This window comes from Actinoplanes sp. NPDC051411, from assembly GCF_040682075.1.
GTDB lineage: Bacteria > Actinomycetota > Actinomycetes > Mycobacteriales > Micromonosporaceae > Actinoplanes.
Window position 1 is genome coordinate 1 of sequence record NZ_JBFBAD010000028.1, and the last position, 52717, is coordinate 52717.

Consider the following 52717-nt stretch of genomic DNA (forward strand, 5'->3'; position numbering starts at 1 on the left):
TTCCGAGCCACCACCACGGCAACCAACCATCAGCCACACCCCGCTGCCCCGGGCATCCAGGGCAGCAACCCCGAACAACTTCGATCTTAGGGAACAACCATGACCACATCCGTCGTGTCCATCGTCTACGTGAACGACGCTCCCGCCGCGGCTCGCTTCTACGGCGACCTCCTCGGCCTGAGCCCCTCGCTCGAGACTCCGGAATACATCACCTTCGACCTCGGGCCGGGCGCTGAGCTCGCTCTGTGGTCCGGCCAGTTCGAGAATCTGTCGCCGGACGTCCCACGTACCAGTGAAGTCTGCCTGGCCATCGGCGGTGGACGACCTGACGAGATCAACGCGCTCTTCCGACAGTGGCAGTCCAAGGGCGTCACGATCCTGCATGAGCCGCACGATGCGGGGTTCGGGCTGACCTTCCTCGCAGCCGATCCGGACGGGAACCGAATCCGGGTGGCACCGAAGGACTGAAAGGCCATCATGCGGCAGGCGCGCACGGTCAGGTTTCGCACCTGCCGCTGTCTACCTTCGAGGAGACGCACCTTGAACGCCGAGGACCGTAGGCGGCTCGTGAAGCGGCGCCACAGATCAGCTAATGACATCCAGTGAGATAGCCGCGCTGACAGTCATGAGGTGATGCGTGAAGTCTCGCCGCGCCACCGCGACCGTGCAGGCCGTCATAGTCCCGCGTCACATTCAAGCCGACCGCCATGCGCGACAAAATGGCTCTATGGCAAAGACTTTTCATGGCGGCGGGCGAGAAGGGCCACGCCGAATACCGCGATCACGGACACCATGGCTGCCGTGGCGCCTCTGGTGACGCGGGCCTCCCTGCAGCTTCGGTCCATCTTCTCGCGGTAGAACTCGTAGTCGGGGTCGGCGGGGTCCGGTTTCGGCGGGGTCAACCAGAAGATGTTGCCGCAGTTCATGTTGTTCGGGTGGTCGCTGCCCGGCTCCGCGGCCTGGACCGGAGCCGCGAGCAGGGCCACGACGAGCAGGGCTCCGGCGATCGCCAGCCAGCGGCGCGTGCCCTGCAGGCGATTGCTGATGCCGATCTTCATGCGCCGATCTTATGCGCGCGGACAAGTCGAGAATCGGCTCGTTCCACGTCGTCGTAGGTGCGGGCGTGGTTATCAGGAGCGTTGGCGCACATCCGGCTTATGACATGGGCCGCCGCCGCTATCAACAGGACCAGAAGGCGGAAGCGGCCGAAACGGCAAGCCGTGGTTCGACACCGGCTACGTGTTCGTCGATCCGACGGCAAGCCGATCAACCCGAACTACGCCACCACCCGGTTCCGGATCCTCGTCCGGCGGGCCGGGCTGGCGCCGGTCCGGCTACCCGACCTGCGCCACGGCGCCGCGTCCCTGGCCCACGAGGCCGGCGCGGATCTGAAGACGCTGCAGGATCTGCTCGGGCATTCGAGCCGCCGACACGTACACCAGCGTGCTGCCGCAGACCCAGCGCCGATGCGCCGGCGCCACTGCCCAGCTCGTCTTGAACGCAGCCCGCCGCACCCGGAAGAAGATCAAGGCGAAGGCCCGCAAGAACCGGCCCGACCACGGCCCCAAAACCGGCACGACCGCGCCGGCGGAGCAGAAAACAGGTGCTTCACCCCGGCCAAGCGAAAGCCGGCTGCAAACGCCCAGGTTACGAACAGGTCAACGCCCGAAAACGCGGTTTCCGGGGTGGCATCCGCGTCGCACCCATCGTCCAAACCGGACCGATAGCAGAAAGAGCCTGAACCGCGTTTCCGCAGCTCAGGCCCCTCAAAATTCTGTGCGCCCGAAGGGACTCGAACCCCTAACCTTCTGATCCGTAGTCAGATGCTCTATCCATTGAGCTACGGGCGCTCAGTGCTCCGCAAGCATACACACTGCCCCGGAACGCGGAGACTCCGGGATTCGAACCCGGGAGGGGCTGTAAAACCCCAACCGCATTAGCAGTGCGGCGCCATAGACCAGACTAGGCGAAGTCTCCCCGGTGACCGCTGGCCACCGATGCTTGAGGATACCGGACCGCCTGAGCGCCGCACAAAGAGGTTGCCTCTCCGCGCGCCGCGGATCTGGGACACGCGGCTCCAACAGGTGAAACAGGGCAGATCCGGCTAGCATGCGTCGGCATGGAGGAGAACCCGCGCGACACCCCCCGGGCCCATGATCCGCGGGCCGCGTTCAGCGCGCCCGGCGAGCCGGAAGAGCCGCCGGCCAAGCGGGCGCGGAAGGCCGCCAAGGCGGCGCCGCCGGTCACCTTCCAGCCACCCGATGCCGAAAATCACCCAGAGGGACCTGCGAAAACTCCGGGCCGTCGGGGTCAAGCCCCCGATATCCGTACGCCCGGCGCGCCCCCAACCGCAGCGGCGCCCCGCCCGTCCTCGACAGGCCCGGCGCCGGACGAGCAGCCGCCCGCCAGGCAGCGCTCGCGTCGAGGCACTGCCTCGGCCACCCCACCGTCGGCCGCCCCCGAACCCTCCATCCCCACCCAACCCACGGCCTCGTCCCGCCCCACCGGCAACGTCGACGAGCCCAAACCCCCGACCCAGGCCGCCTCGTCCGCACCCGAGCCCACGCCCGCTGGCCGCACCCCGCAGTCACCCGCCAAGAGGACCCCGCCCAAGAAGACCGCCCCCGCGAAGAAGGCGGCCCCCTCAAAGGCCGCGGTCCCACGTGCGAAGACCACCCAGCCCCAGACCCCCAGCGGCCCGGCCACCCCTTCGCAGCCGATCGCGCCGGATGCCACGCCGACCCGCCCGGCAAAGGCGGCCCGAAAGGCCGCGCAAACAGCGACAGCCTCGGCTGGAGCCGAGACAGCCCGAACCAGCGCGCCCCCGAACAGCGCAACGCCGGGCAGCCCAGCCCCGGGCAGCCCAGCCCCGGGCAGCCCAGCCCCGGGCAGCCCAGCCCCGAGCGGTGCGGCCCCGAGCGGGGCAACGCCGTCCAGCGCGACCCCGGCGAAGAAGTCCAGCCCAAAGAAAGCCGCCCCGGCGAAGCGCACTCCTCGCGCGGCGACGTCACGCCAGTCCGCACGCCCGGTTCCGCAACCGGCCGAATCCGCGCCGCCGGCCTCCGCCGAGCCGACGGCTTCTGCTGAGCCGCTCGCCTCCGCCGATCAAGCCAGCCCAGCCGATCAAGCCAGCCCAGCGGAGCGGGCCGAGCAAGCCGGGTCAGCCGAGCAGGCCGTGTCTGCTGGGTCATCGGGGATCGCGCGGCCGGTCACGTCGGCTCAGCCGACCTCAGCGGAGCAACCGGCATCGACCCAGCCGTCGGAACGTGCCGATCAGGCCGTGCATGCCCAGCCGGCCGAGTCGGTTGCCCCTGCTCGGGCGCCCGCGCCCGCTTCGGCGGAAGGGTCGGCCGTCTCGCCTGAGGTGACTGCGGCCTCGGCGCGCCCGGTGTCGGAGGAGCCGGCCGTGCGTTCGGTGCCGGTCACATCCGGCGAACCGGCGGCATCTGAAGAGCCGGCTGGGGAGGCCGCCGCTTCGGGGCCAGGTGTCGATAGGGCCGAGAAGGCGGTTGCTCCGGCGCTGGAGACTGAGCTTGCTCCGGCGCCTGCTGAGCTGATCGCTGAAGCGGCCGAGGTGACCCCGGTCCTGCCGGTCCGGGACGGGAAGGGGGCCGAGGACGCCCGGCCGGTTGGTGACGGGGAGGCGGTTGAGGCCCCGGGGCGTACGGATGCCTGGGCTCAGCTGGTTGCCGACCCCGCCCACGTGCCTGAGCTGCTCGCGCTGGCCGCGGTTCAGTCGATCGGGCCGCGGGCGCGGGAGTGGATCGTCCGGACGCGGCGGGACTATCCCAACGCCGATGATGCCGCGCTGGCCCGGCTCGCGACCCGGCAGTTTTCGCGGGCCGGGGGGCTGGGCAGCGTTTTCGGGGCGGTCGCCGGGTCGTACGCGCCGGTTGTGTTGGCCGGGACGGCCGCGTTTGCGCACGCGGAACTGGTTTTGCATGTGGCTGCCGCGTACGGGAAGGATCCGGCCGCCCCGGAGAGGGCGGTCGATCTGCTGGTTCTCACCCGGATTCATCCGGATCGGGAGGCCGCGGAGGTGGCCGTGGCCGCCGCCCGCCGCCCGGCCTACGACGAGGAGGGCGGCGGTCTGCGGGCCGGGGTGTGGCGTCTAAGCCGGCTGATTTCGGGGCAGGTCGGTGGGTGGGGTGTGTTCCGCCTGATCAACCGGTATCTGCCCGGGGTCAGTCTGCTGGCCGCGTTCCTGACCGGCCGGGCCGCCGCCGACGGCCTCGCCGCCCGGGCCAACGCCTTCTACCGCACCCACCCCCACGACCCGGGCCAGGGCCGGTAACGCCGGAGCCCCGGCGTTACCAGGGCAGGCCGCCCGGTGACGAGTCGCCGATCGCGTTGAGCCGGGTGAGTGCCGGCCCGGGCAGGGTGATGTCGGCGGCCGCGACGTTTTCGCGCAGGTGGGCCACCGAGGAGGTGCCGGGGATGAGCAGCATGGTCGGTGACCGCTGGAGCAGCCACGCCAGCGCCGCCTGCATCGGGGTGATGCCCAGGCCGGCGGCGACCGTGTCGAGGATGTCGGACTGCAGTGGGCGGAAGCCGCCGAGGGGGAAGAACGGCACGAAGGCGATGCCGTTCTCGGCGCAGTAGTCGACCAAGGGGTCGTCGCCGCGTACGGCCACGTTGTAGAGGTTCTGGACGGTGACCACCGGCGCGATGTCGCGGGCGATTTTGACCTGGTCGAGGCTGACGTTGCTGACGCCGAGGTGCCTGATCAGGCCCTGTTGACGCAGTTCGGCCAGGACCGCGAACGGCGGCGCGATGTCGTCTGTGCCGGTCAGGCGGAGGTTGACCACGTCGAGGGCGGGCAGGCCCAGGTGGTCGAGGTTGTCGTGGACGGCCTGGATCAGTTCGTCGCGGGTGATCGCGGCCGGCCAGGAGCGGTCGGGGCCGCGCCGGGCGCCGACCTTGGTGACGATGTGCAGGTCGTCGGGGTACGGGGCGAGCGTTTCGCGAATCAGCTCGTTGACGCTGTACGGCCCGTAGTAGTCGCTGGTGTCGATGTGGGTGAGGCCGAGTTCCACCACCGTACGGAGGACGCGCCGGGCCTCGTCGGGGTCCTTCGGTGGTCCCCAGGCCATCGGTCCGGCGAGGTGCATCGCGCCGTATCCCATGCGGGTGAGGGTGAGGCCGTCGGCGAGGTGAAGTGACATGGTCCAAGAATGCGCCAGGCCGAGATCGTTCCGATCCGCACCGGCCGAAGGCGGGCGGAGCGTCTAGCGTCGGCGACATGACTGATCACGGTGCCGATCTGGTGGTGCGGGGCCGCCGCGGGTACAGCGCCCACGACGTGCCCGTTCACCGGGCCGGCACGCTGGCCGAGTTCCTGGAGCTGATCCGGCGGTGGGCCGCGGTGACCCCCGAGGGCGAGTGGATCCGCACCACGACGAACTGGCAGGAGCTCAACCTGGCCGAGCGGCGCATGCCGACCGCGGCCGAGCTCGACTCGGTGACCGGCCGCCATCCGGTGCTGGTCAAGCGGGGTGGCCACAACGACGTCGTCAACGGTTTTGCCCTGCGGCTGGCCGGCATCACCGAGGACACCCCGGTCCCGCCGGGCGGCGTGATCGGCCGCGACGCCGGCGGTCGTCTCACCGGCCGCCTGATCGACACCGCGATGGGCCTGGTCGAGCGCCTGGTTCCGCGGCCGGATCGGGCTTTGCGCGTCGACGGGCTTCGCACGGCCAGCGGCGATTATGCCGCCACCGGGATCGGCACGGTCCGCGATTGCGCGGTCTCCCTCGACGACTTCGCCATGTTGCTCGCGGCGCGTTCCGAAACAATCCGGGCCTGCCCGCCGGCACCCTGGTCGTCGAGCACGGCGGCCTGGCCGGGCCCGAGCAGCGCGCCCGCGCGGCCGTCCTGGGCATCCCGGTCACCGTGCAGCAGCCGTTGCAGCACGACACCGCCCATGTCGAGCGCGAGTTCTGGGGCCCGCGGCGCGTCGCCGACCTCTTCCCGCCCGGGAGTGGCTCGACCAGGGCGTGCTGGTCACCGCCGGCTCGGACTTCCCGGTCGGCCAGTTCGGCGCGATGCGCTCGGTCTGGGGCCTGACCACCCGGCGGACCGTGATCGGCGTGCAGGGCCCGGAGCACGCCGTCACCTACGACGAGGCGGTGGCGATGCACACGACGTCCGCCGCCCGTCTCCTCGGTGAGGAGGATCTGCGCGGCACCCTGACCCCGGGCCGTCTGGCCGACCTCACCATCTGGGACCGTGACCCCGCCACCTGCCCGCCCGACGAGCTCCGCGACCTGAACCCGCTCGAGACCCTCCTGGGCGGCGTCCCGGCCAACTCCTAGGGCGGCACGGATTGGGGAGTCATGATCATGGAGTGGCTCTCTACGGTTGGCCCGCAACGCCGTAAGGAGGTCACGATGGGCGGATACAGCGGTCGCGCCGGGCGAGGATTGATCATTGTCGGGGCGTTCGCGGCCCTGCTCGGCCTGCTCCTGGTCGGGCACCGGGCCGTGCCCGGGTCACCCGGCTCGCTGCTCGAGAGCGCCCTGCCCTGGCTCGCCGCTCCGGCCCTGCTCCTGCTCGCCGTCGCGGTCGTGACCCGTCGGGTCGTCGTGATCGTGGTGGCGCTGGTGCCGGCCGCGATCTGGACGGTCATGTTCGCCCCGACGCTGACCGACCACTCCCGCTCGGGCTCCCACGACCTGCGGGTCGCCTCGCTCAACCTGGGGAAGTCGACGCCCGGCGAGGCCCTGCCGCCGCTGCTGGCCGAGCACCCCGACATCGTCGTCCTCGAAGAGGTGACGCAGGCCAACCGGAGCACGGTCACGAAAACGCTGGCCGACGCGTACCCGCACCACACCGAGACCGGAACGGTCGCGATCTTCAGTCGGTTTCGTCTTTCCGGGACCGAACCGGTCGACATCCACATCGGCTGGACCCGGGCGATCGCCACGACCGTCGCCACCGGCGACGGCAGGATCCGCGTCTTCGCGGCCCACCTCGCCTCGGCGCGGGCCGACGAGACGGCCGATCGGGACCGTACGCTGCAGGCCCTCGCCGCCGCCACGCACGCCGACCCGAGTCAGCGGCTGATCCTGGCCGGCGACCTCAACACCGCGACCACCGACCGGTTGTTCCACGAGTTCGCGCCGCTGGCCGATAGCCAGAAGGAGGCCGGATCGGGGTTCGGCTTCACCTGGCCGTCCGCCTTCCCGGTCGTGCGGCCCGACCACATCCTCGAACGCGGTCTGACCACGCGCCGCTCGTGGGTCGTCGAGGGCCCGGGCAGTGACCATCGTGCCGTGCTGGCCGACTTCGACACCGGCGGCCCGACCGGGGCGAACGAGGCCGCCACCGACGGGTGACGGCCTCGCTCCGGATGGCCGGTCAGATGGGCTTCTTGACCGAGACCTTGTCGCCGAAGCCGGACAGCGTCATCGTCGTCTCCCGGGTGTAGGCCGGGTAGTCCTTGGTCGCCCGGCTGGTGATCGTGTACGAGATCTGCACGACGTGGCCGCCGGACACCTTGGCCGCACCCTTGATCTCGTCGCCGGTGAAGGAGAACCCGGCCGCGTTCTTGGTGACCGTGCCCGCCTTCGACAGCACCTTCAGCTCGGTCGCGGGGTCGGCGTCCGCGCCGGCCGGGGCCTTGGGGTCGCCGCAGAGCAGGATGCCGGCGACGTCGCCCTTGCCCCGGTCCTGCCAGTAGTTCTCCTTGGCGACGTAGCGGTGGCCGTTGACGACGCGGGCGGAGAACACCGACCCGGTCTCGACGAAGCCGCTCCGGGTCAGCGGGTCGATCGCGCCCGTGCACGTCTCCTTGACGTGGTCGATCTGCCAGGCGGGGAGCGTCAGCGTCGAGTTGACCACGAACTTGAAGCTCGTCTCGGAGGTCGAGGTGGCCGCGGCCGCCAGTTCAACGGCCGGCGACTGACCGGCGACAGCCGCGGGGGTGCCGGCGGCTCCGGCGCCACCGGTGGTCGCCAGGGCTCCGCCGACCACGGCCGCGAGGGCCAGGGTGGCGGCGCCGGCCGCGCCGGCCCGGCGGCGGTTGCGGCGCTTGGTGCCGGCCGCGATGAGCTCGGCGACGGGCGGCTGCTCACCGGTGGCCGCGCGGCCCGCCCACTCGTGCATGGCGGTGGAAAGGTCGTTCATCAGGGGTTTTCCCTTCGAAATGTTCGGGTCAGCCGTGGATCTCGAGGAGCGCCGACTCGGCGCGCAACTTCGCCATGGCCCGGGAGTGCGTGGACTTGAGGGCTCCGACCGAGCAGCCGAGGACGGCGGCCGCGTCCTTCTCGGTGAGGTCCTCGAAATAGCGCAGTACGATCACCGCGCGCTGCTGCCGGGGCAGGCGCAGAACGGCACGCTGCAGAGCGTCGTGCGGCTCGACCGGCGCCGACCGGCTGTCATACCAGTCGGGCGCCTGCGCGACGGGTTCTTCCCGTCGCCGCCGGCGCCACCAGCTCACGTTGCCGTTGACCAGCATGCGGCGGAGGTACGCGTGCGGATCGCCCCCACGAGCGACGCGCCGCCACTTGGTGTACAGCTTGACGAGGCACTCCTGCAGAAGCTCCTCGCCCTGATGCCGGTCACCGGTGAGCAGGCTCGCCGTCCACAGGTAGCGGTTCCATCCGGCAGAGACGAAGGCCGCGTACCCGGCGTCGGACGTATCCGTCGGTTCGCTGTGTGGGATCACGTGACTTACACGCGGCAGCGGACGCCGAAGGTTTACCGATTCGTACCGTGGGACTTTAATGCCGTAATGTGATCAATTCGTTACGGTGTACCCCGTGAGCGTGATCGAGGGACCGGCGCGGTTGGTCCGCGAGGCGCGGGATCTGGCCCAGATCCTGCTCATCGGCCTGCCCCAGCGCTGGCGGCACACGGTCCGCGTGGCCCAGCGGGCCGAGGCGGTCAGCATCATCCTCGGCACCTCCGACGAGGCCGACACGCTGGTCTCCGCCGCCTGGCTGCACGACATCGGCTACGCGCCGGCCGTCCACGCCACCGGCTTCCACCCACTCGACGGCGCCCGCTACCTGCTCGCCCACGACTGGCCGCTCGAGCTGGCCGGGCTGGTCGCCCACCACTCCGGCGCCGCCTTCATCGCCGCGGTCCGCGGCTTCACCGGCGAGCTGTCCCGCCTCCCCGACGGCCCGCCCCCGGTGGCCGACGCCCTGGCCTACGCCGACCAGACGATCGGCCCCGACGGCCGGAGCATGACGCTCGACCAGCGCTTCGCCGAAATGCTCCAACGCCACGGCCCCGACTCACCCAACGCCGCGGCTCACCCGCGCCGCGAGCGGCGCCTGCGCGAGGCCGTACGCCGGGTGGACGCGCGCCTGGCCCGCCTCGGCCGCCCGTCGTACGCCGTCGCCCGGGCCTGGGTGACCGGCTAACGCTTCAGCAGGTGGTGACTCAGATCACCGGCGAGTTGAAAGCTGACCCGTCGCGACGAGAACCGCCAAGCCCCGTCCAGCCGCCGGAACTCGTCGGCGTACCGGCCGACGGCGATCGGCTGCAGAGGCAGTTCCGGCGTCGCCTGGAAGATCGTGAGGGCCGAGCGGGCCTGGGCCGTGCCCGCCTCCTCGTCCACCTCGACGATCAGGTTCGTCGTGACGTGCCGGGTCAGCGGGGTGCCGTTCGGATAGAGCCGGACCTGGTCGTGCAGCATGCCGGTCAAGGCGTCAGCCCCGGTGAAACTGGAACCGCTGCCGTGGAACGTAGCGGTGGCGAAAAGCTCGCCGACCCCGGCGAAATCGCCGTCGTCGACCAGCTCGGCGTAGCGGCCGATAAGGTTCTCGATCTGTCGATGGCTGGACAGCGTCATACCCCCAATGATCTCCCGGTCGTCGACGCCGGGCGTGTTCGCGCAGTTCCGCCGCGTGCTGCGCCCGGGCGGCCCGCTCATGGTGGCGTTCAACCTGGGCACGGGCGAGACCCTGAGGACCGAGGGCTACGGCGGCCACCCGATGAGGGTGAGCGTCCACCGGCGTACGGCCGAGGAGGTTGCCGCCTAGCTGCGGGAGGCCGGCTTCTCGATCGAGATCGACCTCCGCCTCGAACCCGACGCCCCCAAACCCGGCGGCGTCACCTTCGCCCGCTAGCGCCTTTCCCGTACGCGGTTATTGCGTTGCCCGGCGAGATGGGCGTGCCTATGGTCATCACACCTAGGGGGCGCGCCCGGACGAGGAGGTTGTGATGCGTCGCAGCAGTGCCGAGCGTGAGCCCGAAGGGGAGCGGCGCGAGTGAGCGGTTCGCCGCCGCGGTGTGCCGCCTTCCCGTGCCGGGTCGGCGGCTTTTTGGTTTTCCCGGGGCTGTTGGAGTAGCGGTCAACTCGCCTGACTCTCGATCAGGAGATCACGGGTTCGAATCCCGTACGGCCTACCGCGTTGTTCTGGGACAGGCTCGCCCCCACCCGCTTTCCGGGTGGGGGCGAGTGGTGTTCAGGCCGTGGTGCAGGTGGGGGTTATCGCGCTGCCGGTGCCGGTGGCCTGGAAGCCGAACTCGGTGTAGGCGCCGGCGGCCAGCTGGCCGTTGTAGTTGACGTTGGTGAACTGGACGGCACCCGAGTTGCCGGTGCGGTTGGTGTTCCAGGAGTTCGAGATGGTGCTGCCCGCGGGCAGGGTCAGGGCTATCCGCCAGCCGGTGACCGGGGACGTGCCGGCGGTCACCCGGACGGTTGCCACGAAGCCGCCGGTCCACGAGTTGAGGGAGACCGTGGCGGTGCAGCCTCCGTTACCCGGCGGCGGTGTCGTCGGCGGAGGGGTGGTGGGCGGGGGCGTGGTCGGCGGCGGTGTCGTGGGCGGAGGGGTGGTGGGCGGGGGTGTGGTCGGGCCGGTGCCGAGCGTGGGGGTGGTCCAGTCGATCCAGTCGGAGAGGCGGCCGGCCGCCGAGCTGGAGATGTGGAACGAGCCCGCCGCGCTTCCGGTCTTCGTCAGATACTTCTGGATGTTCTGGGTGAGCGGGGTCTTCCATTCGGGCCGGATCGCGCAGTGGTTGCCGTCCTGGATATCCGACCAGTAGGTGATGTTGGAGCCGGCCCCGAGCGCCTTGTAGACCTCGGCCCCGCCCAGGGCGGCCACGCTGCCCGACTTCGGGCCCAGGTTGACGATGTGCGGATTGTCCATGATGAACAGTCCGCGCGGCGCCACCATCGCGACCATCTCGTGGGTGTCGACCGGCAGCTTGTTCGGGTTGCCGGTAAACGCGCTGAACGCGTCGCCGAACCAGGGTTGCTCGCCGTACGCGCTGCTCAGGCTCTGGGCGCCCTCGCCGGGGACGCCCCGCAGGATCGGCACGCCGGCGGTGCCCGACTCGATCGGCATGGTCAGCGCGATGCGCTGGTCGAAGGCGCCGATGACGAACGCGCCCTTGCCGAACCGGGAGCAGCCGGTGACCGCGGTCGCGTCGGGCTTGAGGATGCTGCCGCCGGACTGCTCGATCACGTCGATGATCCGGCTGACGCCCCACGACCAGGCCATCAGCAGGCCGGTCGGGCTGGACGAGCCGTACAGGGTGTAGAAGGCACCCTGCTTGTTGTTGCGCGGCGTGCCCTCTTTACCCACGGCGTACGGGTCGTAGTTGATGATGGCCGCGCCGGCGGCCTTGATCGTGGCCGTGTCGGCGCCGAGGCCGCCGAGGACGACGACGGCCGGGAACGGGCCGGTGCCGCTGGGCAGGCTGACCGAGGCCGAGAAGCTGGCGCTCTTGCCCTGGTTGGACACGTTGACCGTGATGTTGGTGCTGGTCACGGTGCCGCTGACGGTTTGCGGCTTGGCCGGTTTCGGGCCGTAGATGAACTTCTCGGCCAGCTGCTTGATCTCCTCGCGGCGGCAGGTCCAGTCACCGGTGGAGGTGATCCGGGTGCCGTCGAGCTTCTTGAACGGGTCGGGGAGTTTGGCGTTGGTGGGCAGCGAGCCTGCGTCGGGCAGGCCGGGGACGGAGCAGTTGGCGCCCTCGTCCTCGACGCCGGCGGCGGCCACCTGGACGGCGGCCGCCTCGGCGGCGGGGGATCGGGGAGCAGCCAGCACTCCGGTGACCGCCAACGCCGCCGCAGCCAGGACGAGGGCTGTCGAGCGGAGGGTCACGGGGACTCCTTTCCGGACCGGAAGTGGATCATGGGAGCGCTCCCATTTCCGGAAGTCCAGTGTCGAGGGACCTATCGAAATAAGTCAATGGCTTCCGGAAACTATCGCCGCGATGAGGCTTCTCGGTCAGGAAGGTGCAGCTAGGAGCGCATCGAAAGTTCCGCTGGCCGAGGTGTAGACCACCAGCATCTGCGACGGGTCGCGGTCGACCGAGAACTGCTACACATCCAAAACCAGATCCCCGGCCACGGGATGGCGGTACTCCTTGCGGAGACGGCGCGGCCCGCGTACGCGATGACTGGCCCACCAGGTGCGGAAGTCGGCGTCCCGCGCGCTCAACTCGTCGACCAGCGCCGTCAGATCGGGGTCGCCGGGATGGCGGCCCGCCTCCATCCGCAGGACGGCGACGCATTCGCGGGCGACCCCCGGCCAGTCGGCGTAGAGCGCACGGAACTCCGGGTCGAGGAAGGTCAGCCAGATCAGGTTGCGCTCCCGCACCGGCCGCGCGCCGAAGTCGGTCAGCAGGGCGGCCGCACCCCGGTTCCAGGCCAGCACGTCCATGCCGCGATGCAGCACCAGCGCCGGTACGTCGTGCATCGTGTCGAGCAGCCGCCGCAGTTCCGGGGCGACCTCGGGCCGGGCCGGGCGACGTGCGGCGGCCGGTGCCACCTCGGCCACCGCGTACAGGTAGTCGCGCTCGTCGGAGGCGAGCTGAAGGGCGTCGGCGAGCGCGTCGAGCACCGGCCGCGAGACCCGCCGGGTGCGGCCCTGCTCGAGCCGGACGACGTAGTCGATGCTCACGTGGGCCAGCGCGGCCAGCTCCTCCCGCCGCAGGCCGGGCACCCGGCGCGGCCGCCTGTCGTCGACCGGCAGCCCGGACCGGCGCGGATCGACCGCGGCCCGGCGGGCCCGCAGGAAGTCGGCCAGGGAAGAGTCCATGCACCCAGTCTGGCTGGTACTGGTCTGCATAGGCAGTTTTCGCCGTGGCACCGGCCGGCCGCGGAGATCAGCGTTGGGGCATGAGAATCGGATATGGCGCGATGCGGCTCACCGGCCCCGACCTGTGGGGCGACTATCCCGACCGGGCGGCCGCGGTCACCCTGCTGCGCCAGGCGGTCGAGGCCGGCGTCACGCTGATCGACACCGCCGACGTCTACGGGCCGCACACCAACGAGATGCTGATCCGGGACGCGCTGCACCCGTACCCGGAAGGTCTGACCATCGCGACCAAGGGCGGCTTCGTCCGGGGCGGCCGCGACCTGTCGACGATCGCGGCGATCGGCAACCCGAACTACCTGCGGCAGTGCGTGCGGCTGTCGGCCCGCCGGCTGGGCGTCGAGCGGATCGACCTCTACTACCTGCACAGCGGCTACGCCCGGGACGCTTCCTTCGCCGATCAGGTCGGCACGCTGGCCGAACTGCGGGAGGAAGGACTGATCGGCGGGATCGGGCTCTCCAACGTCACCGTCGACCAGCTGGCCGAGGCCCGCGCGATCGTCGACATCGCGGCCGTCACCGCCCACTTCAACATCGCCGACCGCACGGAGGAGCCGCTCTTCCGGGCTGCCGTCGACGGAAAGTCGATGTTCGCGCCCTGGCAACCGGTCTCGCTGGCGCCGCCCGGAGTGCACACCGACACGACCGGCTCGGACGAGATGCGCCGGATCGCCGAACGACACGGTGCGACCGTCCCGCAGGTCGCGCTGGCCTGGCTGCTCGCGCAGTCACCGGCCGTACGCCCGCTGCCGGCGACCACCAGCCGCACTCACCTGCGGGAAAACCTGGCCGCCGAGGAGCTCGTGCTGACCGCCGACGACCTGGCGGCCCTCAGCTGAGCGCCTGGGCGATCACCAGGCCGACCGAGGCCGCGCCGAAGCCGGCCACGATCGACGCGACCACGTTCATCGCCGCGTAGAAGCGGGCACCGGTCCGGGCCAGCCGCAGCGTCTCGTAGCTGAACGTCGAATACGTGGTCAGGGCGCCGCAGAATCCCGTACCCAGGAAGGCCGCGACCGGCGCGCTCGCCGGAAGCCCCGCCAGCAGCCCGAGCAGCAGCGAGCCGGCGACGTTGACGGTCAGCGTGCCCCACGGGAAGACCGAGTCGTGGCGGGACTGGACGGCACGGTCGGTGAGATAGCGCAGGGGTGCGCCGATGGCCGCGCCGAGCGCGACGAGCAGGACGGTCACCGGGCCCACCGGCGTACGAGAAAGGAGGTGCCGGCGCTGCCGGCCCAGACCGCGAGGATCGCCGCGACCAAGGTCGCGGCCAGATAGGCCAGCGCCACCCAGGGAGCACCGGCCGCGGCCGCCCGGTGAACGTCGACGATGTAGGTGGAGAACGTGGTGTAGCCGCCGAGCACGCCGACCCCGAGGAACGGCCGCACGAGGCGCCGCGGCGGCCCGACCTCGGTGACGACCACCATGAGCACGCCGATGAGCAGGCAGCCGGTCACGTTGATCACGAAGGTCGACCAGGCGAAGCCGGACGCCGGATGGGGCCAGGCCGTGGCCAGCCCGTCGCGGGCCAGCGCCCCGATCACACCGCCGGCCGAGATCGCGCCGAGCACCGGCACGGGAGTGGGCTCGAGCTCGGCCTTGTCGGCGGGCACGTGCAGATCGACGTCGGCGTCCATCGGCGCTGGGCGGTGCTCGATCACGCGCTGACCCTTCCCGAGGGAGCATCAGGGACCGTTGGCGCCGGCGCGGTTCACCCCCGGGGGAGTCGGCGGGCCCCACCGCCGTGCGGCCAAGATTACCTGAACCGGCTACGTTCACCTGCCGCGCGTTCCAGGCGTCGTGTCACCCGGTCAGCAAGGGCAACTACTTCTACGACCTGCGTGAACTGGAGAGGTGTTACGGCGTCAGCTGACGCCTGGCACGACGTCGTTACCGTCGGGGCATGGTCTACTTCCAGGGCGGCGTCGAGGTACGGGTCACCGGCCGGCGCATCGTCGCGACGATTCTCGACGGCATCGTGCTCGGGCTGCTCTACCGCGCGTCGGTGGCGGTCGTCGGCGGCCACTACGACTCGGATCTCGACTTCACCCGGCTCACCTCGAAGGCCGGGCTGGGCTGGGTGGTGGTCGCGCTCCTCTACTACGTGCTGTTGGAGGGCCTCTTCGGGCGTACGGCCGGCAAGCTCGTCACCGGCATCCGGGTGATCGACGCCAAGACCGGCCGGACGCCGGGCCTGTTCACGGCGCTGGTCCGGACGCTGCTGCGGGTGATCGACGGCATCGGTGGCTACCTGCTGGGCTGGATCATCGTGGTCTTCAACGACCGGCGCCGGCGCCTCGGCGACATGGCCGCCGACACGTTGGTCGTCCGCGCCTAGTCACCTAGCGTGCGGCCGCGATCACCTGCGTCAGCGACGCGTGCAGGCGCTGCAGGTCCTCGATCGGCATCCCGAGCCGGGACACCACGGCCGGCGGGATCTGCTCGGCTCGGTCCCGCAGCGCCCGGCCGCTCCCGGTCAGCGTGATCGCCAGGCTGCGCTCGTCGGCCGGGTCACGTTGGCGGCGCAGGTAGCCGATCGCCTCCAGCCGCTTGAGCAGCGGTGACAGGGTGCCCGGGTCGAGTTGCAGGAGGCGGCTGAGGTCGCGCACCGAGAGCGGGGCGTGCTGCCAGAGGGCGAGCATCACGAGGTATTGCGGGTGGGTGAGGCCCATCGGTTCGAGCAGCGGACGGTAGATCGCGACGACGCTGCGCGCGGCGACCGAGAGCGCGAAGCAGACCTGTTGCTCCAGGGCTAACGGGTCGGTGTCGGTCAGCTCACTCATTTGGTTTCCCCTCACCTCAAGGGTTAGTGTACCGATAGTTGGTGTACCAATGGTTGGTGGGCCAAGCATTAAGGAGAGACCGGTGGCCGAGACCCGTGGACGGCTTTCGAGCTGGTGGCACCGCACGTTCGACGACTGGGCGTTCCGCTCGATGATCGGCCCGGCGCAGGTCAAGGGCGCCGTGCAAGGCTGCGACCAGGACGCGCGCGAGCAGTGGAAACGCGACCTGGAAAACCGTAAGCGCTACACCCGCGAGCAGCGCGAGCGCGCCCGCAGCGCTAGCTGAGCGCCGCCCCGCACCGGGGGCATCGCGTCGGACACGGCGTCAGCGCCGCCGCCGACGCCAGCCCACCGGTGTGCAGGATCGTGCTGACCGCGTCCTCGACCCCCGGCGCGGTCAGCACCCGCTCACCCGGCACCCCGAGCAGATCGTTCGGAGCCCACCAGCCGCGAATCTCGTCGACGGTGAAGCCCCGCGCCGCGTTCCGCCGCACGGTCTCGTCGAACGGCACGTCGAAGTAATAGACGTGGCTCGGCCCGGCATGCCCGTCGATCAGCCGTCCGAGCACGCCGGCGTAGCGCTCCCGATGCAGAATCCCCTCGAGCACCACGTGATAGCCCAGGTCGAGCACATTGCGCGTGGTCGCGGCGATGAACTCGGGCGCGACCGCGCCCATCCCGCCCACGTCGTGCTCCCGCAACACGATTCGCCGCAGATAGTCCTGCTCGACCAGCGCGCACCCGCGTCCATAGCGGCGCCGCACCTCACGGGCGGCGGTCGTCTCCCCGAGTTCCCCCGGATCACGATGAGCGTAGGTAAACCGGGGAAGTCGCGTGTGACGCAGGAAGTTTCGCCGTCTGGCATGGTCGTTGATGGTCCACCATCGACGGATGAGGGTTCGTGCGGCGGCGGTCGGGGCGGTTCTGCTCTGCGGGCTCAGCGCCTGCGGCGGGGAGCCGGCGCCCCTGCCCAGTGCGCCCGTGACCACGCCCAGCTGTACGCCCCCGGCCGGCGCAGTCGACGCGCTGCCGGAGGGCTACCGGGTGGTTGCCGGGGTGGTCGCGGTTCCGGCCGATCGGATTCTTCCGGTGGCGACGTCCGGGCAGCGGGACCCGGCGGCCGAACTGTTCGCCAAGTGGGGACTTCTGGTGCGGGCCGGGGAGACGGCCGAGGTCTCGGTGGAGTCGGGGCCGGCCCTGATCGGCTGGGGGAGCTCGGTGGTGCCGGCCTCGAGCGTACGGATAACGGCCTGCCGGGAAGGCAGCCAGGCTTGGACGGCTTTTGCCGGAGGCACCTGGGTGACCGAACCGGCCTGCGTGCCCCTGGTGATTCGGGCCGGTGACGTGGCTGAGGAGGCTCGGATGCCGATCGGCGTGCCGTGCCCCTGACCCGACGCCGGTGGATAACCGGATAGCGCTCTCAGGCCGCGGCCAGCGCCTCGGTCGGAGCCAGGCGGGCCGCTCGCGTCGCCGGGTAGACGCCGGCCACCACGCCGACGATCAGCGCGCCCCCGATGCCGCCGCCGACCGCCCACAGCGGGATGATCGGTGGCCAGTTCTGCCAGGTGGCATAGCCGATCGTGGCGGCGACGCCGAGCAGGGCGCCGGCCGTTCCGCCGAGCAGCGCCAGCGCGATCGACTCGGCCAGGAACTGGATTCTGATCTGGCCGCGGTGGGCGCCCAGGGCCCGTCGCAGGCCGATCTCGCGGCGGCGTTCCAGCACTGAGATGACCATCGTGTTGGCGACGCCGATGCCGCCGACCAGCAGCGACACCCCGGCCAGGCCGAGCAGCAGCGCGCCGAAGGCCGACTCGGTGGCGCGCTTGGCGATCAGCGCGTCGGACGGGCGGCTCACCTGCACCAGGCCCGGCAGCTGGGGGTTGACCGTGGCCGGGAGCACCGACCGTACCTGTTCCAGGGCCGGTTCGAGGCACCGGACATAGAGGACGGTCGGGTGGCCGTCGAAGCCGAGCAGCCGGGTGGCGGCGTCCCAGCCGACCAGCACGGACTGGTCGAGGTCGGGGGCGAGCGGGACCGGGGCCAGGACGCCGATCACCGTGAACCAGCGGTTGCCGATGCTGACCTGCTGGCCGGGCGCCTTGAGGCCGAGCCGGGAGGCCGCCTCGTAGCCGAGCACCACGGTCGGGAAGCGGGAGGTGGCCGGGCCCAGGAACGACCCTGACAGGAGGCGACCGTTCACCGCCGGCAGCAGGTCGGTGCGGCTGGCGAGCACGCTCAGTCCGCTGCCGTCGAAGGGGTCGACGAGGTCGGAGCGCCGGACCACCGAGTGCACGTTGGCGACCGCGCTGACCCGGGTGACCGGGCCGATCCGGGCCGTCATCGCGACCGATTCGGCCGGCAGCGGGGTCGGCTGATCGCCCGTGGAGACCGGCTCGACCCGCAGGAGGTTGGTGCCGAGGGCGGCCAGGCGGTCGTTCAGGGCCTGCCGGCTGGACGCCGGGATGCCGATCACGACGATCATGGTGGCGATGCCGATCGCGATGCCGAGGGCGGAGAGCGCGGCCCGCAGGCGCCGGGTCCGGATGCCCAGCAGGCCGAGGCTGACGACGTCGAGGGGTGCGAGCCTCACGACTCGTCACCCACTATCCGGCCGTCCCTCATGGACACCCGCCGGGGCAGGCGGGCCGCGATGTCGTGGTCGTGGGTGATCACCGCGATCGTGGCGCCTTCCTGATGGAGACCTTCCAGGAGGGAGAGCACGGCCGCACCGGTCGCCGTGTCGAGGGCGCCGGTCGGCTCGTCGGCCAGCACCAGCGACGGCCCGTTGACCAGCGCGCGGGCGATGGCGACCCGCTGCTTCTCGCCGCCCGAGAGCTCATGGGGGCGATGGGACAGGCGGTGGGCCAGGCCGACCCGGTCGAGCGCCTCGGCGGCCAGCGGGCGGCGCTTGCGGCGCGGCACCCCGGCATAGAGCAGGCCGGTCGCGACGTTCTCGACCGCGCTCAGCCCGTCGGTGAGGTGGAACTGCTGGAAGACAAAGCCGAGTTGCCGGGCGCGCAGTTCGGAGAGGCGGCGGTCGGAGAGTGCGGTGACGTCCGTCCCGTCGATCCGGACCGTGCCGCTGGTCGGCCGGTCGAGCGTGCCCATGACGTTGAGCAGCGTCGACTTGCCGGAGCCGGACGGTCCGACGATCGCCAGCAGTTCGCCCCGCCGCACGGTCAGGGAGACCAGGTCGAGCGCGGTGACGCCGCCCGGGTAGGAGCGGGTGACCGCCTCGACGGTCAGGACCGGGGTCACGGGGTGGTCACCACGGTCGTACCGTCGGCGAGGCCGGGGCCGCTGACCTGGACCATCCCGCCCGCGAACAGGCCGACGGTGGTGGCGATCAGGGATCCGTCGGGGCGTTGTACGGCGTACCCGCCCTCGCGGAGCGCGATGAGCGCGCCGACCGGAACCGCCAGCACGCCCTTGCGGGTGATCGTGGTGAACCGGACCTGCACCGGCGCCGCGTCGAACGAGGTGACCGCCTTGTCGGGCACCACGAAGACGTTGGTCTTGGGCTGGTCGTCGTCGCCGCCGACGACCGCCGAGATCGAACTGATCTTGCCCGGGACCGCCTTGCCGTCCGGCAGCGTGATCGACACCTTGAGGCCGGCCCGCAGGGCGGACGCGTCGGCCGGGCTCATCGGCACCGTGACCGTCTTGGTCGTCGATGTGATCGAGAGCAGCGGTTCCCCGGCCGGATCGCCGAGCGCCGCGGTGACCGCGCTGACCCGTCCCGTCCCGGCGACGATCACGGCCTGACCCGGTTGCAACGCACCGGGTGTGGGCAGCCCGAGGTCCTTCTGCCAGCGCTTGAGCGCGTCAATCAAGGACGGGTTCGAGACGTCGCTTCCCGACGAAGAAGAAGATGAAGAAGACGAAGAACGGTAGCCGAGCGCGGTCAGATTGTGCCGCAGCTCCAGCACGTCGCGGCCGGTCAGCCCCGGCTTGTCGATCGGCCGGAACAGCGGGGTGTCGCCGTAGAGCACGACCACCGGCTGGTCGTCGACCCGAAAGAGCGCCTTACCGCGGGCGATCCTGGTGCCGACCGCGGGCAGCGACGTGACCACTCCGGAGCCGGTGCCCTTGACCGGATGCGGCGCGCCGAATCCGAGCGTGCCGGCGACCATCCGGGTGTCCGAAAGGTCGATCTTCCGGACGGTCGTGGTCGTGAGACTCGGGCCGGTGGTGGTGGCCGCGGCCGGCTTCGCGTCGGGCCGCAGCGTGAACACCGCGACCCCACCGCCGACCAGCACGACCGCGGCGACCGTCCCGGCGATCGCGCTACTTCGACGAGCCATGACCGAACGCCTCGAGCACGCAGGACTTTTCGAGCTCGGACTCGTTGGCCGGGACCACGCCGTCCGACGAGTCCCACGTCCACTCGCCCGGCTTGGTGACGTGCACCATCATCCCGTGCGCGCGCAGGCACTTGACATTGTCGTTCCACTGGGCGGCGTAGTTCGGGTTCTTGTCCTCGTCCAGCTCTGGCGGCTGCAGCGGAAGCTTGTATGCGCAGGCCACGTAGGCCGACTTCGGCTCGCCGCTCTGGTCGAGCCGGCGTCCCGGGCCGGCCGCGCCGGGCTGGTTGATCGGGTTGACCTTCACGCCGTGTGCGACCAGGCAATCGTCGTAGACGGTGAACAGACGTTCGGACTCGGCATCACTGGTGTCGAGGCGAAGCTGAGGGCGGGCCGGAGCCGACGCGGACGCCGAGGCGGAGGGGGCCGTGCTGGCCAGCGAGGCCACCTGGGGAGCCGCCGCCGGTGAGCTGCAGGCGGCGGCCAGGAACAACGGGGCGAGCGACAGGAGTCGGAGATGACGCATGGCCAGCACACTGGTCAGGACTTGTCAGGATCCCGTTGTCATCCCGTAGTGCTTCCGTGCTGAGTGGGTTTGCGGCGATGACCGGCGCCTAGACTCGCCGCCGTGTGCGCATATGTGCTGGTCGCCGAGGACGACCCGAAGCAGGCCGAGCTGGCCCGGCGCTACCTGGAGCACGAGGGGCACGCGGTGGTGGTGGTCGGCGACGGCCGGGCCGCGCTCGAGGAGGCACGGCGCAACCCGCCCGACCTCATGGTGCTCGACGTCATGATGCCCCGGGTCGACGGTCTCGACGTCTGCCGCATCCTGCGCCGCGAATCGGACCTGCCGGTGCTCATGCTGACCGCCCGCACCACCGAGGACGACCTGCTGCTCGGCCTCGACCTGGGCGCGGACGACTACCTGACCAAGCCGTACAGCCCTCGGGAACTCGCCGCCCGGGTCCGCACCCTGCTCCGCCGCACCGGGCCGGCGAACCGGAAAACCCCCGACTCGACCCTGCGGGTCGGCCACCTTCAGGTCGATCCCGTACGCCACGAGGTGCGCGCCGACGGCAACGAGATCGCCTGCACGCCGGGCGAGTTCCATCTGCTCGAAGCGCTGGCCGCCGAGCCGGGCCGGGTCTTCTCCCGCGATCAACTGCTGCGCCACCTGCACGGCTTCGACTCGTACGTGACCGCCCGCACGGTCGACGTCCACGTGATGAACCTGCGCCGAAAGATCGAACCCGACCCGCGCCGCCCGGTTCGCCTGCTGACCGTCTACGGCATCGGCTACAAACTCTCCGATGGATGAAACGCGGCCCGACGATGGCTAAAAGCCTGCTGGTCAAGCTGCTGGCCGTGTCGGCCGTGGTCTCGGTCCTGTCGGTGGCCGCGACCGCCTGGCTGGCCGTCCGCACGACGACCCGGGCCATCCAGCGGGAGCAGAGCCAGGCACTGACCGACGACGCCCGCATCTATGACGCCCTGCTCGGCTATGCCGCCACCCACCACGACTGGTCGGGCGCCGCCCCGCTGGTCGGCCGGCTGGCCCGGCAGACCGGGCACCGCATCGCGCTGACCGACCGGGCCCGCGCCCCGATAGCCGACTCCCAGCCGGCCGGCGAGCCGGGCGGCGAGTCGGGCGGCGGCGGGCTGCCCGATCGGGCCTCGGCGACCGTCGACCCGCTCGGCGTCGACACCGACCTGACCCCGGCCGCGTCCGACGACCGGATCGACCCCCGCGCGGTCGGGCCGTTCCGGCTGACCGAGGCCGAGCGCACCCGGCTGCACGGCATCGCCACCCGCGTCGTCGCATGCCTGCGCGAGCCGCCGACCGCCCCGGCCCCGGCCCCGGTCGGCGCCGAGCCGGTGGGCGGGCAGCGGGCCGAGATCCGCAACGCCGAGATCGTCGACGAGCCGAACGGCCGGCCCAGCATCAAGACTCCGGGCAGCGACCTCGCCACCGACACGGCCTGCGCCGGCCCCCGGGCCAACCTCGACGCCCCGGCCGCCACCGAACAACGTGCCCTCGATCAGCTCGACCGGCTGGTCAACGGCTGTCTGCGCCGCAGCGGCATCCCGGCCGTCCGGGTCGGCCTGGAGCAGACGTGGACCTGGGCCGACCCGGCGTCGGCCCGCAGCGCGCAGGGCCGTAGCGGGACCGTGGCCGACTGTCTGGCCGCCTCCCGGCGCGAGCAGCTGGCCGCCTACGTCGCGCCGCCCGCGCTGCTCTACGTGACCACTCCGGGCGCGCCCGCGCCGAGCGGATTCGACCTGTCGGTGGCCAACCGAGGCCGGATCATCGCGGTGACCGCGCTCGTGCTGCTGGTCGCGGTCGTGGTGACCACGCTGGTCGGGATGCGGTTGGTGCGCCCGCTGCGGGCGCTGACCGCGGCGGCCGGGCGGATGCGGGACGGCGACGACGCGGCCCGGGTCGCGGTCACCGGGCGGGACGAGATCGCCCGGCTGGGGACCGCGTTCAACGACATGGCCGGGCGGCGCCGGCAGGTCGAGGAGTTGCGGCGGGCGATGGTCGGTGACATCGCGCACGAGATGCGGACGCCGGTGACCAACATCCGGGGTTGGCTCGAGGCGGCCGAGGACGGCGTCGTGCCGCTCGACCGGGAGCTGATGTCGTCGCTGCTCGAGGAGGCCCTGCTGCTCCAGCACGTGATCGACGACCTGCAGGACCTGTCGGCGGCCGACGCGGGCGAGCTACGATTGCACCCGCAGCCGGTCGACCTCGCCGATCTGCTGCCGGCGGTCGCCGACGCCTTCGCCGCGTCGGCCGACCGGGCCGGGGTCACGCTCGCGGTCCACGCGCCTTCCGCGCTGGTCACGGCCGATCCGATCCGCCTGCGGCAGGCGGTCGGCAACCTGGTCACCAACGCTATCCGGCACACTCCGGCCGGGGGATCGGTCACGGTTTCCTCGCGTACGGAACCGGAAGCGCAAGTGATCGACGTGGCCGACACCGGACCGGGGTTGTCGGCCGCGGAGCGGGCGCTGGTCTTCGAGCGCTTCTGGCGGGCCGAGAAGTCGCGCAGCCGGCAGACCGGGGGCAGCGGGCTCGGCCTGTCGATCGTGCGCAAGCTCGTCGAGGCGCACGGCGGCACGGCCTCGGTGGCGAGCGAGCCGGGTGAGGGCGCGACCTTCACACTTCGGCTGCCTCGATAAAACGGGTTCGCCCGGCCTGCGAGAATGGTCGTGAGTTGCCACGTGGAAGGATTGACCGCCCGATGACCAGCAGCGTCGAGTCCGACTGGGTTAGCCGTTTCGCCGATGAGGTGATCGCCGAGGCCGATCGCCGGGCGCCCGGCAAACCCATCGTCTGTGCCTCGGGGCTGAGCCCGTCCGGGCCGATCCACCTCGGCAACCTGCGCGAGGTGATGACCCCCCACCTGGTCGCCGACGAGATCCGGCGACGCGGGCGCGAGTGCGTGCACATCATCTCGTGGGACGACTACGACCGCTATCGCAAGGTCCCGGCCGGCGTCGATGAGGCGTGGGCCGAGCACATCGGCAAGCCACTGACCGCGGTCCCGGCACCGCCCGGCAGCTCCTTCCCCAACTGGGCCGAGCACTACAAGGCCGCGATGATCGATTCGCTGGCCGAGCTCGGAGTGGTCTTCCGGGGCATCAGCCAGACCGAGATGTACACGTCCGGTGCCTACCGCGACCAGATCCTGCTGGCGATGCGCCAGCGCGCCAAGATCGACGAGATTCTGGGGCGCTACCGGACGAAGGCCGCGGCTCCGGCTTCGAAGCCGGAGACCGACCAGGCGGCGGCCGAGGCGGCCGAGGGCTCGGGCGCGGCCAGCGAGGACGACGGCAGCGCGGCGACGGGTTACTACCCCTACAAGCCCTACTGCACGGCCTGCAACAAGGACTTCACGACCGTCACGGCCTATGACGACGAGACGACCGAGATGAGCTTCACCTGCGGCGCCTGCGGCCACTCCGAGACCGTGCTGCTCAAGGACTTCAACCACGGCAAGCTGGTCTGGAAGGTCGACTGGCCGATGCGGTGGGCGTTCGAGGGCGTGGTGTTCGAGCCGTCCGGCGTCGACCACAGCTCGCCCGGGTCGTCCTTTGTGGTCGGGGGCCAGATCGTGCGGGAGGTCTTCGGCGGCGAGCAGCCGATCGGCCCGATGTATGCGTTCGTCGGCATCGTCGGCATGGCCAAGATGAGCTCGTCCAAGGGCGGCGTGCCGACCCCGGCCGACGCCATGCGGATCATGGAGGCGCCGCTGCTGCGCTGGCTGTACGCCCGGCGCCGGCCCAACCAGTCGTTCAAGGTCGCGTTCGACCAGGAGATCCAGCGGCTCTACGACGAGTGGGACTCACTGGCCGCCAAGGCCGCCGCGGGCACCGCGCCGCCGGCCGACGCCATCGCGTACGACCGGGCCCGGCGCACCGCGGAGGTCGAGTTGCCGGTGACCCCCCGCCCGCTGCCTTATCGCATGCTGGCCTCGGTCGCCGACATCACCACCGGCGAGCCCACCCAGATGCTGCGCATCCTGCACGAGATCGACCCGGTCCGGCCGATCGACTCGCTCGACGAGGTGCGGCCGCGGCTCGACAAGGCGACCGCCTGGGCGGCCGAGCAGCTGCCGGCCGACCAGCGCACCCGGGTGCTCGACAAGCCCGACCTGGAGCTGCTCGACTCGCTCGACGCCGATCAGCGCCGCTCGCTCGACCTGCTCGTGGCCGGTCTCGACGAGCACTGGTCGCTCGACGGGCTGACCACGCTGGTCTACGGCGTACCCAAGCAGATGCTGGGCCTGCCGGCCGACGTGAAGCCGACGCCCGAGCTCAAGGTCGTGCAGCGCACGTTCTTCGTGCTGCTCTACCGCCTGCTCGTCGGCAAGGAGACCGGCCCCCGGCTGCCCACGCTGCTGCTGGCGTCGGGAGCCGAGCGAGTCCGGGCGCTGCTCAGCGGCAGCTGATCGGGGGACCGCACGGGGACGGGTTTTTTGGGAGCATCTTCGCCATGATCCGGCTGTATTCGATGTTCTTCCTACTCGACCTCGTCCTCATGGTGGTGGCGCTGATCGACTGCCTTTCCGCCGAGGAGTTCGCGATTCGGGCGCTGCCCCGGGTCGTGTGGGTCTTTCTGATCCTGCTGTTCTCACCGGTCGGTCCGATCGCCTGGTTCGTCGCGGGGCGGCCGGCCCGGCCGGTCCGCCTGTCCAGCGGCGAGGTGTGGCGCCCGGGCAGCGGCTTCCCCGAGTCCCAGCGTCCCCGCCGGGCCGTCCGGGCCCCCGACGACGACCCGGAATTCCTGCGCGGTCTGGCCGCCTCCCGCAAGGAGGACGAGGAGCTGCTCAAGAATTGGGAGGCCGACCTGCGCCGCCGGGAGGACGAGTTGCGCCGGCGCTCGTCCGACCAGCCCGAGGCCTAGCCTAGGGCGCGTGGCCGGTCGAGCCGCGGACGATCAGTTCGGTGGCCAGCTCGACGTGCAAGGCGTCGAGCCGGTGCCGTTCCAGGAGCCGGATCAGCAGGCTGACCGCTATGCGGCCCATCTCCTGCAGCGGCTGGCGCACCGTCGTCAGCTGCGGGCTGGTCGCCTCGGCCAGGTCGATGTCGTCGAAGCCGGCCACCGACAGGTCGTCCGGCACCCGCAGTCCGAGCTCGGCCGCCGCGGCCAGCGCGCCCGAGGCCGCCTTGTCGTTGAAGCAGACCAGCGCGGTCGGCCGGTCGGGCCGGGCGAGCAGCCGCCGGGCCGCTGAGCGCCCGAAGTGGACGGTCGGCTCGCCGGGGAGGGCCAGCGACGGATCGGGGAGCACGCCCGCGTCGGCCAGCGCCGAGTTGTGCCCGGCCCGGCGGGCGTTGCTGGCCAGCCAGTTGTCCGGTCCGGCGATGAGCCCGATCCGCCGGTGGCCCAGTTCGACCAGGTGCCCGGTGAGGCTGCGGGCGCCCGCGAAGTGGGAGGCCGAGACCGCGGCGAGGTCGCGTGGCACCTCCTCGCGCGGGTCGACGATCACGAACGGGAAGCCGGCCGACTGCAGGGCGATCAGGTCGGCCCCGGGCTCGGGCGGCAGCACGATGATCGCTCCGGCGATGCCGGCCCGGGTCGGCAGCGAGTCGAGCACCGGCGCGTGCTGGGCCGCCTCGCCCGCGTTGAGCACGACCGGGCGTCCGTGCAGGTCGAGGGTTTCGGCGATCGACGACACGATCAGTCCGAAGTAGTCGGTGAGCAGGTACGGGCAGCGCAGGTAGATCGCGCCGGTGCCGCGGGCCGGGGCCGAGCGCCGCCGGGGTCCGGTGCCGCCCAGTTCGGCGAGGGCCCGCTGGATCAGTTCGCGGGTTTCCGGTGCGACGTGGGCCTGATCGTTGAGCGCGCGGGAGACCGTCGCGATCGACATGCCGGTGTGGGCGGCGAGATCGCGGACGGTGACGCGGCGACTTGTTACAGGCCCTTGTTTCATGAAATGCAGCGTAGCTGCTCATTGACAGGTTCGACTGCGCCTTGGTTTCCTCGATGTAACAGAAACATCCCCCCAAATGTTTCAGTTGTTACACGACGAGGAGTCCCCATGAGATCTATCCTCGCTTCAGTCGGCGCCGTCGCCCTGGTCGGCGCCGCGCTCGTCGCCGCCGAAACCCCGGCCCAGGCCGCCGGCCCCGCCGTCTCGGTCTGGGAGACCACGGCCGACCACTCCCGCCTGCTCGCCCCGCAGGCCGGAGCCACCTTCAACGCCGGAGGCGGCTCCGGCGGCCAGACCATCACGATCAACCCCAACTCGTCGTATCAGTCGATGGCCGGCTTCGGCGCGTCGTTCACCGACTCGTCGGCCTGGCTGGTCTTCAACTCGTCGCAGCGCAACGCGATCATGACCAAGCTGTTCGACCCCGGCCAGGGCATCGGGCTCAACTTCCTGCGCCAGCCGATCGGCGCCTCCGACTACTCCCGGTCGACCTACAGCTATGACGACACCCCCGGCGACACCTCGTTGGCGCACTTCTCGGTCGCGCACGACAACGCGTACATCCTGCCGATCCTCCAGCAGGCCCGGCAGATCAATCCGGCGACCACGGTCATGGGCACGCCCTGGAGCCCGCCCGCCTGGATGAAGACCAGCAACTCGATGGTCGGCGGCGTACTGACGGCGGCCGACCGGACCGCCTACGCCAACTACTTCGTGAAGTTCCTGCAGGCGTACGCCGCGGCCGGCGTCCCCGTTTCGTTCGTGACCCCGCAGAACGAGCCGGACAACGACCCCGGCAACTACCCGGGCATGAAATGGCCGGCCGGCGACGAGGCCACGTTCATCAACAGCTACCTCGGCCCGGCGATCCAGAACGCGGGCCTGAACACCAAGATCCTCGGGTACGACCACAACTGGGACGACACCGGTTATCCGCAGACCGTGCTGGCCAACGCGGGCAACTACACCGCGGGCACGGCGTGGCACTGCTACGGCGGTGACGTGAGCGGTCAGACCACGGTGCACAACGCGTACCCGAACAAGGACACGTACTTCACCGAGTGCTCGGGCACCAAGTCGGCGAACGACGCCAACACGTTCGGCGACACCCTGATGTGGCAGACCGAGCACCTGATCATCAACACCACCCGGAACTGGGCCAAGTCGGTGCTGACCTGGAACATGGCGCTCGACCAGAACGGCGGCCCGTCGATGAACTGCACCAACTGCACCGGTGTGGTCACGGTCAACGGCTCGAACGTCACCTACAACGCCGAGTACTACGTGCTCGGGCAGGCCAGCAAGTTCATCAAGCCGGGCGCGGTCCGGCTCGACTCGAACTCGTTCGGCTCCGGTGGCCTGGAGGACGTCGCCTTCAAGAACCCGGACGGCAGCCACGTGCTGCTCGTGCAGAACGCCGGCGGAGGCAGCAACACCTTCAACGTCAGCGAGAACGGGCAGTCGTTCACCTACACCCTGCCCGCGCGCTCGGTCGCGACCTTCACCTGGACGCCGGGCACTTCAACCGGCGGCGGCGGAAGTACCGGCATCGACTCCACCAAGTGGTACTCCGTGGCCAACGCCAACAGCGGCAAGTGCGTCGACGCGAGCAACGGCTCGACCGCCAACGGCACCGCGCTGCAGCAGTGGAGCTGCACGGCCGGCAACGCCGGCCAGCAGTGGCAGTTCCAGCCGACCGACAGCGGCTTCTCCAAGGTGGTCTCCCGCAACGCGGCCACCCAGGCCTGGAACGTGACCGGCGGCGCCGGGGCCACCGGCAACGGCGTCAAGCTCCAGCTCTGGGCCTACGGCGGTGGCACCAACGAGCAATGGCAGGCCGTCGCCCACTCGGACGGCACGTACAGCTTCTCGCCCCGCAACAACACCGGTAACTGCCTCGACGTGACCGATATGTCCATTGCCGACGGAGCGCTGCTGCAGCAATGGGCGTGTTCCGGCGGCGCCGCCCAGAGTTTCCGGCTCACCGCACAGAGTTAGGAGTCGCATGTTCCGTTCCGCAACCGTGGCCGGCGCGGGAGTGATCGCCCTGATCGCTCCGGTGCCGGCCTTCGGCCACCCCGCACCCACCCCGACCGCACACGTCTGGATCACCACGCCCGACGGCACCCAGCTGCTCGCCGACAAGGGAACCGTCGCCTTCGATAAAACGACCACGACCGTGCCCACCGTCGTCGTCGACCCCGGGCGCGGCTTCCAGACCATGACCGGCTTCGGCGCGTCGATCACCGACTCGTCGGCCGCGGTTCTCTACGGCCTGGATCCCCAGGCCCGCGACGCGGCGATGACCTCGCTGTTCTCGCCCTCCCGAGGGGACGGGATCGACTTCCTGCGCCAGCCGGTCGGGGCGTCCGACTTCACCGACGAACCGCCCTACACCTACGACGACGTGCCGGCCGGCCAGACCGACTACGGCCTGCGGCACTTCAGCGTCGCCCACGACAGGAGCCAGATCCTGCCGCTGCTGCGCCAGGCCGAGCGGCTCAACCCGCACCTGACCGTCATGGCCACCCCGTGGAGCCCGCCGGCCTGGATGAAGACCGGTGGCTCGACGATCGGCGGACGGCTGATCGACAAGCCAGAGATCTACCGCGCGTACGCCGCCTACCTGGTCAAGTTCGTGCAGGCGTACCGGGCCGAGGGCGTGCACGTCGACTTCCTGTCGGTGCAGAACGAGCCGCAGAACGTGACGCCGTCCATCCCCGGCACCGACATGGGCTCGGTGCAGGAGGCGAAGGTCATCGAGCAGCTCGGCCCGATGCTGCGCGCGGCCGGTCTGCGCACGCAGATCCTCGGCTACGACCACAACTGGACCGAGCATCCGGGCGACGTCGGCAACACGCCGCCCGACGAGACCGCGGACATCAACCACTACCCGCAGAACCTGCTCGCCTCCCCGGCCGCCCGCTGGATCGCCGGCACCGCCTACCACTGCTATTCCGGTGACCCGAGCGCGATGACCGCGCTGCACAAGGCGTTCCCGGCCGAGGACATCTACTTCACCGAATGCTCGGGCAGCGAGTCGAGCGACCACGCCAACACGTTCTCGGACACGCTCAAGTGGCACGCCCGCAACCTGATCATCGGCAACACCCGGAACTGGGCGAAGAGTGTCGTCAACTGGAACATCGCGCTCGACCCGGCCGGCGGCCCGCACACCAACGGCTGCACCGGGTGCACCGGCGTGCTGACCGTCGCCCCGGACGGCACGGTGACCCGCAACGCCGAGTACTACACGCTCGGCCATGTGGCCCGTTTCGTGCGGCCGGGCGCGCGCCGCATCGCCAGCACCTCGTTCGGCACCACCGGCTGGAACGGCCAGGTGATGGACGTGGCGTTCGTCAACCCGGACGGCAGCACGGTGCTGGTCGCGCACAACGAGAACGACAACCCGCAGACGTTCGCGGTCCGCGAGGGCGACCACGCGTTCACCTATACGCTGCCCGGCGGCGCGGTGGCGACCTTCGTCTGGAATGGACGGTTCGCGACGCCGCGGCCGGTCGACCCGGCCGGCTGGACCGCGACCGCCGACCCGGCGCAGCCGACCGGCGACGTGCCGGCGAACGCGGCCGACGACGACGCGAGCACCCGGTTCAGCACCGGGACCGGTCAGCAGCCGGGGCAGTATCTCCAGGTCGACCTCGGCCGGGTGCGCTCGGTCGGCGAGGTCGTCTTCGACACCGGCGTCGCGACCGGTGACTACCCGCGCGGTTACGCGGTGACCGTCTCGACCGACGGCACGCACTGGTCGACCGCGGTCGGCCACGGCGCCGGGACCGGACAGTTCACCACCGCCGACCTGCACGGCCGACGGGTTCGATTCGTCCGGATCACGCTCACCGCGGCGGCGCCGGACAACTGGTGGTCGGTCGCCGACGTACGCGCGTACAGCAACTGACCGCCCGAGGGGGCGGTTCCGGCCGAACGACGCCTGAAAGCAGCTTCCGTGCCTGTTTCAGGGTGAAAGTCCGGTTCGCCGACTAGCGTGAGCCGCGATGACGAAGACAGCACGCCACGGTGCCGCCGGAACGTCGCACGGCACGTTCCGGCGGGACGTGGAGGGCATCGCGGTCGCGCTGATCATGGCGATGGCGGCCGGACTGCTGACCGGCTGCTCCGCCTCGGAAACCCCGGGTCCGCGGCCGGCTGCCCGGCTGTCGCTGACCAAGGTGCTGGCCGCCGTCCGCCGCGCCCCGGCGATCCGCGCGCTGCCGTCCGACCTCAGCCCGTCGCTCACCGCGGCCGGGCAGGACCTCGGCTTCGACAGCGACAGGTGCGAGGCCGGGCCGACAGCGACCCGGATCGACGCGTGCGTCTTCGGCGATCCGGCCAGCTCGACCCGGGTGGTGCTGACGGGTGACTCGCACGCGAGCATGTGGCTGCCCGCGCTGAGTGAGATCGCGCAGCGTCAGCACTGGCAGCTGACCTTCTACGGCAAGCCGGCCTGCCCGGCCCCGGACATCACGTTCTGGAACCAGCGGCTGGGCCGGGCCTTCACCGAGTGCGACCGGTTCCGGTCGTTCGCCGAGGAGCAGATCCGGGCCTCCCGGCCCGATCTGGTGCTGGTCGCGGACTCCAGCTATGCCGCGAAAACCGGGCCGGGTGAGTCGGTCACGGCCACCGAATGGCAGGGCGGGCTGACGCGTACGCTCGCCGGCCTGCGCCGATCGGGCGCGCGAGCGGTCGTCATCGGCGATATCCCGGTGCTCGCCGAAAGTGCCCCCGAATGCCTGGCCGCGCACGCCCGCAACATCGTCACCTGCTTCACCACCCGGGCCGTGGCCACCGCCCGGGTCTTCAACGACGCCGACGAGGCGGCGGCCCGGGCGACCGGCTCGGGATATGTCTCGGTGCTGCCGTGGTTGTGCGGCGCGGTCTGCACCCCCGTCGTGGGCAAGGTGCTGGTCTACCGCGACCGGTTCACCCTCACCGCGGCCTACTCGCGGCTGTTGAACGGGGTGCTGGAAGACGCGCTGGCCCGGGAGTTCCCGCAGGAGAACGCGCCTTAGCCCCGTTTGCGGCGGGCCAGGATGATCGCCCCGGTCACCAGTCCGGACACGGCCGTGGTGACCGCCGCGAACGGCAGCGCCGCGCAGATGCGGGCGGTGATCTCGGCGGTCGTCTGGCGTACGTGCGGTCGCGCGGCCAACGTCGCCAGCGCCGATCTAGGCTCCTCGACCTCCGGCCGGGTCGTCGTTCCGATGCTCATGCCTTCCGCCCCCTCGGATCGCATCCCTCACCGCCTCGACGTCGCGGCGGCCGCTCGCCATCGCCTCGAGTGGCTCCGGCGGCACGGCGCGCTTCACCTGCACGCGCCCGATCAGCGCCGCCACCCCGGCGGCCAGCAGGACCGCGGCGGTGGTGATCAGCGCGGCGGCCCAGGCCGGAAGCGCGAGAGCCAGGAGCGCACCGACGGTGAAGATCAGCGCGGCGACGCCGTAGAGCGCGAGCACGCCGGCCCCGCCGAACAGTCCGGCTCCGGCCCCGGCGCGCTTGGCCTTGGTCGTCAACTCACGTTTGGCCAGGTCAAGCTCGTCGCGGACCAGGGTGCGCACGTCGGCGGTGAGCCGCTCGAGCAGTTCCGTTTGACTCGCCATGCCGGTCGGAATACCCGCCCCGGCGGCGGTCATACCTACTGTCCCACCTGGCTGACCTCGGTGAACGGCTTATCGTCCCACCAGGTCGCGTGGATGATGAAGCTCTTGCCGGTCTTGTTGAAGTAGACGGCCATGTTGTCGGGTGAATCCTGGACCTTCTGCACGGCGTACCCGTCGGCGGGCGTGGCCGTGACCAGCTCGACCACCGCATCGGAGGTCATCTTGATGACCGCCTGGCCGCCTTCGACCCGGAACGAGCGGACGTAGGTGCGGACTCCGTCGTCGCCGGTGGTGACCGTCCAGCCGTCTTCCGTGGTGGTGGGCGGCGTGGCCGTGGTCGTTGCTTTCCTGGTCGGCGGCGTGGTCGGGTGCGTCGTCTTCCTGGTGTGCGTCGGCGTGGGCGTTTCCGGGGAGTTGGTCACGGCCGGCAGTTGCACCGGGAAGCTCGTCTGCGCGGCCGGCAACTGCTGAAGGCTCGACAACGCGGTGTCCTCGGGCGCGGCCGTGCGCAGCACCGGCGTCAACGCCACCGACGCCAGCACGATGCTCGCCGCCGTCGCGGCCAGCCAGCCGACGACCGGCGTCCACCGGAAAGATCGCACGAGGCCATCGTCTCACCTCCCCCTATGGTGTACGCCATGGCGCTGATCCTGCTGGTCGAGGACGACCGCATCATCACGGCCGCCCTGTCCCGCGCGCTCACCGAGGCCGGGCACGTGGTGCGGCCGGTCGGCCTGGCCGCCGAAGCACTGCGGATCGTCACCGAGGAGCGTCCCGACCTGGTCATTCTCGACCTCGGGCTGCCGGATATCGACGGCACCGACGCGCTGCGGATGATGCGGTCGGTGTCCGACGTGCCGGTGATCGTGGCGACCGCCCGGCGGTCGGAGGCCGACATCATCGCGCTGCTCAGCGCCGGCGCCGACGACTACGTGACCAAGCCCTTCTCGGGCGGACACATCCTGGCCCGCATCAACGCGGTGCTGCGCCGCGCCCGCACCACCCAGGCCGAACTGCCGTCGGTGATCACGGTCGGCGAGCTCACGATCAATCCGCGCCAGCGACGGGCCGAGCTGCGCGGGCAACAGCTCCAGCTGACCCGGCGCGAGTTCGACGTGCTGGCCTACCTGGCTGAGCGCGTCGGCCAGGTGATCAGCCGGCGCGAGCTGATGAACGAGGTCTGGAACCAGGCCCGGATCGGCGAGGAGCAGACGATCGACGTCCATATCAGCTGGCTGCGGCGCAAGCTGGGCGAGACGGCCGCGCAGCCGCGGTTCCTGCATACCGTACGCGGTGTCGGCGTGATGATGGTCGATCCGCGGTGAGGTGGGCGCTCAACCGGCTGGCCCTGGCGATCACGTCGATGGTGGCGCTGGCCTTCTTGGTGCCGCTGGCGGTGGCCACTCGGCAGATCGCCCATGACCGGGCCCTCGGCGACGCCCGGCAGCAGGCGACGTCGCTGGTGACCGTGCTGGGCGTCGACGCCGATCCGGCCCTGCTGACTTCGGCGGTCGCGTCGACGACGGCGGGCAGCACCGGCCGTCTTGCCGTGCATCTGCCGTCCACCGGAACGATCGGGACATCGCACGCCTCTCCATCGGACATTTCGGTCGTCTCGCAGGATCGGCGCTCGGCGGTCGTGCCTGCCCCCGGCGGGGTGGCCTACCTGCAGCCCACCGTGCTGACCGACGGCCGCACCGTCGTCGTCGAGGCCTATGTGCCGGACGCCGAGATGCACCGCGGGGTGTGGACCGCCTGGTTCGTGCTCGGCGGGCTGGCGATCGCGCTGGTCGGCGGCTCGGTGCTGCTCGCCGACCGGCTCGGCAGCGTGCTCGTGCGGGCCACCCGCCAACTGGCCCAGTCGACCCGGCTGCTCGGCGGCGGCGCGCTCACCACCCGCGTCACCCCGCTCGGGCCGCGCGAGCTGCGCGACGCGGCCAACGCCTTCAACACCATGGCCGACGACCTGCGCAGCCTCCTCGACAAGGAACGCGAGCTCGCGGCGGACCTCTCGCACCGATTGCGGACGCCGCTGACCGCGCTCCGCCTCGACGCCGAGGCCATGCCGCCGGGCCCGATCGCGGAACGGATGCGGCAGGCGTGCGACCTGCTCGACGAGGAGCTCGAGGCCATCATCACCGGCGCCCGGCTCGGCACCGAGGCCCGCGGCCAGGAACGCTCCGACCTGGTCGAGGTGCTGGCCGACCGCCTGGCGTTCTGGTCGGTCCTGGCCGAGGACCAGGAGCGGCCGTGGGAGGTCGTCGGCGGGGACGTGCCGGTGATGGTGCCGGTGCCACGGAGCGAGCTGATCGGCGTGGTCGACGCGATGCTCGGCAACGTCTTCTCGCACACCCCCGACGGGACGGCCTTCCGGGTCAGCGTGTCGCCGGACGGGTTGCTGGTCGACGACGCCGGTCCGGGCATCGCCGACCCGGCCTCGGCCGTGCAACGGGGAGTGAGCGGGGCCGGCTCGACCGGCCTCGGGCTCGACATCGTGCGCCGGGCGGCCGAGGCGTCGGGCGGCCGGATGGTCATCTCGCGGAGCCCCCTCGGCGGCGCCCGCGTCGGCATCTTCCTGGACGCTCCGGTCTCCCCGCCACCTCCGCGCCGTAGGCGCTGATTTTTCAGCGATCACCCCTTTTGCGGCGTACGTTACCTGCGTGATCAAGACGCTGTTGACGCTGGTCCTCGCTGTCCTGCCCGCCTGGGACCACCCGGGATACGACGCCGAGGACAGCTACTACAACCCGCACGAGACGGCCGTCAACGCCGGCTCGATCAACCACCTGACCCGCACGTGGTCGGTCCGGCTGCGCCACCAGGACCCGTCCTGCGCCGGCCCGTCGACCCCGCTGCTCGCCGGCGGCCGCGTCTTCGTCACCGACGCGCTCGGCATCTCCGCCTACCAGGCGTCGGACGGTCGCGCCCTCTGGAACTTCACCTGGGAAGTCCCCGACGACACGCTCACCCCGGTGCTGGCCGTCGCCGGCAACGCCCTCATCGCGGCCACCGGCGACTGCCACTCCAACAGCGACCCGAACGGCCTGCTCACCGCGTTGAACGTCACCACCGGCAAGCCGGTCTGGCACGCGGCCACCGACACACCGGTCGCCACCCTGGCCGTCGACAAGGGCGTCGCCGTCGTCTCCGGCTCTTCACCGTCCGACGAGCTGACGACGCTCGCCTTCCGCACCGCCGACGGCAAGCCCCTGTGGAAGAAGCCGCTGTTCTCGTCGTCGGGCGTCTCCGCCAACGGCCGCCTGCTGCTGACCCACGACAACACCACGTCCGCCGCCGACATCACCACCGGCGCCGTCCGCTGGACCCGGCCCACGGCGTGGACCGCCCAGGCCGCGACCCCGGCGAGCGACCACTTCGTAGTCACGTCCGGCACGACCCTCGCCCTGCTGAACGCCGCCGACGGCACGGTCACCTGGTCGGCCCCCGGCAAGGCCGGCACCCTGCTCGCCACCGACGGCCGCCGCATCTACCGGGCCGACGACCACCTGGTCGAGGCCCTGGACGCCGGCAACGGCCACCCGCAGTGGTCCCGCACCCTGCCGGTCGAGGCCACCCAGCCACTCCGGGCCGGCGGCCTTCTCTACACGGGCGGCCCCATCCTCACCGCGGCGACCGGAACCGTGGCCAGCCCGGCCACCGCCTACCCCGGTCACCAACTCCCGGCCGGCGGCCACCTCTACACCGTCACCGACACCGCCCTGTCGGCGTTCGCCCCCTGAGATAGCGTGAACCGGCATGTCCGGACGCGCCGATGAGGGGAACAAGTGGAACTGCTGCACTCGGGAAAGGTCCGTGAGGTCTACGCCGACGGCGACGACATCCTCCTGGTCGCGTCCGATCGGATGTCGATCTATGACGTGGTGCTGCCGACGCCGATCCCCGACAAGGGCAAGATCCTCACCCAGCTCTCCCTCTGGTGGTTCGACCAGCTCAGCAGCGTCGTCCCCAACCACATCATCTCGGCCACCGACGTGCCCGCCGAGTGGGCCGGCCGCGCGGTCCGGTGCCGCCGGCTCGAGATGGTCATGGTCGAGTGCATCGCCCGCGGCTACCTGGCCGGTTCCGGCCTCAAGGAGTACGAGCGGGACGGCGCGGTCTCCGGCGTCGCGCTGCCGCCCGGGCTGATCGAGGGGTCCGACCTGCCGGAGCCGATTTTCACGCCGACCACCAAGGTCGCGCCGGGCGAGGGCCATGACGAGTTCATGACGTTCGCCGAGGTGCGGGCGGCCGTGGGCGACGAGCAGGCCGAGGAGCTGCGGCGCATCACGCTCGAGGTCTACCGGCGCGGGTCGGAGATCGCCAAGGCGAAGGGCATCATCATCGCCGACACCAAGATTGAGCTGGGGATGGCGGCGGACGGCAGCCTGCTGCTGGCCGACGAGCTGCTGACGCCCGATTCGTCGCGGTTCTGGTCGGCCGACGAGTGGAAGCCGGGCGGCACCCAGCGCTACCTCGACAAGCAGTTCCTGCGTGACTGGGCGACCCACGAGACCGACTGGAACCGCACCGCTCCCGGTCCCGAGGTGCCGGAGCAGGTCGTCGAGGCCACCCGCAACCGCTACATCGAGGTCTACGAGCGGCTCACCGGCGACAGGTGGTCCTAGAGCGGCGCTCCGGGGTGCCGGTGCGGGGAGGCTCCCCAGACGGGCTGGCCGCTGCGGCCATCCCGCTTGGCGACCAGAAATGCGCCGTAGCCGCCGGCGACGACGGCCATCAGCAGGCCGGTCCAGCCGCCGAACGCGATGCACACCGGGGCCAGCGTCCACAGCAGAACAGCCACCGCGATGCGCAGCTTCGTCCGTGGCCGGCCGATCCGTTCGATCTTGCGTAAGAAGTTCGGATCCTCGTCGCGCAGTTGGCTGACCATGCCGTCGAAGACGAACTTCTCGTTGGGGTCGAGCACCGGGACCACCTCCACGGCCGGAACAGCAACGGCAAAGCCCTACCCGCGCCGCGGGCGTCAAAACGCCCGCGTGCGCGATCTGCCGATCCGGGCCGGCGCCGTCGGGGTTCCGCTTTTCCGGCGTACGCCGCCGGCATGGTCAACTCGACCCGGGAAAGTGACCGTGAAGGAAACCCGACGACCACAAAATCCGGCAAGCTGCCCACATGGGCAAGGAACGCGGACGGGCCAGGGATCCCGAACAACGCCTGCACCACTGGGAGCACCTGACCTCCTACCCGCTGACCCTCCTCTCGATCTTCTTCATCGCGGTCTACGCCTGGCCGATTCTCGAACCGGGCATGGACGATCACTGGCGGAGTGTCTGCGAGCTCGGTGACCTGCTCATCTGGGGCGTCTTCTGCGTCGAGTACGTGGCCCGGCTCCTGCTGTCCGTCGACAAGGTCCGCTTCGTGCGTACCCATTGGTTTGATCTTTCGGTCCTGATCCTGCCGGTCCTGAGACCGCTGCGCGCGCTGCGCCTCCTGAACGCCCTCCGCGTGCTGAATCGGCACGCGGTGTCGTGGACGCGCGGCCGCCTGGCCCTCTACGTGATCGCCACGACCGGGCTGATCGTGCTGATGGCCGGTCTGGCCGTGCTGGAGGCGGAGCGCGGCCACCCGCGGAGCAACATCGAGAGCTACCCGCAGGCACTGTGGTGGGCGGTCTGCACGATCACCACGGTCGGCTACGGCGACCTCTATCCGGAGACCTTCGAGGGCCGCATGGTCGCGCTGGCGCTGATGGTCGGCGGCCTGGGTCTGATCGGTTTCACCACCGGCTCGCTGGCCAGCTGGATCGTCGACCAGCTCTCCGACTCCGAGCGTCCGAGCGGAACCGCGACCCGGGCCGACATCGCGCTGCTGCTGCACGAGGTGCGCAAGCTCCGCGCCGAGGTGGCCGAGCTGAAGGGGCAGTCGTCAGAACCCGCCGAGCTTGAACGCCACGAACCCGATCAGCGCCAGCGGCACTGACCCGATCAGGCCGCCGGCGCGCTGCCGCCCGGTGCGTCCGAGCACGAGGATCACGGCCAGGCCGAGCACGACCTCGATGACCGCGGTCTGGATCTGGTCGCGCCGGTAGGCGGCGTCCCCGCCGCGCAGCGCCGCGACCAGCGCCTCGGCGAAGAGCACCGCGCCCGGCAGGGCCACCCCGGCCAGTTGCTGCCACCCCGACGACCACACCAGCGTGGCCCCGAACCCGAACACCAGGCCGGCCAGCACCCCGAACGCCATCCACACCAGCCCGGTCCGGTTCCACAGCGCCGAGATGTCGTCGTGCAGGACGAGCGTCGCGCCCAGGTAGTAGACGGGCACGGCGATCACGAGCAGCGCGGCGCCCGCGGAGGCGGCACGCCACCAGGGCGTACGCACCCACAGCCCGAGCCCGTACGCCGCGAGCGCCCAGATCGCGCTCGAGTTGGCCAGGTTGGCCCACGGATAGGGCAGGACCCGCTGGAGCAGCAGGTCGAGGGCACCCAGCACGACCCCGCCCACGACGGTCGCGACCACTACTCCCGATCGATGATCACCACGCACCCGACGAAGTGTGCCAAGTCGCCGCCCGGCGCACGATCGATACGCCGTCGAGCGGCGTCGGTCCGTTGAGCACGACACCGGCGAGACCGGCCGCCCGGGGCCACTCGTCCGAGTGATTCTGAAGTGAACAGGAACGCGGGCGGGACGAGTCTTCGCAGCTCAGCGGCCCAGATCGAGCTATCTTTCGCATTTTCCCCGGACCGGGACTTATCACCAAACGCGAAATCCGGCGCACAAATCGCCTCCGGCCGCCCAGTTGCCGATCGAAAGCCACCGAACGCCGTCACCCGTTCGGCGGACACCCGGCTACCTCGTTCGGGTGGCTCCGGGGTCGCCCGTTCGGGACCATCGCCGGCCGCGTCGTGACCGAGCGTCCCGGAGGGTGGCACACAAAAGCGGCCTCAGCCCCGGGAAGCCGGGCTGAGACCGCGGAAGAAAGGCTACGGCCGGAGCTGGGAGGTCGTCTCCGAGCGGGGGAGGTCGGCGGCTTGCCGGCACCGCTCGCAGCCCAGCTGGTCACCGCAGCCGGGACACCACTCGTTGGTTCGCCGCAAATACCACCCCAGGGCGACCCCGGCGAGCAGGCTGAGCAGGCCGACGAAAGCGGCGACCGCCACCGCGCCGGTCATGCGGCCGAATCCCGCAGCGGCAGACCGTTGCGGGTGGCGGGACGACCGAACTGGGTGCGCTCACGACGGTCGAGGGCCGGGTCTTCGATCGACCGGGCGGTCACGTAGGGCGCGGTGAAGGTGTCGACGCCGGTGCCGCGGTGGGCGCCCGGCCGGTAGGTCACCGTGACGGCGCGCGGGGAAGCGGCCTCGATGATGCCGGCCCGCCAGCCGTCGCGGTAAACCCAGACCGGGTCGGCCGGGTGGTAGCTGTCGGCCGGAGCGACGTCGGCCGGATCGCGCTGGGGCGGGGCGAGGGTCGGAGTGAACGTCGGTGCCATGGACATCGCGGGGGGCCTCCCAGGTCTCGGGGACTCGGTCGTCAGGTCGGCGGCGGTCGCCACCCGGCTGGACGCGTCGGCCGAGAAGCCGAACTTTTCGACACGCTGCGTCAGCAGGCGGTACGTGTCTGTCAGCTATCATGCTCGCGAACAAGTGCAATCGCAAGGCCAGATGCACGTGCATCCGGTACGGGCGAATGCCGTGGGCGTTAAGCTTGAGTAGTTCCGTCATGAACGATCTCCCCCCTAAGATGCTTGAGGACTGCGGCCGGCAGCCCCACTGACAGCGGCGACAAGGAGCAAGGTGAGCGCGGGTTCGCAGGAGGAGGCGCCGGGCAGCGGCCCCACCGTGCTGCGCATCCTGCTCGGCGCGCAGCTGCGCCGGCTGCGGGAGGCCAAGGGCATCACCCGTGAGGACGCCGGGTGGGAGATCCGCGCTTCCGGTTCCAAGATCAGCCGCATGGAGCTCGGCCGGGTCAGCTTCAAGGAGCGCGACGTCGCCGACCTTCTGACTCTCTACGGCGTGGCCAACTCGGAGGAGCGCGAGGCGCTGCTCGGTCTCGCCCGCCAGGCCAACAACCCCGGCTGGTGGCAGCAGTTCAGCGACATCCTGCCGGGCTGGTTCCAGTCCTATCTGGGCCTCGAGGCCGCGGCCACGCTGATCCGCACCTACGAGATCCAGTTCGTGCCGGGCCTGCTCCAGACGCCCGACTACGCCCGCGCCGTGATCATGCTGGGCCACGCCGGCGTCACGGCCGACGAGATGGACCGCCGGGTCGAGCTGCGCCGCCAGCGGCAGCAGGTCCTCGAGCGCACCGACTCGCCGCAGCTGTGGGCGGTCATCGACGAGGCGGTTCTCCGGCGCCCGATCGGCGGCGTCGACGTGATGAAGGCGCAGATCGAGTTCCTGATCGAGGCGGCCAAACGGCCGAATGTGCGGCTGCAGATCATCCCGTTCAACGCGGGCGGTCACGCCGCGGCCGGCGGACCGTTCGCGATCCTGCGCTTCCCGGAGCCCGAGCTGCCCGACGTGGTCTACGTCGAGCAGCTGACGAGCGCGATCTATCTGGACAAGCGCGAAGACGTGGATCAGTACGCGATGGCCATGGAGCGGGTCTGCATCGATGCGGAGGCGCCCAACAACACGCCGGAGATCCTCGGCAAGCTGCTGCACGAGGTGGGCCGGCCGGCTTAGGGCCTCAGTGCCGTTCCGGCCGAAAAGTCTACGAAGGCGTACGAGCCGGGCGGCTCGTACGCCTTCTTGGTTTTAGCGCGCCGGTCAGGCGAGCAGGTTGTCGAAGTCGCCGTCGCGCACACCGCCGAGGAAGGCCTCGATCTCGGCCGGCGTGTAGATCAGCGCCGGGCCCTCGGGGTCCCGAGAGTTGCGCACGGCGACCGAGCCGTCGGGCAGCATTGCGCACTCGACGCAGTTGCCGCTGGGGTTGCTGCGGCGGCTCTTCTGCCAGGTGACACCCACCAACTGGCCGGCGGGGATGCCGTTAACCGCGTGCGTCATTTGAAGCTCCCTATGTCTTCTCCGGTCGGGGATCGCCCGGAGTCGGGTAGTCCCGCGAATACCCTCCGCCACAACGTGCAAATGCACGTGCATTTGGCCTTGCGAACTCACGGGATTGTGAGCATGATAACGCACATGCGGTACCCAATGGGGGTCACTGAGGGTGACATCTTTGGGTGACGGTCTGGTCGCGGAAAGGCGTTCGCGACCTCGGCGTAAGGCTCCTTGGCGGGGGCGCCCGAGCGAGAGGTGACGAGCGTGTCTATACCCAATATCGGGCCAGAGCATGCTGATTCGGGTGACCCCGACGCGGTGGACGTGCCGCGCCGGGGAAACCCGGCCCCAGTCCTGCGTGACGAGCCTTTGACCGACGACGTGATGGCGGCTTCGGCCCGTGCCACCACTGTTACGCACCGATTTGGCGGTGTCAGGTATGCCCTGGCTCGCCCCGACGTGAGGACCGCCGACCATCGACCGCCGGCTGAGGAGGGTGATTCCGACGCGCGCTACTGACCTCGTCCGCTGCATGCGGGGCCGCCGCGCCGGTGATATGCCCGTTCGCGCCCTGTCCGCACCTATCATCCGTGATGGGCGTCTCAGGCTGGGTGAGCGCTGGCTCGAGCACGAGTTCGCCGAGGCCGACTACCGGGACGGCAACGGACCACTTCGGTTACGCCTCGTGCACGTCGAGTGGTCGCGTCAAGTCGCCCAGGAGGGTGACATGTGGCTCGCGGCCGAAGGCGTCGTCGTTGATTCGTCCGGTCGCGAGGGCGACCGGCGCCAGATCCTGATCCGGGCGGAACGCCTTCCGGCGCCGCCCCCGGCCCGCAAGCGCACGCGGCTAGCGGGTCTGAGCAACACCCCTTGAGACCCCGGTCGGGCGGTCCGGTTCCCCCGTGCCAGGCCGCCCGGCCGGCCACCAACTCAGGTGGCCGGCCATTCCAGCCCGCTGACGGCCGCCGTTGGGACGCAAGACCGGGGTCAGGTCAGGGCTTGCGGGCCACTCCGGCCCAGTAATAGGCCGCCTCAGGGGACGCCACGGGCTCGTCGGGGCGCCAGCCGGAGACCGGCACGATGCCCGGCGGCAGCAGTTCCCAGTCGCCGAAGAGTCGGGCCACCGCCGCGTGGTCGCGGGCGACCAGCGTCATCCCGGCCCCGGTCGCCGCGGCCACCGCCTCCTCGACCTCGACCGGGTTGAAGTCGGCCGTCGGGTGGGTGATGGCCAGGCAGCTGCCGGATGGCATCGCGTCGCGCAGCGCGGCCACCTTGCCCCACGGGTCGTCCTCGTCGGCCAGCAGCATGAGGATCGCGATCAGGGTCAGGCCGACCGGCTTGTCGAAGTCGAGGGTGTCGCGCAGCGTCTTGTCGCCCAGGATCGACTCGGGGTCGCGGATGTCGGCCGAGATGTATTCCGACCGGCCCTCGGGCTTGCTGATCATCAGGGCGCGCGCGTGAACCAGCACGATCGGGTCGTTGTCCACATAGACCACCCGGGTCTCGGGCTCGATCGCCTGGGCGATCTCGTGCAGGTTGGGCCGGGTCGGGATGCCGGTGCCGATGTCGAGGAACTGGCGGATGCCCTCCTGGGCGACCAGATCGCGGGCCGCCCGGTGGACGAATTTGCGGTTTTCGCCGGCCATGTAACGCATGCCGGGAATCGCCGTGATCATGGCTTCGCCGACCGCGCGGTCGACGGCGAAGTTGTCCTTGCCGCCCAGCCAATAGTCGTAGATGCGGGCGGAGTGGGGCACATTGATGTTGACCCCGGGCGGCGCAACCTCGTCGTTACCGTGCTGCACGGGCGGCCTCCCCACGAAGTCCATCAGTGCGGTAAAGAGTAACGGAATGTTCAAGCCGCCGAGGCGTCGCGATAGGACCGGGCCCGGCCGTCATAGGGAACGCCCGAGACGACGCGGTCCCGTCCTCGGTGCTTAGCGGCATACAAGTTTCTGTCCGCTGTGGACAGCAGCCCGGCCTGGGTGTGGGTTTCGGCCTCCGCGATGCCGGCCACGCCAATGCTCACCGTGACCGGTAGACCCCGTGCGATCTCCTGCCAGTCGTAGCCGCCGATCACCCGGCGGATGCCGTCCAGCTGGGCGACCGCGCGGGCGACCGGGGTGCCCGGCAGCACCATCAGGAACTCCTCGCCGCCCAGCCGGGCGACGAACCCGTCCGGCGAGACCGCGGCCAGTTCGGTCTCCATCAGCTTGGCCACCATGATCAGCACCTGGTCGCCGACGTCGTGCGAGAGCCGGTCGTTGATCTGCTTGAAGTGGTCGAGGTCGACGATCGCCACGGTCAGCGCCGGGTCGGCGTCGAGCAGGATCGAAAGCTCCTCGTCGACGTACCGCCGGTTGCGCAGGCCGGTCAGCGGGTCGCGGCGGGCCTGCTCACGGAACCGTTCGGCCTCCTGCCGGGCCTCGGTGGTCTCGAACATCGCCTGCCGGGTGCGGGCCTGTGCCTCACGCTGCTGGGAGTGCAGCTTGTTGAAGGCGGTGAAGAACTTCTTGTGCACGGCGAACGCGTCCGCGAACTCGCCCCGGGCCGCGTGCAGCTCGGCCTGCTCCTGCTCGATGCGTACGAGGCTGTCGGCCAGCTCCCGTTCGGTGCTCAGCGTTCGGCATTCGTCGAGGCTGTGCTGGGCGCGGTCGTACGCCCCGAGACCCCGCTGGGCGCGGGCCAGGTTGAGGTAGAACACCGGCAGCGAGTCGGCGTTGTCGTTGAACTCGCCGAGCCGGTAGCGCTCGATCGCCAGTTCGAGGGTGCGTTCGGCCTCGGCGAACCGCCCGTTGCCGATCTCGATCGCGCCGATGGTGTCCAGCTTGGACGGGTCGATGCGCCGGCCGGCCACCGCGGACTCGTGGCGCATCCGGTCGATGATGCGTTGCGCGCCGAGAGCGTTGCCGCTGCCCAGCTCGTTGTAGGCGTAGTTGTTGAGCACGGCCAGGGCCAACTCGAGGTTGCCGTGCGCCCAGGCCAGATCCTCGGCCTGCTGGTAGCGGCTGCGGGCAGCGTCGTACGACCCGGCCAGCGCGAGCGCGTCGGCCAGCTTGACCCGGTGCCAGATCTGCATGTGCTCGGTGGCGCTGTCGTCCAGCAGCTCGACGGCCTGCACCGAGTGCTCGAGGCACTGGGCGGCGTCGCCGAGGTAGCGGTGGATGGTCGCCCAGACGAGGTGGGTGCGGGCGCGCAGCTGCCGGGCGTCGTGTTCGACCGCCCACTGGTGGACCTTCCAGATGCGCCGGGCCGCCGCGGCCACGTCGCCCGCCCTCAGGCGCATGTTGGCCTGGCAGAGGCGGGCCCGGGCGGCCAGCAGCTCGTCGCCGATCGCGAGGGCCTTCTGTTCCAGCTCGCGGGAGCGCCGGAAGTCGTTCTCGGGGTCCCAGCTGATGTTGTCCTCGAGTTCGAGGAGGGCAGCGGAAAGCGCGCTGGCGTCGATCACGGACCGGTCCACAGATTCACCCCTCCCCTCACACCGCGAAGGATCGACATCGCCGGGCCGCGGATGAGAAAAACCGCGGAAGATCAGCTCTCCGTTTCCGAAGGTTAGCTCTGGGTCAACACTGATCCCATGCGGTGCGCGGTGATCCTTCTCGCTTGTCACGATCTGCTTACCAACACGGTGCGCTCCGTGGTAATGGGAGGGTCGGACCCGGCGTGCGCTATCAGGATCCCGACGGTGCCAGATTCGTCACAGGTCTAGCGCTTCCCGCTGCGCAAGTTTCTGGCCGCGGAAGGTCATCCCCGCGTCGGTAGGCTCAGGTCATGAGCACGACGGCTGAGCCGGGACTCCGCGAACGCAAGAAGGCCGCGACCCGGCAGGCACTGCACGAGGCGGCGGTGCGCCTGGCGATCGAGCACGGCGCCGAACGGGTGACGGTCGAGGCCATCGCCGACGACGCCGGCGTCTCCCGGCGCACGTTCTCCAACTACTTCGGGAGCAAAGAGGAAGCGCTGATGCACGGCGACTTCCTGCGCATCCAGAGCCTGATCGAGATGGTGCGCGAGCGCCCGGCCGGCGAATCGGCCTGGACCGCGCTGACCGCCGCCGCCGAGCGCTTCGTCGGCGAACTGGGCGATCTCGACCCCCAATGGGTGGCCCAGACCCGGCTGGTGCGGACCCATCCGTCGCTCATCGCGGCCCAGGTGCAGACGTTCGCCGCCCTCGAGCGCGAGCTCTCGGCCGAGGTCGCGTCCCGGTCCAAAGGTCAAGACCCTGATTCCGTACGCGTGCGGATGACGTCGGCCGCCTTTCTCGTGGCCTTACGCGTCTCGGTGCACCTCTGGCAGGAGGGGCCGCCGGGGCGCGGCCTGTGGGACGTCGTACGGGAAGCGCTCGCCGAGGCGGGCCGAGGGTTCGCTTAGACGCTGGATATTGCGATGCCCCGGGTGGGGGCCCGGGGCATCGCTCTTTCTCTGGGGATGTATTTCAGTGTGGTTCCTGTGGGGGATCGACCCCGCCAGGCCGACCCCCCTTTCGCGGACTCTCAGCCCTTGAAGCCCGCGAAGATCTTGGAGAACTCGAACGGCGACTGGCTCACGTTGGTGCACTGGAACAGCGCGCCGCTGCAGGCGTTCTTGTCGCGGTTGAGCTCCCAGAACGACATGAAGCCGAGGTGGTTGCTGTTGGCGAAGGCGACCAGGTCCTTGGCGTCGCTCTGGGTGAACTTGCCGCCGTCGTCGTTCTGGCCGAGCATCGGGGTCACGCCGACCATCTTGAAGGCGGCCGCGTCGCTGTTGCCGTAGACCGACTTGATCTGGTCCTTGGTCGACTTGACCGCCTGGATCGCGAGGTCGCCGTAGTCCTGGCCGGAGCGGCCGTAGTCCATCGCCATGATGTTGACCAGGTCGAGGTCGACGCCGGCGCTCTTGGCCGACTTGACGACGTTGAGGCCGTCCGCGGTGAGGCCCTCCGGCAGCACCGGCAGGGTCAGCGAGACCTTGAGGCCCGGGTTGGCCTTCTGCAGCGCGGCGATCGCGGTCGAGCGGCGGGCGATCGTGGCCGGGTCGGCCACGGCCGCGCCCTCGATGTCGAAGTCGACGTACTTCAGGTTGTAGGCGCTGACGACCGCCTGATATTCGGCCTGCAGGGCGCTGGTCGAGGTGCAGGCCTGGGCCAGCTCGATGCCGGTCGCGCCGCCGAACGACACCTTCACGTCACCGCCGGCCGCGCGGACCGCCGAGATCTGGTCGGCGAACTGCTTGGACCGCGGGTCGAAGGCGTTGAACCAGCTGGCCTTGCAGCCGACGCTGGTGACGAAGGCGAGGCTGAACGACTTGAGGTTGCCGCTGCTGCCGAGCTGGGCCAGCGTGGTCGAGCCGTTGGAGAGCAGCCCCATGTCGACGTACGGGGCGACCAGCGTGCTTCCGCCGCCTCCGCCGCCCGGCGCCGACGTGGTCGGAGGCGCGGTGGCCGGCTTGGTCGGCGGGGTCGTCGGCTTCGTGGTCGGTGCGGTGGTCGGGGGCTTCGTCGGCGTCTTGGTCGGGGCCGTCGTCGGCGCGGTCGTCACGGTGCCGCCACCTCCGGCGCACGAGGCGCCGTTGATCGTGCAGCTCGTCGGGGCACCGCTGCCGGCCACGATGAAGCCGAACGTTGCGGTCGCGCCGGGCGCGACCGTCGGGGCGTAGCCCGGGTTCCTGGCCGTCTCGGTCGAACCCGCGGTGGTGATCGTCGCGTCCCAGAAGCTGCCCAGCTTGGCGCTCGACGGGAGACCGAAGGCGAGCGTCCAGCCGTTCACCGTCGCGCCGGTGTTGTTGGTGATCGTGTATTTGGCCTGGTAGCCCGATCCCCAGTCGCTGTCGGTGCTGAAGACGGCGCGGAGACCGCTCGCGGCCTTGGTACCCGGGGACGTGGCCGCGAACGCCGCGACTGTCCCGCCGCCGACCGCGACTACTGCCGCGGAGGCGTAGATGGCCAGACGCAGACGGCTGCGTTGCATGGATGACTCCGATCGCAGGGGGTGACGACGGGAGCCAATCCTGGTCCGGAATTGCCTTACAGGACCTTGTACAGACCTTAAACATCCTTAAATGACCCGAGGTAGCAGTCGCGTTACCGCCCGGTAGCAACGCCCTCGAGGAAGAGCGTGAGGTGACGGAGCCAGGCCCCGGCATCGGACGAGCGGCCGGCCACGCCGGCGTTCGCCATCATCAGCATCCGGATGTCGAGCCGGGTGAAGTCGGCTCGCAGCGACCCGGCCCGCTGAGCCCGGTCGATCACCTCGACGGCGCCGCGCTGGGCGGTCGCGCGCAGCCGGGCCAGTCGCTCGTCGTCGTCGAAGCTGGCGTTGACCAGCAGGTCGGAGAGGCCGCGGTCGGTCGCCTGCATCTCGCAGACGCGGGTCACGTAGATGACGAAGCCGTTCCACGGGTCGGGGTCGGCGAGCGACCGGTCGGCCAGCTCGACCCATTCGTTCATCTGCCCGGCGAAGACCTCGGCGATCAGGTCGCGGCGGCTGGGGAAGCGGCGGTAGAGCGTAGCGTTGCCGACGCCGGCCCGTCGGGCGATCTCGTCGAGCGAGGCGTCGAGCCCCTGCTCACCGAAGATCTCGCGGGCCGCGTGGAGGAGGGCGGCACGGTTGCGCTCCGCATCCGCGCGCAATCGGGTGGCCATGGACAAAGAGTACGACGTTTGCGGGGACGTATCCCCGGTTGGTGTACGGTCGCGGCGGTCAGTAAGACGTTTTTGCGCAGGAGGCACGCGTGTCGACAACGATGACGGCCCTGGACATTCCCACCGCGGACGGGGCGGCGGACGCCTACCTGGTTCGTCCCGAAGGTGACGGACAGTATCCGGGCGTGCTGCTCTTCATGGACGCCTTCGGGCTCCGCCCGCGGATCGCCGAAATGGCGGCGCGGATCGCCGAGCGTGGTTATGCCGTGCTCGCCCCCAACATCCTCTACCGCGGTGGCCGCTCGCCGCTGGTCGACCCGGCCGATCTGGAAGACCCGGAGAAGCGTGGCGCCACCTTCGGCCGGCTGATGCCGATGATGCAGCAGCTCACCTCGGAGCGCCTGAGGGCGGACACCGCCAGTTACCTTGACTTCTTCGCCGCGCAGGACGGCGTGGCGGCCGGCCCGGTCGTGATCGTCGGCTACTGCATGGGCGGCCGGAACGCGTTGATCGCGATGGAGGCCTTCCCGGACCGGATCAAGGCCCTGGGCAGCTTCCACGCCGGTCGCGTCGTCACCGAGGACGCCGACAGCCCGCACCTCGGGGTCGCGTCGATCACCGGCGAGGTCTATTTCGGACACGCCGACAATGACGGCTCGATGACGCCCGACCAGATCAAGGCGCTCGAGAGCGCCCTGGACGAGGCCGGTGTCACCTACACCTCCGAGCTCTACGCGGGCTCGCCGCACGGCTACACGATGACCGACACGGCGATGTATCACCAGCCCGGCGAGGAGCGGCACTGGGCGGCCCTGTTCGCCCTGCTCGAGCGCACCCGCTGACTTCTACGTGAGGGGCCCGGAGCCCGGGCTCCTCACGTAATGCAGAACTCGTTGCCCTCGATGTCGGCCATCGTGTACCACGAGTGGGGACCCTGGTGCGCCTCCCAGAGGAAGGTCGCACCCCGCGCCAGCAGCTTGTCGCGCACGGCGTCCCGATCGGCCTCGCCGACCCAGACATCGAGGTGCAGCCGGTCCTTCACCGTCTTGGGCTCGGGCACGAGCTGGAAGAGGACCCGGCGCTTGGCGCCGCTGGGCAGCGGGTCGGGATGGTTGATCGCCGCCCCGGTGCGCCAGACCAGCGCACCCCGGTGGGTCATGGTCTCGGCCTCGGTCGCGTGGCCCTGACTGACCATCTGGCGGATGAAGTCGGCGTTCTGCGGCTCGACCCGCCAGTCGAGGGTCTCGGCCCACCAGTCGGCCATCGCGTGCGGGTCGGCGCAGTCGACCACGATCTGAAAGTCGTATGGCATGACCGCACCCTAGCGGCGGGGTACGACAGGCTTACTGCTCGTACAGGCCCGGGAAGAAGCGGTCGGTCGCGGTCACGTCATAGACCTGGCGTACCTCGGTGATCCGCCCGTCGGCGACCGCGAGAAACTCGATCATTCGAGCGGTGCCGAAAGGCGCCACGAGGTCGTAGACGAGCGCCGCGCCGTCGTCGGCCGGCGTCCGGGCGACGACCGAGACCGAGTCGGCGAAGACCGCGATCTTGTGCAAGATCCGCACCAGTTCCTCGTCGTCGACCGCCGCGTCGAGATTCCACTCCACCTCGACGTCGGGTGCGAGCAGCTTGCGCACGGCGAGCCGGTCGTCGTTGACCCACGACCTGGTCCAGAAACCGGCGACGTCCATCAAGATCTCCTTCGGTGTAGATGATCTAGCGGGACACGCCGGCCGTCGGCCGGGCGGGCATCGGTTCCGGGAACTGGCCATGCCCGAGAAGGGCGGCGGTGGCCTGCGCGGCCCGCTTCGCGGCCAGGCCGTCGCCGTACGGGTTACCGCTCGCGGTCATCGAATCGCGCCGCACCCGGCTGTCCAGCAACGACGCGATGTCGTTGAGGATCGTCTCCGGTTCCGCGCCGACCAGGCGGGCGCAGCCGGCGTGGAGCGGCTCCATGCGGTCGGTCGTCTCGTGCAGGAGCAGCGCCGGAACGCCGGAGGCGAGCGCGTCCTCCTGCAGCTCCCCGTCGTCGGTCAGCACCAGGTAGGCCTCGGCGAGCAGGCGGGCGCGGTCGGCGTACGGGAGAGGGCCGGCGCCGATGACCCGGCGCGAGCGGCCGGACGGTTCGGCGCCGAGCATGACCACGTCGAGGTCGGGGTACCGGGCGGTCAGGCGGCGTACGGTCGCGCGGACCAGCTCGAGGAGGACGCCGTCGGTGTGCCCGATCCCGACCACCAGCAGGCGGTTCCGGGGCGCGGCGCCGGTGTCGCGCAGGGCGGCCAGGTCCGGGTCGGCGTAGGGCGGCCGGCGGTCGCGGAGCGCCAGCGCCGCGTCGACCGCGGTGTTGCCGGTCAGCAGCACGTCGCCGCCGGGCACCCGCTCGTCGAGCAGGTTCATCGCGGCGAGCGGGGCGGCCGCCAGGTGCAGGGTGCTGACCTGGGTGAGCAGCCGCCGATTGGGCTCGGTCGGGCCGGCCGCGCCGAGGTCGCCCGAGCGCCGTCCCGCGTCCAGGTGGACCACCGGGATCCGTCGCCAGTACGCGGCGACCGCGGCGGGCAGGCTCGCCCCGGTGTCGCCCTGCACGACGATCGCGGCCGGCGTGCGGGTCGACCAGAGCTGGTCGAGCCGGCAGATCGTCTCGGCGTCGTCGGCCCCGGCCGGCACGGCCAGCCCGGCGGTCAGCTCGAAGACCGCCAGGGTCTGGGCGAAGCTCAAGGGTTCCGGGCCGGCGGCGAGCAGGATCGGCTCGATCCGGGCCAGCTCGCGCATGGCCGTCGCGACCGGCGCGAGGCGGGCGGCCTCGGCGCTGGTGCCACCGACGAGGTGGACTTCGGGCAGTGGCATGTTCAGACTCCGGCTCGGGGGTTGCGCGGCGGGTCGAACGTTATGCAGTTACTCAGCGTGATTCAAGGCTTCGCCACACACGGTCACGGACTGTGGCCGAAAGGCCGAACCCAGACGACCCAGGGCCGCTATTACCACGTAAACCGGGCGGATTCGCTCGCTCTCGGATTGCTTAGTTGTCAACGCGGAGAGTAATTGACCGGCAAGAGTGAATCTCATTTGTCGGCTTATCGGCCGATGGCTCGGGTGGCGTTCCCGGGCCTAACGTCCGATTCGCGGGTCCTGCGAGGAACTGCGTATTTGTGAACGTGAAAGGTGAATGGATGGGCCTGAGGAGATTGTCAGGGGTGGGACGGACGGGCGTTGACGGACTGTTGTGGTCGCGGTGAAGGCGGGCTCGGCCGGGCGGCGCTGGTCGCTACTGGCTGTCGTCTCCGGCGGGGTACTGCTGGCGCTCGGATTCACCAGTGTGGGATGGGCCGGGAGCCCGCCCGAGAGGCCGTCCAGCCCCGGTTCCGAGGTCGGGGCGCGCGGGGACGCGTACGGGAAGTTGGGTTTTATGTCGTTCAATGTCTGCGGCGGGGTCTGCCGCCACGGCGAGGTTGCGACGACCGCGCGATTCGTCGCCAAGGTGGCGACCCGGCGGGGTGTGGGGGTCGTGCTGCTGCAGGAGCTCTGCTACACCCAGTTCCGGCGGGTCCGCGCACTGCTGGCCCGGCGCGGATTCAGCGGCCGTTTCGAGGCCCAGACCCAGAGTCCGGCCTGCGCGAACGACGACCCCCGGCACGGCACCGGATTCGGCGTCGCGGTCCTGGTGCGGGGCCACATCTCGCGCAGCGTGGTCGATCATCTGCCGACGTCACCGGGGCTGGAGCATCGCGTGCTCCTCGGCGTGACCGCCACGATCGCCGGCCGGCCGACATTCGTGGCCGGAGTGCATCTGTCGCCGTCGCCTCCGGAGACGCTGCGCGAGCAACTGCAAGCGGTCGAGCGATTCGTCGGATCGCGGGCCGGCCATCCGGTGATCGTCGGCGGAGACTTCAACACGCTGCCCGGTGATCCGGCGCTCGGGCCGATGTTCGCGCGGTTTACCGAATTGGACGAGACCCGAGCCGGAAATCCGGAAATGGGGGACCGGCCGACGTACGCGGCGAAGAAGATCGATTACGTCTTCCTGTCGCAGTTCGTCGAGCCCCAAGCGTCCACCGTGGTGACCGCGATGTCGGACCATCGCGTCTACCTCGGGAGCGCCCTCACTCCGGGCGCTGGCTGAGCAGGGTCGGATCGTCGCGCAGCAGAGCGGCCAGCCGCCGGGCCGCCATCTCGGTCTCTTCCGGGCGCTCGACCTGCAGCGGAATCGGCTGGGGCAGCGGCGTCGGCATGCCCCGGGGCTCGGCCGGCGCGGGCGGGATCAGGCGCTCGGTCACGCCCGCCCGCTCGTTGGCCGCCGGCTCGACCGGAGCGCGGTATTGCTCGGGATCGATGCGCCGCGTGGTCTGGGCGGGGACGGCCGGCGGCGGCGTGGGAGCCAGCGGATGCGGCGGGAACTCGTGCTGGGGGTCGCGGGACGACGCCATGCCCAGATCGCGCAGGCGGGAGCCCAGGTCGGTCGACTCCGTCGCCTCGGGCGGGCCGTAGGCGGCCGCCGGCTGCTCGAAGCCGCCGTAGCGACGTTCGGCCGTGTCGGATTCGGCGTAGTGGGCCGGCTGCTGGTAGGCCGGGGTGGGCTGCTCATATCCATAGTGCGGGCCGAAACGATCCTGATCGTCGTGGCTCATCCGCGGGGCCCCGGCGCCCGGATAGGCCGGCGGGAACTCCTCGACCGGCTCGCCCACCTCGACGTCGAAGTCGGCGCGGGGCTGGGCCGCCAGGTTGTTTTCCGCCGTGACCTGCACCTGGCCGTCTTCATAGAAGAACCGCAGCACCATCGGGTCGCCGTCACCCTCGACACCGACGGTGACGCCGAGCCGGGGATGCCGGCCCACGACGCCGGCGATCGCCTCGACGAGCTCGGTCACGCCCGCCGACCCGCCGGTGGCCTCGTTTGCCGCCCGGCGACGCAGCTCGTCGCGGCGCGCCAGCTTTTCCAGCGCG

Annotated in this window: 59 protein-coding genes, 3 tRNA genes and 2 pseudogenes (1 of these 64 cut by a window edge); 30 read left to right on the forward strand and 34 right to left on the reverse strand. The window is 70.7% G+C overall.

All coding sequences use genetic code 11. The features are described 5' to 3' along the window. The first annotated feature begins 114 nt into the window (after window positions 1-114). The gene (locus tag AB0M88_RS17360; RefSeq protein ID WP_364102424.1) at window positions 115-468 is read left to right on the forward strand and encodes a VOC family protein; all 354 of its coding nucleotides are present in this window, start codon (window positions 115-117) and stop codon (window positions 466-468) included. Between the two features lie 257 nt (window positions 469-725). Here the strand turns inward: AB0M88_RS17360 and AB0M88_RS17365 are convergent, their stop codons facing one another. After that, window positions 726-1058, reverse strand: a complete 333-nt coding sequence (locus AB0M88_RS17365) for a hypothetical protein (protein ID WP_364102427.1) — start codon at window positions 1056-1058, stop codon at window positions 726-728. A gap of 113 nt (window positions 1059-1171) precedes the next feature. Here AB0M88_RS17365 and AB0M88_RS17370 point away from each other — a divergent pair. Further along, window positions 1172-1812 (forward strand): annotated as a pseudogene (locus AB0M88_RS17370) (tyrosine-type recombinase/integrase); the annotation flags it as partial. Here AB0M88_RS17370 and AB0M88_RS17375 read toward each other — a convergent pair. Beyond that, window positions 1778-1850: transfer RNA gene (locus AB0M88_RS17375), tRNA-Arg, on the reverse strand. The pseudogene AB0M88_RS17370 and the gene AB0M88_RS17375 overlap by 35 nt on opposite strands. Window positions 1851-1886: 36 nt before the next feature. Further along, window positions 1887-1977 (reverse strand) — tRNA-Ser (locus AB0M88_RS17380). Window positions 1978-3574: 1597 nt separating this feature from the next. Between AB0M88_RS17380 and AB0M88_RS17385 the strand changes: the two genes are divergently transcribed. Then, a complete protein-coding gene (locus AB0M88_RS17385; RefSeq protein WP_364102430.1) occupies window positions 3575-4294 on the forward strand; it encodes a hypothetical protein in 720 nt (239 codons plus the stop codon). A 16-nt stretch (window positions 4295-4310) separates the two neighbouring features. Here AB0M88_RS17385 and AB0M88_RS17390 read toward each other — a convergent pair whose 3' ends face one another. After that, a complete protein-coding gene (locus tag AB0M88_RS17390) occupies window positions 4311-5165 on the reverse strand; it encodes an oxidoreductase (protein WP_364102432.1) in 855 nt (284 codons plus the stop codon). Between the two features lie 77 nt (window positions 5166-5242). Here AB0M88_RS17390 and AB0M88_RS17395 point away from each other — a divergent pair. The 3 genes and pseudogenes from AB0M88_RS17395 to AB0M88_RS17405 all read left to right on the forward strand — a co-directional run. Then, window positions 5243-5746: pseudogene (locus AB0M88_RS17395) on the forward strand (amidohydrolase family protein); the annotation flags it as partial. Continuing rightward, window positions 5709-6314 (forward strand): amidohydrolase family protein, encoded by a 606-nt coding sequence (locus tag AB0M88_RS17400; RefSeq protein WP_364102681.1) that lies wholly within the window; start codon window positions 5709-5711, stop codon window positions 6312-6314. The pseudogene AB0M88_RS17395 and the gene AB0M88_RS17400, both read left to right, overlap by 38 nt. 75 nt (window positions 6315-6389) lie before the next feature. Further along, complete coding sequence (locus tag AB0M88_RS17405; protein ID WP_364102435.1) at window positions 6390-7337, forward strand: endonuclease/exonuclease/phosphatase family protein; 948 nt, start codon at window positions 6390-6392, stop codon at window positions 7335-7337. A gap of 22 nt (window positions 7338-7359) precedes the next feature. Here AB0M88_RS17405 and AB0M88_RS17410 read toward each other — a convergent pair whose 3' ends face one another. Together AB0M88_RS17410 and AB0M88_RS17415 are read right to left on the reverse strand one after the other, a co-directional pair. Beyond that, window positions 7360-8127 carry a hypothetical protein gene (locus AB0M88_RS17410; RefSeq protein WP_364102438.1) on the reverse strand — a complete coding sequence of 256 codons (768 nt, stop codon included), beginning with the start codon at window positions 8125-8127 and terminating at the stop codon, window positions 7360-7362. Window positions 8128-8155: 28 nt separating this feature from the next. After that, window positions 8156-8668 carry a SigE family RNA polymerase sigma factor gene (locus AB0M88_RS17415; protein ID WP_364102441.1) on the reverse strand — a complete coding sequence of 171 codons (513 nt, stop codon included), beginning with the start codon at window positions 8666-8668 and terminating at the stop codon, window positions 8156-8158. A 94-nt stretch (window positions 8669-8762) separates the two neighbouring features. On the opposite strand from AB0M88_RS17415, the gene AB0M88_RS17420 reads away from it, so the two are divergent. Beyond that, on the forward strand, window positions 8763-9371 hold the full coding sequence (locus tag AB0M88_RS17420; RefSeq protein ID WP_364102444.1) for an HD domain-containing protein: 609 nt from the start codon (window positions 8763-8765) through the stop codon (window positions 9369-9371). Here the strand turns inward: AB0M88_RS17420 and AB0M88_RS17425 are convergent. Further along, on the reverse strand, window positions 9368-9802 hold the full coding sequence (locus AB0M88_RS17425) for a nuclear transport factor 2 family protein (RefSeq protein WP_364102447.1): 435 nt from the start codon (window positions 9800-9802) through the stop codon (window positions 9368-9370). The two genes, AB0M88_RS17420 and AB0M88_RS17425, sit on opposite strands and share 4 nt — an antisense overlap. Before the next feature lie 7 nt (window positions 9803-9809). On the opposite strand from AB0M88_RS17425, the gene AB0M88_RS17430 reads away from it, so the two are divergent. Together AB0M88_RS17430 and AB0M88_RS17435 are read left to right on the forward strand one after the other, a co-directional pair. Next, the gene (locus tag AB0M88_RS17430) at window positions 9810-9992 is read left to right on the forward strand and encodes a hypothetical protein (RefSeq protein ID WP_364102450.1); all 183 of its coding nucleotides are present in this window, start codon (window positions 9810-9812) and stop codon (window positions 9990-9992) included. Between the two features lie 294 nt (window positions 9993-10286). Further along, window positions 10287-10359, forward strand: a tRNA-Glu gene (locus AB0M88_RS17435). A gap of 59 nt (window positions 10360-10418) precedes the next feature. Here AB0M88_RS17435 and AB0M88_RS17440 read toward each other — a convergent pair. Next, window positions 10419-12062: a cellulose binding domain-containing protein gene (locus AB0M88_RS17440; RefSeq protein ID WP_364102453.1), complete on the reverse strand. Its 1644-nt coding sequence runs from the start codon at window positions 12060-12062 to the stop codon at window positions 10419-10421. Window positions 12063-12281: 219 nt separating this feature from the next. Next, entirely contained in the window at window positions 12282-13001 is a 720-nt protein-coding gene (locus tag AB0M88_RS17445) for a helix-turn-helix transcriptional regulator (RefSeq protein ID WP_364102456.1), read from the reverse strand. An 80-nt stretch (window positions 13002-13081) separates the two neighbouring features. On the opposite strand from AB0M88_RS17445, the gene AB0M88_RS17450 reads away from it, so the two are divergent. After that, window positions 13082-13897, forward strand: coding sequence for an aldo/keto reductase (locus AB0M88_RS17450; protein ID WP_364102459.1), 816 nt, complete (start codon window positions 13082-13084; stop codon window positions 13895-13897). Here AB0M88_RS17450 and crcB read toward each other — a convergent pair. Both crcB and AB0M88_RS17460 read right to left on the reverse strand, forming a co-directional pair. Further along, the gene (gene crcB, locus AB0M88_RS17455; protein ID WP_364102462.1) at window positions 13890-14249 is read right to left on the reverse strand and encodes a fluoride efflux transporter CrcB; all 360 of its coding nucleotides are present in this window, start codon (window positions 14247-14249) and stop codon (window positions 13890-13892) included. The two genes, AB0M88_RS17450 and crcB, sit on opposite strands and share 8 nt — an antisense overlap. Further along, window positions 14246-14695: a CrcB family protein gene (locus AB0M88_RS17460; RefSeq protein WP_364102684.1), complete on the reverse strand. Its 450-nt coding sequence runs from the start codon at window positions 14693-14695 to the stop codon at window positions 14246-14248. The genes crcB and AB0M88_RS17460 overlap by 4 nt, the downstream gene beginning before the upstream one ends. A gap of 266 nt (window positions 14696-14961) precedes the next feature. Between AB0M88_RS17460 and AB0M88_RS17465 the strand changes: the two genes are divergently transcribed. Further along, window positions 14962-15396: an RDD family protein gene (locus AB0M88_RS17465; RefSeq protein ID WP_364102464.1), complete on the forward strand. Its 435-nt coding sequence runs from the start codon at window positions 14962-14964 to the stop codon at window positions 15394-15396. A gap of 4 nt (window positions 15397-15400) precedes the next feature. Here the strand turns inward: AB0M88_RS17465 and AB0M88_RS17470 are convergent, their stop codons facing one another. Beyond that, entirely contained in the window at window positions 15401-15841 is a 441-nt protein-coding gene (locus AB0M88_RS17470) for a MarR family transcriptional regulator (RefSeq protein WP_364102467.1), read from the reverse strand. An 82-nt stretch (window positions 15842-15923) separates the two neighbouring features. On the opposite strand from AB0M88_RS17470, the gene AB0M88_RS17475 reads away from it, so the two are divergent. Beyond that, on the forward strand, window positions 15924-16127 hold the full coding sequence (locus AB0M88_RS17475; protein ID WP_364102470.1) for a hypothetical protein: 204 nt from the start codon (window positions 15924-15926) through the stop codon (window positions 16125-16127). On the opposite strand, the gene AB0M88_RS17480 is transcribed toward AB0M88_RS17475, so the two are convergent. Continuing rightward, a complete protein-coding gene (locus AB0M88_RS17480; RefSeq protein WP_364102473.1) occupies window positions 16120-16605 on the reverse strand; it encodes a kinase in 486 nt (161 codons plus the stop codon). The genes AB0M88_RS17475 and AB0M88_RS17480 overlap by 8 nt on opposite strands. Window positions 16606-16732: 127 nt before the next feature. Here AB0M88_RS17480 and AB0M88_RS17485 point away from each other — a divergent pair, with 127 nt between their 5' ends. Then, on the forward strand, window positions 16733-17230 hold the full coding sequence (locus tag AB0M88_RS17485) for a hypothetical protein (protein ID WP_364102476.1): 498 nt from the start codon (window positions 16733-16735) through the stop codon (window positions 17228-17230). Between the two features lie 31 nt (window positions 17231-17261). On the opposite strand, the gene AB0M88_RS17490 is transcribed toward AB0M88_RS17485, so the two are convergent. The 4 genes from AB0M88_RS17490 to AB0M88_RS17505 are packed head-to-tail and all read right to left on the reverse strand — an operon-like array spanning window position 17262 to window position 20671. Then, entirely contained in the window at window positions 17262-18431 is a 1170-nt protein-coding gene (locus tag AB0M88_RS17490) for an ABC transporter permease (protein ID WP_364102479.1), read from the reverse strand. After that, on the reverse strand, window positions 18428-19099 hold the full coding sequence (locus AB0M88_RS17495) for an ABC transporter ATP-binding protein (protein ID WP_364102482.1): 672 nt from the start codon (window positions 19097-19099) through the stop codon (window positions 18428-18430). The genes AB0M88_RS17490 and AB0M88_RS17495 overlap by 4 nt, the downstream gene beginning before the upstream one ends. Continuing rightward, on the reverse strand, window positions 19096-20145 hold the full coding sequence (locus AB0M88_RS17500) for an efflux RND transporter periplasmic adaptor subunit (protein WP_364102485.1): 1050 nt from the start codon (window positions 20143-20145) through the stop codon (window positions 19096-19098). The genes AB0M88_RS17495 and AB0M88_RS17500 overlap by 4 nt, the downstream gene beginning before the upstream one ends. Beyond that, entirely contained in the window at window positions 20129-20671 is a 543-nt protein-coding gene (locus AB0M88_RS17505; protein ID WP_364102488.1) for a hypothetical protein, read from the reverse strand. Before AB0M88_RS17505 ends, AB0M88_RS17500 begins: the two co-directional genes overlap by 17 nt. Before the next feature lie 102 nt (window positions 20672-20773). Between AB0M88_RS17505 and AB0M88_RS17510 the strand changes: the two genes are divergently transcribed. The 4 genes from AB0M88_RS17510 (at window position 20774) to AB0M88_RS17525 (ending at window position 25555) form a co-directional block, all read left to right on the forward strand. After that, on the forward strand, window positions 20774-21463 hold the full coding sequence (locus tag AB0M88_RS17510; RefSeq protein WP_364102491.1) for a response regulator transcription factor: 690 nt from the start codon (window positions 20774-20776) through the stop codon (window positions 21461-21463). Next, window positions 21460-23328, forward strand: a complete 1869-nt coding sequence (locus AB0M88_RS17515) for a HAMP domain-containing sensor histidine kinase (protein WP_364102494.1) — start codon at window positions 21460-21462, stop codon at window positions 23326-23328. Before AB0M88_RS17510 ends, AB0M88_RS17515 begins: the two co-directional genes overlap by 4 nt. A 62-nt stretch (window positions 23329-23390) precedes the next feature. Continuing rightward, on the forward strand, window positions 23391-25100 hold the full coding sequence (gene lysS, locus AB0M88_RS17520; RefSeq protein ID WP_364102497.1) for a lysine--tRNA ligase: 1710 nt from the start codon (window positions 23391-23393) through the stop codon (window positions 25098-25100). A 44-nt stretch (window positions 25101-25144) separates the two neighbouring features. Next, window positions 25145-25555: a PLD nuclease N-terminal domain-containing protein gene (locus tag AB0M88_RS17525; RefSeq protein WP_364102500.1), complete on the forward strand. Its 411-nt coding sequence runs from the start codon at window positions 25145-25147 to the stop codon at window positions 25553-25555. A gap of 1 nt (window position 25556) precedes the next feature. On the opposite strand, the gene AB0M88_RS17530 is transcribed toward AB0M88_RS17525, so the two are convergent. Next, window positions 25557-26582, reverse strand: coding sequence for a LacI family DNA-binding transcriptional regulator (locus AB0M88_RS17530; RefSeq protein WP_364102503.1), 1026 nt, complete (start codon window positions 26580-26582; stop codon window positions 25557-25559). 108 nt (window positions 26583-26690) lie between these two features. Between AB0M88_RS17530 and AB0M88_RS17535 the strand changes: the two genes are divergently transcribed. The 3 genes from AB0M88_RS17535 (at window position 26691) to AB0M88_RS17545 (ending at window position 31609) form a co-directional block, all read left to right on the forward strand. Next, on the forward strand, window positions 26691-28580 hold the full coding sequence (locus AB0M88_RS17535) for an RICIN domain-containing protein (RefSeq protein ID WP_364102506.1): 1890 nt from the start codon (window positions 26691-26693) through the stop codon (window positions 28578-28580). A gap of 7 nt (window positions 28581-28587) precedes the next feature. Beyond that, window positions 28588-30498, forward strand: coding sequence for a glycoside hydrolase family 30 beta sandwich domain-containing protein (locus AB0M88_RS17540; RefSeq protein WP_364102509.1), 1911 nt, complete (start codon window positions 28588-28590; stop codon window positions 30496-30498). A 97-nt stretch (window positions 30499-30595) separates the two neighbouring features. Further along, window positions 30596-31609: an SGNH hydrolase domain-containing protein gene (locus AB0M88_RS17545; RefSeq protein WP_364102512.1), complete on the forward strand. Its 1014-nt coding sequence runs from the start codon at window positions 30596-30598 to the stop codon at window positions 31607-31609. Here AB0M88_RS17545 and AB0M88_RS17550 read toward each other — a convergent pair. From AB0M88_RS17550 to AB0M88_RS17560, 3 genes are read right to left on the reverse strand one after another with little or no spacing between them, the layout of a single operon-like run. Continuing rightward, window positions 31606-31809, reverse strand: coding sequence for a hypothetical protein (locus AB0M88_RS17550; protein WP_364102514.1), 204 nt, complete (start codon window positions 31807-31809; stop codon window positions 31606-31608). The genes AB0M88_RS17545 and AB0M88_RS17550 overlap by 4 nt on opposite strands. After that, window positions 31766-32197 (reverse strand): phage holin family protein, encoded by a 432-nt coding sequence (locus AB0M88_RS17555; protein ID WP_364102517.1) that lies wholly within the window; start codon window positions 32195-32197, stop codon window positions 31766-31768. The genes AB0M88_RS17550 and AB0M88_RS17555 overlap by 44 nt, the downstream gene beginning before the upstream one ends. Before the next feature lie 35 nt (window positions 32198-32232). Next, the gene (locus tag AB0M88_RS17560) at window positions 32233-32799 is read right to left on the reverse strand and encodes a DNA mismatch repair protein MutL (RefSeq protein ID WP_364102520.1); all 567 of its coding nucleotides are present in this window, start codon (window positions 32797-32799) and stop codon (window positions 32233-32235) included. 36 nt (window positions 32800-32835) lie between these two features. On the opposite strand from AB0M88_RS17560, the gene AB0M88_RS17565 reads away from it, so the two are divergent. The 4 genes from AB0M88_RS17565 to AB0M88_RS17580 are packed head-to-tail and all read left to right on the forward strand — an operon-like array spanning window position 32836 to window position 36822. Continuing rightward, a complete protein-coding gene (locus AB0M88_RS17565) occupies window positions 32836-33522 on the forward strand; it encodes a response regulator transcription factor (protein WP_364102523.1) in 687 nt (228 codons plus the stop codon). Next, entirely contained in the window at window positions 33519-34817 is a 1299-nt protein-coding gene (locus AB0M88_RS17570) for a HAMP domain-containing sensor histidine kinase (RefSeq protein ID WP_364102526.1), read from the forward strand. The genes AB0M88_RS17565 and AB0M88_RS17570 overlap by 4 nt, the downstream gene beginning before the upstream one ends. Before the next feature lie 40 nt (window positions 34818-34857). After that, entirely contained in the window at window positions 34858-35937 is a 1080-nt protein-coding gene (locus AB0M88_RS17575) for a PQQ-binding-like beta-propeller repeat protein (RefSeq protein ID WP_364102529.1), read from the forward strand. 45 nt (window positions 35938-35982) lie between these two features. After that, a complete protein-coding gene (locus AB0M88_RS17580) occupies window positions 35983-36822 on the forward strand; it encodes a phosphoribosylaminoimidazolesuccinocarboxamide synthase (protein ID WP_364102531.1) in 840 nt (279 codons plus the stop codon). Here AB0M88_RS17580 and AB0M88_RS17585 read toward each other — a convergent pair. After that, complete coding sequence (locus tag AB0M88_RS17585; protein WP_364102534.1) at window positions 36819-37136, reverse strand: DUF3040 domain-containing protein; 318 nt, start codon at window positions 37134-37136, stop codon at window positions 36819-36821. The two genes, AB0M88_RS17580 and AB0M88_RS17585, sit on opposite strands and share 4 nt — an antisense overlap. A 191-nt stretch (window positions 37137-37327) precedes the next feature. On the opposite strand from AB0M88_RS17585, the gene AB0M88_RS17590 reads away from it, so the two are divergent. Next, the gene (locus AB0M88_RS17590; RefSeq protein ID WP_364102537.1) at window positions 37328-38134 is read left to right on the forward strand and encodes an ion transporter; all 807 of its coding nucleotides are present in this window, start codon (window positions 37328-37330) and stop codon (window positions 38132-38134) included. On the opposite strand, the gene AB0M88_RS17595 is transcribed toward AB0M88_RS17590, so the two are convergent. The 3 genes from AB0M88_RS17595 to AB0M88_RS17605 all read right to left on the reverse strand — a co-directional run bounded on the left by AB0M88_RS17595 (window position 38081) and on the right by AB0M88_RS17605 (window position 39653). Further along, on the reverse strand, window positions 38081-38698 hold the full coding sequence (locus AB0M88_RS17595; protein WP_364102540.1) for a DUF6518 family protein: 618 nt from the start codon (window positions 38696-38698) through the stop codon (window positions 38081-38083). The genes AB0M88_RS17590 and AB0M88_RS17595 overlap by 54 nt on opposite strands. Before the next feature lie 440 nt (window positions 38699-39138). Next, window positions 39139-39327: a hypothetical protein gene (locus AB0M88_RS17600; protein WP_364102543.1), complete on the reverse strand. Its 189-nt coding sequence runs from the start codon at window positions 39325-39327 to the stop codon at window positions 39139-39141. Continuing rightward, window positions 39324-39653, reverse strand: coding sequence for a hypothetical protein (locus tag AB0M88_RS17605; RefSeq protein WP_364102546.1), 330 nt, complete (start codon window positions 39651-39653; stop codon window positions 39324-39326). The genes AB0M88_RS17600 and AB0M88_RS17605 overlap by 4 nt, the downstream gene beginning before the upstream one ends. Window positions 39654-39951: 298 nt before the next feature. On the opposite strand from AB0M88_RS17605, the gene AB0M88_RS17610 reads away from it, so the two are divergent. Further along, window positions 39952-40842 (forward strand): helix-turn-helix transcriptional regulator, encoded by an 891-nt coding sequence (locus AB0M88_RS17610; RefSeq protein ID WP_364102549.1) that lies wholly within the window; start codon window positions 39952-39954, stop codon window positions 40840-40842. 84 nt (window positions 40843-40926) lie between these two features. Here the strand turns inward: AB0M88_RS17610 and AB0M88_RS17615 are convergent, their stop codons facing one another. Continuing rightward, on the reverse strand, window positions 40927-41163 hold the full coding sequence (locus tag AB0M88_RS17615) for a DUF397 domain-containing protein (protein WP_364102552.1): 237 nt from the start codon (window positions 41161-41163) through the stop codon (window positions 40927-40929). Window positions 41164-41689: 526 nt separating this feature from the next. Between AB0M88_RS17615 and AB0M88_RS17620 the strand changes: the two genes are divergently transcribed. Next, on the forward strand, window positions 41690-42031 hold the full coding sequence (locus AB0M88_RS17620; protein ID WP_364102555.1) for a hypothetical protein: 342 nt from the start codon (window positions 41690-41692) through the stop codon (window positions 42029-42031). Between the two features lie 118 nt (window positions 42032-42149). On the opposite strand, the gene AB0M88_RS17625 is transcribed toward AB0M88_RS17620, so the two are convergent. Continuing rightward, window positions 42150-42962, reverse strand: a complete 813-nt coding sequence (locus AB0M88_RS17625) for an SAM-dependent methyltransferase (protein WP_364102558.1) — start codon at window positions 42960-42962, stop codon at window positions 42150-42152. Window positions 42963-43012: 50 nt separating this feature from the next. Continuing rightward, entirely contained in the window at window positions 43013-44617 is a 1605-nt protein-coding gene (locus tag AB0M88_RS17630; protein ID WP_364102560.1) for a diguanylate cyclase, read from the reverse strand. 311 nt (window positions 44618-44928) lie between these two features. Between AB0M88_RS17630 and AB0M88_RS17635 the strand changes: the two genes are divergently transcribed. Continuing rightward, window positions 44929-45528: a TetR family transcriptional regulator gene (locus tag AB0M88_RS17635; RefSeq protein WP_364102563.1), complete on the forward strand. Its 600-nt coding sequence runs from the start codon at window positions 44929-44931 to the stop codon at window positions 45526-45528. A 122-nt stretch (window positions 45529-45650) separates the two neighbouring features. On the opposite strand, the gene AB0M88_RS17640 is transcribed toward AB0M88_RS17635, so the two are convergent. Both AB0M88_RS17640 and AB0M88_RS17645 read right to left on the reverse strand, forming a co-directional pair. Next, window positions 45651-47102, reverse strand: a complete 1452-nt coding sequence (locus AB0M88_RS17640) for a cellulose binding domain-containing protein (RefSeq protein WP_364102566.1) — start codon at window positions 47100-47102, stop codon at window positions 45651-45653. Between the two features lie 113 nt (window positions 47103-47215). Continuing rightward, a complete protein-coding gene (locus AB0M88_RS17645) occupies window positions 47216-47776 on the reverse strand; it encodes a helix-turn-helix domain-containing protein (protein ID WP_364102569.1) in 561 nt (186 codons plus the stop codon). A gap of 101 nt (window positions 47777-47877) precedes the next feature. On the opposite strand from AB0M88_RS17645, the gene AB0M88_RS17650 reads away from it, so the two are divergent. Continuing rightward, window positions 47878-48618, forward strand: coding sequence for a dienelactone hydrolase family protein (locus AB0M88_RS17650; protein WP_364102687.1), 741 nt, complete (start codon window positions 47878-47880; stop codon window positions 48616-48618). Window positions 48619-48650: 32 nt separating this feature from the next. Here the strand turns inward: AB0M88_RS17650 and AB0M88_RS17655 are convergent, their stop codons facing one another. Genes AB0M88_RS17655 through AB0M88_RS17665 form a run of 3 tightly spaced genes read right to left on the reverse strand, consistent with a single transcriptional unit; the run spans window position 48651 to window position 50623 of the window. Beyond that, a complete protein-coding gene (locus tag AB0M88_RS17655; RefSeq protein WP_364102572.1) occupies window positions 48651-49088 on the reverse strand; it encodes a VOC family protein in 438 nt (145 codons plus the stop codon). 31 nt (window positions 49089-49119) lie between these two features. Continuing rightward, complete coding sequence (locus AB0M88_RS17660) at window positions 49120-49470, reverse strand: hypothetical protein (protein ID WP_364102575.1); 351 nt, start codon at window positions 49468-49470, stop codon at window positions 49120-49122. 25 nt (window positions 49471-49495) lie between these two features. Beyond that, the gene (locus AB0M88_RS17665) at window positions 49496-50623 is read right to left on the reverse strand and encodes a UDP-N-acetylglucosamine 2-epimerase (protein ID WP_364102578.1); all 1128 of its coding nucleotides are present in this window, start codon (window positions 50621-50623) and stop codon (window positions 49496-49498) included. Between the two features lie 559 nt (window positions 50624-51182). Here AB0M88_RS17665 and AB0M88_RS17670 point away from each other — a divergent pair. Continuing rightward, window positions 51183-51896 (forward strand): endonuclease/exonuclease/phosphatase family protein, encoded by a 714-nt coding sequence (locus AB0M88_RS17670; protein ID WP_364102581.1) that lies wholly within the window; start codon window positions 51183-51185, stop codon window positions 51894-51896. Here AB0M88_RS17670 and AB0M88_RS17675 read toward each other — a convergent pair. Beyond that, window positions 51877-52717, reverse strand: the 3' portion of a protein-coding gene (locus AB0M88_RS17675) for a hypothetical protein (protein WP_364102583.1). 20 nt of this gene lie beyond the right edge of the window; 841 of the gene's 861 nt are visible here — the last part of the coding sequence; the start codon falls outside the window, past its right edge; the stop codon is at window positions 51877-51879. The genes AB0M88_RS17670 and AB0M88_RS17675 overlap by 20 nt on opposite strands.

What these genes read in the sequence shown, in the direction of transcription:
- AB0M88_RS17365 (WP_364102427.1), bottom strand. Translation starts at nt 1,058, where the DNA reads ATGAAGATCGGCATCAGCAATCGCCTGCAGGGCACGCGCCGCTGGCTG.
- AB0M88_RS17390 (WP_364102432.1), bottom strand. Translation starts at nt 5,165, where the DNA reads ATGTCACTTCACCTCGCCGACGGCCTCACCCTCACCCGCATGGGATAC.
- AB0M88_RS17400 (WP_364102681.1), top strand. Translation starts at nt 5,709, where the DNA reads ATGCCGCCACCGGGATCGGCACGGTCCGCGATTGCGCGGTCTCCCTCG.
- AB0M88_RS17405 (WP_364102435.1), top strand. Translation starts at nt 6,390, where the DNA reads ATGGGCGGATACAGCGGTCGCGCCGGGCGAGGATTGATCATTGTCGGG.
- AB0M88_RS17410 (WP_364102438.1), bottom strand. Translation starts at nt 8,127, where the DNA reads ATGAACGACCTTTCCACCGCCATGCACGAGTGGGCGGGCCGCGCGGCC.
- AB0M88_RS17425 (WP_364102447.1), bottom strand. Translation starts at nt 9,802, where the DNA reads ATGACGCTGTCCAGCCATCGACAGATCGAGAACCTTATCGGCCGCTAC.
- AB0M88_RS17430 (WP_364102450.1), top strand. Translation starts at nt 9,810, where the DNA reads ATGATCTCCCGGTCGTCGACGCCGGGCGTGTTCGCGCAGTTCCGCCGC.
- AB0M88_RS17445 (WP_364102456.1), bottom strand. Translation starts at nt 13,001, where the DNA reads ATGGACTCTTCCCTGGCCGACTTCCTGCGGGCCCGCCGGGCCGCGGTC.
- AB0M88_RS17450 (WP_364102459.1), top strand. Translation starts at nt 13,082, where the DNA reads ATGAGAATCGGATATGGCGCGATGCGGCTCACCGGCCCCGACCTGTGG.
- AB0M88_RS17460 (WP_364102684.1), bottom strand. Translation starts at nt 14,695, where the DNA reads ATGGACGCCGACGTCGATCTGCACGTGCCCGCCGACAAGGCCGAGCTC.
- AB0M88_RS17465 (WP_364102464.1), top strand. Translation starts at nt 14,962, where the DNA reads ATGGTCTACTTCCAGGGCGGCGTCGAGGTACGGGTCACCGGCCGGCGC.
- AB0M88_RS17470 (WP_364102467.1), bottom strand. Translation starts at nt 15,841, where the DNA reads ATGAGTGAGCTGACCGACACCGACCCGTTAGCCCTGGAGCAACAGGTC.
- AB0M88_RS17485 (WP_364102476.1), top strand. Translation starts at nt 16,733, where the DNA reads ATGAGGGTTCGTGCGGCGGCGGTCGGGGCGGTTCTGCTCTGCGGGCTC.
- AB0M88_RS17500 (WP_364102485.1), bottom strand. Translation starts at nt 20,145, where the DNA reads ATGGCTCGTCGAAGTAGCGCGATCGCCGGGACGGTCGCCGCGGTCGTG.
- AB0M88_RS17505 (WP_364102488.1), bottom strand. Translation starts at nt 20,671, where the DNA reads ATGCGTCATCTCCGACTCCTGTCGCTCGCCCCGTTGTTCCTGGCCGCC.
- AB0M88_RS17515 (WP_364102494.1), top strand. Translation starts at nt 21,460, where the DNA reads ATGAAACGCGGCCCGACGATGGCTAAAAGCCTGCTGGTCAAGCTGCTG.
- lysS (WP_364102497.1), top strand. Translation starts at nt 23,391, where the DNA reads ATGACCAGCAGCGTCGAGTCCGACTGGGTTAGCCGTTTCGCCGATGAG.
- AB0M88_RS17525 (WP_364102500.1), top strand. Translation starts at nt 25,145, where the DNA reads ATGATCCGGCTGTATTCGATGTTCTTCCTACTCGACCTCGTCCTCATG.
- AB0M88_RS17530 (WP_364102503.1), bottom strand. Translation starts at nt 26,582, where the DNA reads ATGAAACAAGGGCCTGTAACAAGTCGCCGCGTCACCGTCCGCGATCTC.
- AB0M88_RS17535 (WP_364102506.1), top strand. Translation starts at nt 26,691, where the DNA reads ATGAGATCTATCCTCGCTTCAGTCGGCGCCGTCGCCCTGGTCGGCGCC.
- AB0M88_RS17540 (WP_364102509.1), top strand. Translation starts at nt 28,588, where the DNA reads ATGTTCCGTTCCGCAACCGTGGCCGGCGCGGGAGTGATCGCCCTGATC.
- AB0M88_RS17545 (WP_364102512.1), top strand. Translation starts at nt 30,596, where the DNA reads ATGACGAAGACAGCACGCCACGGTGCCGCCGGAACGTCGCACGGCACG.
- AB0M88_RS17550 (WP_364102514.1), bottom strand. Translation starts at nt 31,809, where the DNA reads ATGAGCATCGGAACGACGACCCGGCCGGAGGTCGAGGAGCCTAGATCG.
- AB0M88_RS17555 (WP_364102517.1), bottom strand. Translation starts at nt 32,197, where the DNA reads ATGGCGAGTCAAACGGAACTGCTCGAGCGGCTCACCGCCGACGTGCGC.
- AB0M88_RS17565 (WP_364102523.1), top strand. Translation starts at nt 32,836, where the DNA reads ATGGCGCTGATCCTGCTGGTCGAGGACGACCGCATCATCACGGCCGCC.
- AB0M88_RS17590 (WP_364102537.1), top strand. Translation starts at nt 37,328, where the DNA reads ATGGGCAAGGAACGCGGACGGGCCAGGGATCCCGAACAACGCCTGCAC.
- AB0M88_RS17600 (WP_364102543.1), bottom strand. Translation starts at nt 39,327, where the DNA reads ATGACCGGCGCGGTGGCGGTCGCCGCTTTCGTCGGCCTGCTCAGCCTG.
- AB0M88_RS17605 (WP_364102546.1), bottom strand. Translation starts at nt 39,653, where the DNA reads ATGTCCATGGCACCGACGTTCACTCCGACCCTCGCCCCGCCCCAGCGC.
- AB0M88_RS17615 (WP_364102552.1), bottom strand. Translation starts at nt 41,163, where the DNA reads ATGACGCACGCGGTTAACGGCATCCCCGCCGGCCAGTTGGTGGGTGTC.
- AB0M88_RS17620 (WP_364102555.1), top strand. Translation starts at nt 41,690, where the DNA reads ATGCGGGGCCGCCGCGCCGGTGATATGCCCGTTCGCGCCCTGTCCGCA.
- AB0M88_RS17635 (WP_364102563.1), top strand. Translation starts at nt 44,929, where the DNA reads ATGAGCACGACGGCTGAGCCGGGACTCCGCGAACGCAAGAAGGCCGCG.
- AB0M88_RS17640 (WP_364102566.1), bottom strand. Translation starts at nt 47,102, where the DNA reads ATGCAACGCAGCCGTCTGCGTCTGGCCATCTACGCCTCCGCGGCAGTA.
- AB0M88_RS17645 (WP_364102569.1), bottom strand. Translation starts at nt 47,776, where the DNA reads ATGGCCACCCGATTGCGCGCGGATGCGGAGCGCAACCGTGCCGCCCTC.
- AB0M88_RS17650 (WP_364102687.1), top strand. Translation starts at nt 47,878, where the DNA reads ATGACGGCCCTGGACATTCCCACCGCGGACGGGGCGGCGGACGCCTAC.
- AB0M88_RS17655 (WP_364102572.1), bottom strand. Translation starts at nt 49,088, where the DNA reads ATGCCATACGACTTTCAGATCGTGGTCGACTGCGCCGACCCGCACGCG.
- AB0M88_RS17660 (WP_364102575.1), bottom strand. Translation starts at nt 49,470, where the DNA reads ATGGACGTCGCCGGTTTCTGGACCAGGTCGTGGGTCAACGACGACCGG.
- AB0M88_RS17665 (WP_364102578.1), bottom strand. Translation starts at nt 50,623, where the DNA reads ATGCCACTGCCCGAAGTCCACCTCGTCGGTGGCACCAGCGCCGAGGCC.
- AB0M88_RS17670 (WP_364102581.1), top strand. Translation starts at nt 51,183, where the DNA reads ATGTCGTTCAATGTCTGCGGCGGGGTCTGCCGCCACGGCGAGGTTGCG.